The 57,671-nt window shown below is 52.6% G+C and carries 45 protein-coding genes and 1 riboswitch (2 of these 46 cut by a window edge); of the genes, 27 read left to right on the top strand and 18 right to left on the bottom strand.

Annotation, left to right across the window (positions count from 1 at the left end; all coding sequences use genetic code 11):
- Positions 1-56: the beginning of a sarcosine oxidase subunit beta family protein gene (locus tag HBA93_RS06705; protein ID WP_121993002.1), read on the bottom strand. 1,198 nt of this gene lie to the left of the window's left edge; 56 of the gene's 1,254 nt are visible here — the first part of the coding sequence; its start codon is at positions 54-56; its stop codon lies off the left edge, out of view.
- Between the two features lie 547 nt (positions 57-603).
- Between HBA93_RS06705 and rpsU the strand changes: the two genes are divergently transcribed.
- From rpsU to HBA93_RS06690, 3 genes are all read left to right on the top strand, one after another.
- Entirely contained in the window at positions 604-834 is a 231-nt protein-coding gene (rpsU, locus tag HBA93_RS06700) for a 30S ribosomal protein S21 (RefSeq protein ID WP_022712514.1), read from the top strand.
- Between the two features lie 416 nt (positions 835-1,250).
- Positions 1,251-2,108 (top strand): tetratricopeptide repeat protein, encoded by an 858-nt coding sequence (locus HBA93_RS06695; protein WP_121993003.1) that lies wholly within the window; start codon positions 1,251-1,253, stop codon positions 2,106-2,108.
- Between the two features lie 102 nt (positions 2,109-2,210).
- On the top strand, positions 2,211-2,621 hold the full coding sequence (locus HBA93_RS06690; RefSeq protein WP_122092487.1) for a VOC family protein: 411 nt from the start codon (positions 2,211-2,213) through the stop codon (positions 2,619-2,621).
- Positions 2,622-2,795: 174 nt separating this feature from the next.
- On the opposite strand, the gene HBA93_RS06685 is transcribed toward HBA93_RS06690, so the two are convergent.
- The 4 genes from HBA93_RS06685 to pbpC form a co-directional block, all read right to left on the bottom strand.
- The gene (locus HBA93_RS06685) at positions 2,796-3,461 is read right to left on the bottom strand and encodes a methionine ABC transporter permease (RefSeq protein ID WP_028234010.1); all 666 of its coding nucleotides are present in this window, start codon (positions 3,459-3,461) and stop codon (positions 2,796-2,798) included.
- The gene (locus tag HBA93_RS06680; RefSeq protein WP_286201787.1) at positions 3,442-4,539 is read right to left on the bottom strand and encodes a methionine ABC transporter ATP-binding protein; all 1,098 of its coding nucleotides are present in this window, start codon (positions 4,537-4,539) and stop codon (positions 3,442-3,444) included. The genes HBA93_RS06685 and HBA93_RS06680 overlap by 20 nt, the downstream gene beginning before the upstream one ends.
- Before the next feature lie 156 nt (positions 4,540-4,695).
- Positions 4,696-5,547, bottom strand: a complete 852-nt coding sequence (locus HBA93_RS06675; RefSeq protein WP_221722766.1) for a MetQ/NlpA family ABC transporter substrate-binding protein — start codon at positions 5,545-5,547, stop codon at positions 4,696-4,698.
- A 355-nt stretch (positions 5,548-5,902) separates the two neighbouring features.
- Entirely contained in the window at positions 5,903-7,975 is a 2,073-nt protein-coding gene (gene pbpC, locus HBA93_RS06670; RefSeq protein ID WP_221722866.1) for a penicillin-binding protein 1C, read from the bottom strand.
- Positions 7,976-8,123: 148 nt separating this feature from the next.
- Between pbpC and HBA93_RS06665 the strand changes: the two genes are divergently transcribed.
- From HBA93_RS06665 to HBA93_RS06590, 16 genes are all read left to right on the top strand, one after another.
- A complete protein-coding gene (locus tag HBA93_RS06665) occupies positions 8,124-9,023 on the top strand; it encodes a LysR family transcriptional regulator (RefSeq protein ID WP_122092489.1) in 900 nt (299 codons plus the stop codon).
- An 84-nt stretch (positions 9,024-9,107) separates the two neighbouring features.
- The gene (locus tag HBA93_RS06660; protein ID WP_286201786.1) at positions 9,108-9,656 is read left to right on the top strand and encodes a formate dehydrogenase subunit gamma; all 549 of its coding nucleotides are present in this window, start codon (positions 9,108-9,110) and stop codon (positions 9,654-9,656) included.
- On the top strand, positions 9,653-11,221 hold the full coding sequence (locus tag HBA93_RS06655) for a formate dehydrogenase beta subunit (RefSeq protein ID WP_221722765.1): 1,569 nt from the start codon (positions 9,653-9,655) through the stop codon (positions 11,219-11,221). Before HBA93_RS06660 ends, HBA93_RS06655 begins: the two co-directional genes overlap by 4 nt.
- Before the next feature lie 12 nt (positions 11,222-11,233).
- On the top strand, positions 11,234-14,119 hold the full coding sequence (fdhF, locus tag HBA93_RS06650) for a formate dehydrogenase subunit alpha (RefSeq protein ID WP_221722764.1): 2,886 nt from the start codon (positions 11,234-11,236) through the stop codon (positions 14,117-14,119).
- 3 nt (positions 14,120-14,122) lie between these two features.
- Positions 14,123-14,353, top strand: coding sequence for a formate dehydrogenase subunit delta (locus HBA93_RS06645; RefSeq protein WP_121993009.1), 231 nt, complete (start codon positions 14,123-14,125; stop codon positions 14,351-14,353).
- A gap of 131 nt (positions 14,354-14,484) precedes the next feature.
- The gene (locus tag HBA93_RS06640) at positions 14,485-16,137 is read left to right on the top strand and encodes an OFA family MFS transporter (RefSeq protein ID WP_221722763.1); all 1,653 of its coding nucleotides are present in this window, start codon (positions 14,485-14,487) and stop codon (positions 16,135-16,137) included.
- A gap of 315 nt (positions 16,138-16,452) precedes the next feature.
- A complete protein-coding gene (gene pip / locus HBA93_RS06635) occupies positions 16,453-17,406 on the top strand; it encodes a prolyl aminopeptidase (RefSeq protein WP_221722762.1) in 954 nt (317 codons plus the stop codon).
- A 27-nt stretch (positions 17,407-17,433) separates the two neighbouring features.
- The gene (locus tag HBA93_RS06630; RefSeq protein ID WP_221722761.1) at positions 17,434-19,254 is read left to right on the top strand and encodes a S9 family peptidase; all 1,821 of its coding nucleotides are present in this window, start codon (positions 17,434-17,436) and stop codon (positions 19,252-19,254) included.
- 79 nt (positions 19,255-19,333) lie between these two features.
- The gene (locus HBA93_RS06625; RefSeq protein ID WP_122010242.1) at positions 19,334-20,758 is read left to right on the top strand and encodes a M20 family metallopeptidase; all 1,425 of its coding nucleotides are present in this window, start codon (positions 19,334-19,336) and stop codon (positions 20,756-20,758) included.
- An 85-nt stretch (positions 20,759-20,843) separates the two neighbouring features.
- Positions 20,844-22,463 carry an ABC transporter substrate-binding protein gene (locus HBA93_RS06620; protein WP_221722760.1) on the top strand — a complete coding sequence of 540 codons (1,620 nt, stop codon included), beginning with the start codon at positions 20,844-20,846 and terminating at the stop codon, positions 22,461-22,463.
- Positions 22,464-22,636: 173 nt separating this feature from the next.
- Complete coding sequence (locus tag HBA93_RS06615) at positions 22,637-23,716, top strand: ABC transporter permease (protein WP_121993015.1); 1,080 nt, start codon at positions 22,637-22,639, stop codon at positions 23,714-23,716.
- Positions 23,717-23,724: 8 nt separating this feature from the next.
- Positions 23,725-24,651: a nickel transporter permease gene (gene nikC / locus HBA93_RS06610; protein ID WP_022712533.1), complete on the top strand. Its 927-nt coding sequence runs from the start codon at positions 23,725-23,727 to the stop codon at positions 24,649-24,651.
- 18 nt (positions 24,652-24,669) lie between these two features.
- A complete protein-coding gene (locus HBA93_RS06605; protein ID WP_122010244.1) occupies positions 24,670-25,533 on the top strand; it encodes an ABC transporter ATP-binding protein in 864 nt (287 codons plus the stop codon).
- 11 nt (positions 25,534-25,544) lie between these two features.
- Positions 25,545-26,318 carry an ABC transporter ATP-binding protein gene (locus HBA93_RS06600; protein ID WP_221722759.1) on the top strand — a complete coding sequence of 258 codons (774 nt, stop codon included), beginning with the start codon at positions 25,545-25,547 and terminating at the stop codon, positions 26,316-26,318.
- Positions 26,319-26,333: 15 nt separating this feature from the next.
- Positions 26,334-27,335 (top strand): serine hydrolase domain-containing protein, encoded by a 1,002-nt coding sequence (locus tag HBA93_RS06595; RefSeq protein WP_221722758.1) that lies wholly within the window; start codon positions 26,334-26,336, stop codon positions 27,333-27,335.
- A 5-nt stretch (positions 27,336-27,340) separates the two neighbouring features.
- Entirely contained in the window at positions 27,341-28,708 is a 1,368-nt protein-coding gene (locus tag HBA93_RS06590) for an MmgE/PrpD family protein (RefSeq protein ID WP_221722757.1), read from the top strand.
- Here HBA93_RS06590 and HBA93_RS06585 read toward each other — a convergent pair.
- Positions 28,689-29,615, bottom strand: coding sequence for a LysR family transcriptional regulator (locus HBA93_RS06585; protein ID WP_121993019.1), 927 nt, complete (start codon positions 29,613-29,615; stop codon positions 28,689-28,691). The genes HBA93_RS06590 and HBA93_RS06585 overlap by 20 nt on opposite strands.
- A 338-nt stretch (positions 29,616-29,953) precedes the next feature.
- Here HBA93_RS06585 and HBA93_RS06580 point away from each other — a divergent pair, with 338 nt between their 5' ends.
- Complete coding sequence (locus HBA93_RS06580; protein ID WP_221722756.1) at positions 29,954-35,455, top strand: alpha-2-macroglobulin family protein; 5,502 nt, start codon at positions 29,954-29,956, stop codon at positions 35,453-35,455.
- Between the two features lie 61 nt (positions 35,456-35,516).
- On the opposite strand, the gene HBA93_RS06575 is transcribed toward HBA93_RS06580, so the two are convergent.
- The 3 genes from HBA93_RS06575 to HBA93_RS06565 all read right to left on the bottom strand — a co-directional run bounded on the left by HBA93_RS06575 (position 35,517) and on the right by HBA93_RS06565 (position 38,537).
- Entirely contained in the window at positions 35,517-36,920 is a 1,404-nt protein-coding gene (locus HBA93_RS06575; RefSeq protein WP_221722755.1) for a coniferyl aldehyde dehydrogenase, read from the bottom strand.
- Entirely contained in the window at positions 36,913-37,629 is a 717-nt protein-coding gene (locus HBA93_RS06570; protein ID WP_221722754.1) for a lysoplasmalogenase, read from the bottom strand. Before HBA93_RS06570 ends, HBA93_RS06575 begins: the two co-directional genes overlap by 8 nt.
- A 245-nt stretch (positions 37,630-37,874) precedes the next feature.
- Positions 37,875-38,537: a TetR/AcrR family transcriptional regulator gene (locus HBA93_RS06565; protein WP_221722753.1), complete on the bottom strand. Its 663-nt coding sequence runs from the start codon at positions 38,535-38,537 to the stop codon at positions 37,875-37,877.
- Between the two features lie 391 nt (positions 38,538-38,928).
- On the opposite strand from HBA93_RS06565, the gene HBA93_RS06560 reads away from it, so the two are divergent.
- Entirely contained in the window at positions 38,929-40,074 is a 1,146-nt protein-coding gene (locus tag HBA93_RS06560; protein ID WP_221722752.1) for an HlyD family secretion protein, read from the top strand.
- 12 nt (positions 40,075-40,086) lie between these two features.
- Positions 40,087-41,664 (top strand): DHA2 family efflux MFS transporter permease subunit, encoded by a 1,578-nt coding sequence (locus HBA93_RS06555; RefSeq protein WP_221722751.1) that lies wholly within the window; start codon positions 40,087-40,089, stop codon positions 41,662-41,664.
- A gap of 49 nt (positions 41,665-41,713) precedes the next feature.
- On the opposite strand, the gene HBA93_RS06550 is transcribed toward HBA93_RS06555, so the two are convergent.
- Positions 41,714-42,640 (bottom strand): DMT family transporter, encoded by a 927-nt coding sequence (locus HBA93_RS06550; RefSeq protein WP_286201785.1) that lies wholly within the window; start codon positions 42,638-42,640, stop codon positions 41,714-41,716.
- A 106-nt stretch (positions 42,641-42,746) separates the two neighbouring features.
- A riboswitch (FMN riboswitch) is annotated at positions 42,747-42,942 on the bottom strand.
- A gap of 377 nt (positions 42,943-43,319) precedes the next feature.
- On the opposite strand from HBA93_RS06550, the gene HBA93_RS06545 reads away from it, so the two are divergent.
- The 4 genes from HBA93_RS06545 (at position 43,320) to HBA93_RS06530 (ending at position 47,103) form a co-directional block, all read left to right on the top strand.
- Positions 43,320-44,285 (top strand): amino acid ABC transporter permease, encoded by a 966-nt coding sequence (locus HBA93_RS06545; RefSeq protein WP_122092500.1) that lies wholly within the window; start codon positions 43,320-43,322, stop codon positions 44,283-44,285.
- Positions 44,286-44,394: 109 nt separating this feature from the next.
- Entirely contained in the window at positions 44,395-45,222 is an 828-nt protein-coding gene (locus tag HBA93_RS06540; protein WP_121993026.1) for a transporter substrate-binding domain-containing protein, read from the top strand.
- Between the two features lie 103 nt (positions 45,223-45,325).
- Entirely contained in the window at positions 45,326-46,642 is a 1,317-nt protein-coding gene (locus HBA93_RS06535; RefSeq protein WP_221722750.1) for an NAD(P)/FAD-dependent oxidoreductase, read from the top strand.
- Between the two features lie 17 nt (positions 46,643-46,659).
- Positions 46,660-47,103, top strand: a complete 444-nt coding sequence (locus HBA93_RS06530; RefSeq protein ID WP_022712550.1) for an Lrp/AsnC family transcriptional regulator — start codon at positions 46,660-46,662, stop codon at positions 47,101-47,103.
- 36 nt (positions 47,104-47,139) lie between these two features.
- On the opposite strand, the gene HBA93_RS06525 is transcribed toward HBA93_RS06530, so the two are convergent.
- From HBA93_RS06525 to HBA93_RS06490, 8 genes are all read right to left on the bottom strand, one after another.
- Positions 47,140-47,475: an FmdB family zinc ribbon protein gene (locus tag HBA93_RS06525; protein ID WP_221722749.1), complete on the bottom strand. Its 336-nt coding sequence runs from the start codon at positions 47,473-47,475 to the stop codon at positions 47,140-47,142.
- Positions 47,476-47,483: 8 nt separating this feature from the next.
- Positions 47,484-48,719: a formamidase gene (fmdA, locus tag HBA93_RS06520; protein ID WP_221722748.1), complete on the bottom strand. Its 1,236-nt coding sequence runs from the start codon at positions 48,717-48,719 to the stop codon at positions 47,484-47,486.
- 280 nt (positions 48,720-48,999) lie between these two features.
- Positions 49,000-50,757, bottom strand: coding sequence for a M14 family metallopeptidase (locus tag HBA93_RS06515; RefSeq protein WP_221722747.1), 1,758 nt, complete (start codon positions 50,755-50,757; stop codon positions 49,000-49,002).
- Positions 50,754-51,611 (bottom strand): ABC transporter permease, encoded by an 858-nt coding sequence (locus HBA93_RS06510; RefSeq protein ID WP_022712554.1) that lies wholly within the window; start codon positions 51,609-51,611, stop codon positions 50,754-50,756. Before HBA93_RS06510 ends, HBA93_RS06515 begins: the two co-directional genes overlap by 4 nt.
- 3 nt (positions 51,612-51,614) lie before the next feature.
- On the bottom strand, positions 51,615-52,538 hold the full coding sequence (locus HBA93_RS06505; RefSeq protein WP_022712555.1) for an ABC transporter permease: 924 nt from the start codon (positions 52,536-52,538) through the stop codon (positions 51,615-51,617).
- A 70-nt stretch (positions 52,539-52,608) separates the two neighbouring features.
- On the bottom strand, positions 52,609-54,141 hold the full coding sequence (locus HBA93_RS06500) for an ABC transporter substrate-binding protein (protein ID WP_221722746.1): 1,533 nt from the start codon (positions 54,139-54,141) through the stop codon (positions 52,609-52,611).
- A 44-nt stretch (positions 54,142-54,185) separates the two neighbouring features.
- Positions 54,186-56,036: an ABC transporter ATP-binding protein gene (locus HBA93_RS06495; protein WP_353619326.1), complete on the bottom strand. Its 1,851-nt coding sequence runs from the start codon at positions 56,034-56,036 to the stop codon at positions 54,186-54,188.
- 11 nt (positions 56,037-56,047) lie between these two features.
- Positions 56,048-56,644 carry a winged helix DNA-binding protein gene (locus HBA93_RS06490; protein ID WP_162994503.1) on the bottom strand — a complete coding sequence of 199 codons (597 nt, stop codon included), beginning with the start codon at positions 56,642-56,644 and terminating at the stop codon, positions 56,048-56,050.
- A gap of 124 nt (positions 56,645-56,768) precedes the next feature.
- Here HBA93_RS06490 and HBA93_RS06485 point away from each other — a divergent pair, with 124 nt between their 5' ends.
- A protein-coding gene (locus HBA93_RS06485; RefSeq protein ID WP_221722745.1) for a hydantoinase B/oxoprolinase family protein crosses the window boundary here: on the top strand, positions 56,769-57,671 show its start. It continues 2,727 nt past the right edge of the window; only the first 903 of its 3,630 coding nucleotides appear in the window; the start codon lies at positions 56,769-56,771; its stop codon lies beyond the right edge, outside the window.

The raw sequence follows: 57,671 nt of genomic DNA, 5'->3' as shown, positions 1-57,671 counted from the left end.
CCTTTGTTGCCGCGCAGTGCTTCTCGGGCAACTGCAAATACTGAAAACTTACGCATAATGTCCCCTTATCTGGGCGCAGAAGATTTTTTCCGCCTGTTGGTTTAAAGTTAAACCATATGCCGACACTGACTTTGCCATTTTGCGACGGGTTTTGGCGTATCATGCGGTTTTTGTTTGCTGAAACGCTTCCGTATTGTGGCGGGGTGCCGGAGTGAAGGACTCACTTCATTCCGCTTAAAAAACAGCGGAAAAGGGACAGAGAATCTCTGTGAAATACAGGATGAATTTTGCATTTACAGATCAAAACCAAAGCAATGTCCGCAAAGAAAAATGCAAATAAAACGTGATTTTTACGGCTAAAACTGTAATAATGAGGTTGATAAGGCCTGATCGGGCGCTGTGTTACGGATTCTGTGTGGACAATCACGCCGGATACTGTTAAACGGCACTCGAATTTGCATCGGAAGGCCGTTGCGAAGTCTTAAGATTTCTCAGCCATAAGACGGCTCCTTTACCGGAACTGCCAGACTGTTTTTTCTTCGGGGCTCACCGGTGCCTTCAGGCTAAACTGAAAAATCTAACCGAAACGGAACGGGATTACACGTGCAGGTACTCGTACGCGATAATAATGTTGATCAGGCTCTCCGCGCTCTTAAGAAAAAGATGCAGCGTGAAGGTATTTTCCGCGAAATGAAAATGCGCGGTCATTATGAAAAGCCATCTGAAAAGCGCGCCCGCGAAAAGGCTGAAGCCGTTCGCCGTGCACGCAAGCTGGCTCGTAAGCGCGCACAGCGTGAAGGTCTGGTAGGCGGCGGTCGCGTAGCGGCCCGCTAAGTAACAAGTTGCGTAGCGGCCAGCTAATTAGCCGGTCGCCAGGCGATAAGTTAATCAGACTGAACACGCGGTTATATGCTGCGTGATTTCTGATCAGATATACTGATTAAGCAGCGCATGGTCTCCGGATCATGCGTTTTGCTTTGCGTGAAGCAATTTTTCAGGCACTTATTATATCGGTTTTTTTGAGAGCTGATGTAATATGAAGCTTTATTGTAAAAGTTGACTATACAGATATGTTTGCATCGCTGGAAAACAGCTTTAAGGTGGGGTGAATGTTCACTTCCGCCTTTTTCTGTATGGGGCTGAGTGTTGGCATATCATAAAATATATGCAGTCTAACTATTTTCCGTCAGATACTGTGTAGTGCACAGGCCGGAATCTCAGGCTTAAGATTGCTTTTGAGGAGTGCGCGAATGGGATCTTTGGCAAGTGTGAAATTGACTTTGCGTGAACAGCGCCTTTCTTTGAAGAAGGGTCTGCTGGTTGCAGCATCCTGTACAGTTCTGGCTTTGGCGGGCTGTCAGAGCACTTCCAATTCCATACTTACGCCGGTTGATCTCGCGCAGGGTTCCAGTGAAAATATCGGTTCGCTGACAACTGTTATTCAAAGCAATCCGCGTAATCCTGAAAGCTACAATGTGCGTGGTTCTGCCTATGGTAAGGCTGGGCGCTATCGCGAGGCGATGAAGGATTTTGACACGGCGATCCAGCTTGATCCGAATTATTATCAGGCCTATGCCAACCGTGCGCTCATTCAGCGCTATCTGAAGAATGAAGCGGCGGCTGTACAGGATTATGGCCGCGCCATTCAGATTAATCCGCAATATGATGCAGCCTATATCGGGCGCGGTAATGTCTATCGTCAGGCAGGACGTCTGGATGAAGCGATGACAGATTTCAATCGCGCAATCCAGCTGGATACAACCGATGGCCGCGCCTATCACAATCGTGGTCTGATCTATCAGGCGCGCGGCCAGCATAAACAGGCGATTGAAGATTTTTCGGCCGCTGCTTCCCTGCAGTCGAATGCACCGGAGCCTTATAATGGCCGCGGTATTTCCTATGCCGCACTTGGCGATTACGATAACGCCTTTGATGATTTTAATACGGCTATCGGGCTGGATGATAAGGTTGCTGAGAGCTGGGCCAATCAGGCGCTGGTCTATGAGCATCGCGGCGATAAAAAGCGCGCAGCAGCTTCCTATGCCCGTGCAGTGCAGCTTGATCCGCAATACAAGCCTGCCAAAGATGGTCTGAGCCGTACGCGGTAATGGTTCAGTTCTCAATAAACTGAACATAGCAAGTTAAAGAGCCGCAGGATTCAGTATCCGGCGGCTCTTTTCTTATGGCAGAAGCTGTCTATATTATTGGCTATGTCTTTATTTGACCATATCGGCTTTGAGAGCCGGAATATTCCGGCATCCTATCAGTTTTACTCCGGCAGCATGGCTGCTCTGGAGCTTAGGGTGTTGCAAACGGCGGATAATTTATTCTTTGTCAGCGGTAATGCCCGCAGTCCTCTGCCGTTCTTGCGGATTATTGCGGCAAAAACTGCAAATGGTGCAGAGTCTGCATTACAGCCGGGTCAGCATTTACACCTTAAATTCAGCGCTAAAAGTCATGAGCAGGTTGAGGCTTTTCATCAGGCAGCGCTGAGATCGGGGGGGCGGGAAAGCAGTGCCCCGTCCTATCAGGGGCCGAAGGAAATGGGCTATTTCGCAGCTCTGGTTTTTGATCCCGACGGTAATACGGTTGAAGTTGGTGTTCATGAGAAACATGGCTGAATTTACAAAAAGATAAATAAAAAAGGCCGGTGAAAACCGGCCTTTTTTATTTAGAGCGGAACCGCTCTAAACTTTTATTTTATCGCATTATCCTATGCATCGAAGCAGAAAAGGAAATCAGTCCAGTGAATTGATTTCCCTGCGAAGACGCTGCGCACTTTTGCTGGAAATGCTTTAGCGTTTAACGACGCGTTTATCGACTTTTTGCACCAACCGGTCCCCGATCCACTGGATCAGGCAAACAAACACGATCAGAACAGCAACAACAGCGGCCATGATCGGATAGTTAAAACGCTGATAGCCATAGCGGATCGCCAGATCACCCAGACCGCCTGCACCAATTGCACCGGCCATTGCCGAAGCGCCGATCAGCGTGACGATGGTGACTGTGAAGCCCGCAATCAGACCCGGCATAGATTCCGGTATCAGCACTTCTTTAATGATCGTCCAGCGACTTGCACCCATGGAGCGGGCAGCTTCAATCAACCCATGATCGACTTCGCGCAGCGATACTTCAGCCATGCGGGCATAATAAGGAATAGCAGCAATCGATAGCGGCACGATGGAAGCCCATGTGCCCAGTGCTGTGCCCATAATCAGACGTGTAAACGGGATGAGGGCAACCAGAAGAATGATGAACGGCACCGAACGGAACGCATTGACGATCGCCCCGATAACGCGATTGACCGGAATGTTCTGAAGCAGGCCGTTACGGTCTGTCAGGATCAGCAACAGCCCAAGCGGCAGGCCGAAGAGTAAGGTGAAGAAGCTGGAGAAACCGGTCATAATCAGGGTTTCGCCTAACGAGCGCCAGAGCAGATCAAGCATTGCGGGTGTCAGGAACTGAAACATATCCGGCAACCTCCGTTTCATCACAAATTGTCTTCAGAAAACCGACAGCTTTTTGCAGGGCTGACTGGTTATAGGCAGGGAGGCCGAGGAATAATGTGCCGACCGGTTCCCCCTGAATCGTATCAATACCGCCATGGACGAGACGTGCATTGAGGCCGGAGGCGGCGGCAATATCATTGATAAGCGGTCTGCGTGCGGCTTCACCGGAGATACGCAGGCGGACAATCGCTTCCGAGGCTGATTGCGGGTTCTGCGTCAACTGTGCGGCGATGCTGTCCGGCAGAGCAGGGGTCAGCATTTTCAGCAGGCTTTTAGTTGTATCGGCTTTCGGACGTGCAAAGACTTCCCAGACAGGGCCTTCTTCAGCAATATGCCCGTGATCCAGCACAATCACACGGTCTGCAATTTTGCGGATCACATCCATTTCATGGGTAATCAGCAGAATTGTCAGGCCGAGTTTCTGGTTGATATCTTTTAGCAGTGCCAGAATGGATTGTGTGGTTTCCGGATCAAGCGCAGAGGTTGCCTCATCCGACAAAAGCAGACTTGGTTTGGCTGCCAGCGCACGGGCAATACCGACACGCTGCTTCTGACCGCCGGAAAGCTGCGCCGGATAATGCTGCGCACGTTCTGACAGGCCGACCAGTTCCAGCAGCTCTGCAACGATTTTCTGACGTTCCGGTTTGGCAATACCGGCAATTTTGAGCGGCAGGGCAATATTCTGCGCTACGGTTTTGGCTGACATCAGATTGAAATGCTGGAAAATCATGCCGATACGGCGGCGCACCGGCTGCAATTGGCTCTCGGTGAGGCCGGTGATTTCCTGACCTTCAATAATGACCGAACCGCTATCCGGTTGTTCCAGACCATTGAGGCAACGGATCAGTGTTGATTTACCTGCGCCGCTGCGGCCGATAATGCCGAGAATTTCACCGCGTTTGACCGAGAGAGAAATATCATCCACGGCAGGTGTAGTGCCGAACATACGTTTAATATTGGAGAGTTTAACTACTTCGTCACCGGTCACGGGAGGCTGACCGGATGCGGAAGGCAGCTTTTGCTGCATATTCTTTATTGGAGCTGAAGTATTCACTTTATCCTCGAGCTCTTTCTTTAAATTGAGGCAATAATAACGGAGCAAAAAGGCAATGCTCAGAGTGCAAAACGGTCCGGATAAATCCGGACCGTTACTATGCGCGGTTTAAGCTTGGTTGGGTAGCTCTTATTCCCAGGCAGGAATACCTGTGCCTTTATAAGCACGGTCAAGTTCTGCTTTGACAGGTTCGTTCTGGAAAGCTGCAATCAATGGTTTGACCCATGCTGCTTCTTTGTCTTCAGTGCGGATCGCAATAAAGTTACGGTAAGGATTGTTTTCCTTAGCTTCCCAGCCGATTGCATCTTTCACAGGGTCAAGACCGGATTTGGCTGCCCAGTTATTGTTAACGACAGCTGCATCAAGATCGTCGATGGAAAGGCCGACAACACCGGCATCCAGTTCTTTGATTTCAAGCTTTTTAGGGTTTTCAACAATATCAATCGGGGTTGCAAGAATGCCTGCATCCGGATTGAGTTTGATCAGACCTTTGCTTTCCAGAACGCGCAGCGCACGGCCTTCATTGGTCGGGTCATTTGGCACGCCGACAATAGCGCCTTCTTTCAGGTCTTCCAGCTTTTCAACCTTGCGGGAATAAATGCCGATTGGCCAGAGGGCAGTGTAGCCGGCAACGGAGATTTTGTAACCGTGCTGTTTGATCTGCTCATTCAGATATGGCTCATGCTGAAATGCATTCGCGTTGATTTCTTTACGCTCCAGCGCTTCATTCGGCTGGGTGTAATCATTGAAAATAACGGTTTCGATTTTGAGGCCTTCTTTTGCAGCCTGTTCAGCAACAACTTTCCAGACATCTTCGTCTTCACCACCCATGATGCCGACTTTGATGGTTGTGTCCTGTGCCTGAACCGACAGAGGTGCAGCAAATGCAACGCTCATGGCAACAGCGGAAAGCAGCATCATTTTCATGCCGGTGCGGCGCGAAATTAAGGTTTTGACGCGGGCGATATCTGACAACGACATTGCTGTTTTCCTTATAGTTTTGGTCATTAAGCGGTCTTTCGCTTAACTGTTTTGCCTCACAAATCTCATACCTGCTTTCTCTCAAACGGAGGCAGGCGGATTGTGTGAGTATATTCTTCACAGAATGCTGTTCGATAACAAGGAAGTTTCGTCTATGAATTTAAAATTATTAGAATATTTTTGCGTAATTTTGCCAAATTACGAATAAAACTATTGCAGATAAATATATGTTTATATTTATCATTGTGCGTTTGGTAATAAGTTGCAGTCATTCGGAATCGGTTTTCATCATACAAAAACGCCCGCAATGCGAAGTGCATTACGGGCGTGGTGATATGCGGATATGAGCTTAGTTTTAATCGATGAACACACGTACGCTGGCGGCACGGCCAATGGCATCAATCACAGTTAATGTGGAATAGCCGGCACCATCCGGCTGCCACAGACCAGAACGTTTACGTGAGGCTTTGTCCAGCGGTTTACCATTGGCAAGCCAGACGAACGGAGCGCGACCGCCCTGCATTTTCAAAGCCAGCGGTGCGGTGGTGCCGTCAGGCTGGTTGGTTAGTTCAACCCGCGCACCTTCAGGCGGAAACAGGATTTGCGGCGGAGATTCACGCACGGATGCACTGACAAGCGGTGCGAGATAAGGCGTGAAACGGCGCAAAGAGACGGGCAATTCGGATTGGCTCAAACGCATAGTGCCGACGGGTGCGGGGCTAAGCGGTGTGAAGCCGACACCGGATTTGGAAAACGCTTCAAACAGAATGGGTGCAGCGGAGCCATAACCACTTAAGCCCGGAACAGCACCATTATCGGCACGGCCGACCCAGACGCCCAGTACATAACGCCCGTCAAAACCGACCGACCATGCATCGCGATAGCCATAGCTGGTGCCGGTTTTATAAGCGAGGCCGCGCTGGAGTGATCCCAGTGGCGGTTTAACGCCTGCCAGCACATCGGCCACCTGCCATGCGGCTGCGGGCTGCAGCAGCGGTTCGCCGGCGATGATATTAGTTCCGCCCTTGGCGCGATCATCTACGCCATTGGAAATGACAGAGGTTTTGCCGCGATTGGAAAGGCCGGTGTAAAGCTGCACCAGATCTTTGAGACTGATGCCAAGCCCGCCAAGGCCAATGGCCAGCCCCGGAGTTTCACCCGGAGGTAGTGTGGTTTTAATGTCTGCGCGGCGCATCCGCACCATCAGACGCGTTGCCCCGACACTGTCGAGCAGGCGGACGGACGGCACATTGAGCGAGAGCTGCAACGCCTCACGCACCGTTACATCGCCCTGATAGCTCATATCAAAATTGCGCGGGCGATAGCCGGAAAAATTGGTTGGCCGGTCTTCAATAATGGTTTCCTGCATCACCAGACCGTCTTCAAAAGCCAGTCCGAAGATGAAAGGTTTGAGTGCAGAACCCGGTGAACGCTGCACATTGGTCATATCAATCCAGCCGGAGCGGCTGGAGTCGAAATAATCCGAAGAGCCGACTTCACCGATAATATCACCGGTGATCGCATCTGCCATGACCATCGCGACGGATATTTTAGGGCCGAGGCGTTTGGCAGAATCCATTGCCACGGTTTCCAGCGCCTGCTGCACGGAGCGCTTGAGCGTCACATGATGCACATTGGCTTGGCTATCTTTGCGCAGAGCGGCTTCGCTGACATGCGGGGCAAGTGCCGGCATGGCCAAGCGGCGCTTTGGAATGGCCAGATGTGCGGCACGGTCGGCCTCATCATTGCCGATCAGAGAGACGACGGCTAAGCGGTTCAGCACCCGATCACGGGCGGCGCGGGCATTATCAGGGTAACGGTCGGGACGGCGGCGCTCCGGCAATTGCGGCAGGGCAATCAGCAAGGCTGCTTCCGAGGTCGTGAGCCTGCGCGGTTCTTTGCCGAAATAGGCAAGGCTCGCAGCACGAATGCCTTCAAGATTGCCGCCAAAGGGCGCAAGCGTCAGATAGGCATCGAGAATTTCTTCTTTCGACAGACGACGCTCAATTTGTACGGCGCGCAGCATCTGCCGGAACTTGGCGAAAAAAGAGCGCTCCGTGCGCGGTTCAATCAGACGGGCGACCTGCATCGACAGAGTGGAGCCGCCGGAAATAATGCGTCCGTGACTGGCAAGTTGTACTGCCGCACGCCCCATAGCACGCGGATCAATGCCGCTATGGTCACGGAACCTCTGATCCTCATAGGCAATCAGCATGTCTATAAATTGCGGGTCGACATCTTTATGCGTGGTAGCGAGCCGCCAATGACCGGACGGAATAGCAAAGGCACGCAGCAGATTACCGTCGCGATCCATAACTTCTTTGGATGTCTGGCTGACAACCTCCAGCGGCGGCGGAAAGGCCTTGTCGAGAATTTCCAGACTGGCCCATGTTACAGCCAAAGCAATCGCGGTGCCGCTCAGGATCATGAGCTTTTTGTGCGCTCGCGTTTTTTTACGGGGCTGGGTATCGGCCAAAATCTGTCTCCGCCTGTCGCAACAGGCTTAATTCCAGACGGCAGATTGTACCGTCCTTATAATCTTGCATATAACAGAGCAGAAAATAACGGGGAACACTATGATCGACAAGCTGGAATATTTCATTGCGCTTGCGCGGGAAAAGCACTTCGGTAAAGCGGCAGAAGATTGCGGTATCACCCAGCCGACATTATCCGCCGGTATTCGTCAGCTTGAAGATATGCTGGGGGTTATGCTGGTACAGCGCGGTTCGCGCTTTCAGGGGCTGACACCGGAAGGGCAGCGCGTTCTGGAATGGGCAAGGCGCATTGTCGGTGATGCACGCACGATGAAAGAGGAAATGCGGGCAGCGCGTTTCGGCCTTGGCGGACATATCCGTATTGCGGCAATTCCCACCGCACTGGCCATGGTTTCACAATTGACGACGCCTTTTCGCGAAAAACATCCGGATGTGACTTTTACAGTCATTTCCCGCACCTCTGTTGAAGTGCTGGCGGCTCTGGATAATTTCGATATTGATGCCGGAATCAGCTATCTGGACAATGAGCCGCTTGGAAAAGTTACCGCTGTGCCGATCTATCGTGAGAGCTATCAGTTGATTACATCGGTTGGCAGTCAGCTTTCGGAGCGTGAAAGTGTCACATGGGCAGAAGTGGGTGGCCTGCCGCTTTGTTTGCTGACAAGCGATATGCAGAACCGTCGTATTATCAATCAACATCTGGCGCAGGCTGGTGTAACCGTGCAGCCGACACTGGAATCCAATTCGATGATTGTGTTGTTTTCCCATATCCGTACAGGCAAATGGGCAAGTATCATGCCGCTCAATTTGTCCCAAATTCTGGGCTTTAGCGAGCCGATCCGCTCCATTCCGATTGTTGAACCGCAGGCCAGCCATAGTGTCGGGTTGATTGCTGCACAGCGCGAACCGCATACGCCACTGATCGCTGCGCTTTTGCATGAAGCCCGCGCTTTATCGCGCGTAATGATGCCGCTCGCTTAATAGATTTTTTCTATCAATCAACGGTTTTACCCTATTGAATTTAAACCGCAGCTTTGATCTGTTCTAAGGTGGGGAACAGAAAACATGACAATTGCGGGAGACTTTGACGGTATGTCAGGCTCAAATTCAATTTATACAAGAAAGACTGACAATGCTCAGAAACGTGCAACTCATAATGATATTGCTGCGCGTACGATAGAGATTATCAATGGATATAAGGCTGTTGAAGGCCCGCTGCTGCCTGTTCTGCACGCCATACAGGAAGAGTTTGGTTATGTACCGGCGGAAACGCTGACACTGATTGCTGAGACGCTGAACCTTTCGCGTGCGGAAGTGCATGGCGTTATGACTTTTTATCACGATTTTCGTGCATCGCCTGCCGGCCGCCATGTGATCCGCCTGTGCCGCGCCGAGGCTTGCCAGTCTATGGACGGCGACCGCGTGGCAGAGGCGGTGCAAAGGCTGCTCGGTATCGGCTGGGGTGAAACAACCGGCGACGGTAAAATCACGCTTGAGCCGGTTTATTGTCTTGGTCTGTGTGCCTGTGCGCCTGCGGCGCAAATGGATGACCGGCTGATCGGTCGCCTGAATGAAGGCAAGGCAGAACGAATGATCGCGGAGGCACGGGCATGAGTGTAACAATTTATGTGCCTTGTGATGCCGCCGCTCTGGCACTCGGTGCCGATCAGGTTGCCAATGCGATTGCCGGTGAAGCCGTAAAACGCGGTTTGGATATCAAGCTGGTGCGCAATGGCTCCCGCGGTATGGTCTGGCTGGAGCCGTTGGTTGAAGTGGCAACGGATAACGGTCGTGTGGCCTATGGTCCTGTGGATGTGTCTGATGTGGCCTCGCTGTTTGACAGCGGCCTGCTTGAGGGCAAAGAACACCCGCTATCGCTGGGGCTGACAGAAGAAATTCCGTTTCTCAAAAAACAATCCCGCCTGACTTTTGCCCGTTGCGGTGTGACCGATCCTTTGTCGCTGGATGATTACCGCGCTCATGATGGGTTGAAAGGTCTGCAAAATGCAGTCGCGATGCAGCCTGCGGATATTGTGGCTCAGGTCACGGATTCCGGTCTGCGCGGTCGTGGTGGTGCCGGCTTCCCGACCGGTATCAAATGGAAAACTGTTCACGATACCCAGAGCCCGCGTAAATATATTGTCTGTAATGCGGATGAGGGCGACAGCGGTACTTTTGCCGACCGTATGATTATGGAAGGTGATCCTTTCGTTCTCATCGAAGGGATGGCGATTGCCGGTATCGCAGTAGGTGCCACCAAAGGCTATCTCTATACGCGCTCGGAATATCCGCATGCGATTGCGATGATGGAACAGGCTGTCGAGATTGCCCGCAAAGCTGGCGTTCTCGGTGCCTCGGTGCTTGGCTCACGTTTTGCCTTTGATATGGAAGTGCGCACCGGTGCCGGTGCCTATGTCTGCGGTGAAGAAACCGCTCTGCTGGAAAGCCTTGAAGGTAAGCGCGGACTGGTGCGTGCCAAACCGCCATTGCCTGCCCATAAAGGCCTGTTCGGCAAGCCGACCGTGATCAATAACGTAATCTCGCTGGCCTCCGTTCCGGTGATTATGGACAAGGGTTCTGCCTATTACCGTGATTTTGGTATGGGGCGCTCCCGTGGTACAATTCCGTTGCAGATTGCCGGTAATGTAAAATATGGCGGGCTGTTTGAAACCGCTTTCGGTCTGACACTCGGCGAGATTGTTGATGATATCGGTGGCGGTACCGCAACCGGTCGTCCGGTTAAGGCAGTTCAGGTCGGCGGGCCACTGGGTGCTTATTTCCCGCGCGCGCTGTTTGATACGCCGTTTGATTATGAGGCCTTTGCCGCGAAAGATGGTCTGATCGGCCATGCCGGTCTGGTGGTCTTTGATGATCGGGCAGACATGCTGAAACAGGCGCGGTTCGCGATGGAATTCTGTGCCATTGAATCCTGCGGGAAATGTACCCCATGCCGCATCGGCTCGACACGCGGTGTTGAAGTGATCGACAGAATTGCAGCCGGTGTTGAGACCGATACGCAGATCGAAGTTCTGACAGATCTTTGCCAGACGATGAAGTTCGGCTCCCTTTGTGCGCTTGGCGGCTTTGCCCCTTATCCGGTGATGAGTGCTCTGACGCATTTTGAAGAGGATTTTCGTCCGCGCCCTGAAAGCCAGATTTTCGTGCAGGCAGCGGAATAGGAGTGACAGAAGATGAGCTTAATTAAAGAAATCGATTACGGCACACCTGTTTCACGTTCTGAGAAAATGGTGACCCTGACCATCGACGGCAATCAGGTGACTGTGCCGGAAGGCACCTCAATTATGCGGGCTTCGATGGAAGCCGGCATTGCCATTCCGAAGCTTTGCGCTACCGATATGGTGGATGCGTTCGGTTCCTGCCGCCTGTGTCTGGTGGAAATCGAAGGCCGCAACGGTACACCGTCTTCCTGCACCACGCCGGTGATGGAAGGACAGGTGGTGCATACCCAGACCGGTCGCCTGAAGTCTTTGCGCAAAGGCGTGATGGAGCTTTATATCTCCGATCACCCGCTGGATTGTCTGACCTGCGCTGCCAATGGCGACTGCGAATTGCAGGATATGGCCGGTGCCGTGGGCTTACGTGACGTGCGCTATGGTCAGGATGGTGCGAACCACGTATTTAAGCAAGGCCGCAATGACGGTGCGCTGAATGCGAAATGGATGCCGAAAGACGAGAGCAATCCGTATTTCACCTATGATCCTTCCAAATGTATTGTCTGCTCACGCTGCGTACGTGCCTGTGAGGAAGTGCAGGGAACTTTCGCGCTGACTATTGAAGGGCGTGGTTTCAATTCCCGCGTCTCACCAGGTATGCATGAGAGTTTTCTGGGTTCGGAATGTGTGTCCTGCGGTGCCTGTGTGCAGGCTTGTCCGACGGCAACGCTGACAGAAAAATCAGTGATCGAAATCGGTCAGCCGGAACATTCCAAAGTCACGACCTGTGCTTATTGCGGTGTCGGTTGCTCCTTTAAAGCGGAAATGCGCGGCGAAGAACTGGTGCGTATGGTGCCGTATAAAGACGGTAAGGCCAATCGCGGTCATTCCTGCGTTAAAGGCCGCTTTGCTTATGGCTACGCCCATCATAAAGACCGTATTCTCAAGCCGATGATCCGTGAGAAGATTACCGATCCTTGGCGCGAAGTGTCATGGGAAGAAGCCTATGGCCGTGTGGCCAGCGAGTTTAAACGCTTGCAGACCCAGTACGGGCGCAATTCCATCGGGGGTATTACCTCATCACGCTGCACCAATGAAGAAACCTTCCTTGTGCAGAAACTGATCCGTGCCGGTTTCGGTAATAACAATGTTGATACCTGTGCGCGTGTTTGTCACTCGCCGACCGGCTATGGTCTGAACCAGACTTTCGGCACCTCTGCGGGTACGCAGGATTTTGACAGTGTTGAACATAGCGATGTGGTGATGGTGATCGGCGCCAACCCGACCGACGGCCATCCGGTATTCGGTTCGCGCCTGCGCAAGCGTTTACGTCAGGGTGCCAAGCTGATTGTGATTGATCCGCGTCGTATTGATCTGGTGCGCTCGCCGCATATTGAGGCAGCACATCATCTGGCACTGCGTCCGGGTACCAATGTGGCAATCATGACGGCGCTGGCGCACGTGATTGTAACTGAAGGCTTGCAGGATGATGCCTTCATCCGCGAGCGTTGCGAGAATGAAGAGTTCCGCGATTGGGTGGAATTCGTCTCCCAGCCGCAATACAGCCCTAAGGCTGTGGAACTGCTGACGGGTGTTCCGGCGGAGGAAGTCCGTGGTGCAGCCCGTCTGTTTGCAACAGGCGGCAATGGTGCAATCTATTATGGTCTTGGTGTAACCGAGCATAGTCAGGGTTCCACCACCGTGATGGCGATTGCCAATCTTGCAATGGTCACCGGTAATATCGGCCGCAAGGGCGTGGGCGTGAACCCGCTGCGTGGTCAGAACAACGTGCAGGGCTCCTGTGATATGGGCTCATTCCCGCATGAACTGCCGGGCTATCGTCATATTTCCGATCCTGCAACCCGCGAGATTTATGAAAACATCTGGGGCGTAATCCTGCAGGATGAGCCGGGTCTGCGTATTCCGAATATGCTGGATGCGGCGGTGGAAGGCACCTTCAAGGGCATCTATATTCAGGGTGAGGATATTCTGCAGTCAGATCCGGATACCCGCCATGTGGCTGCCGGTCTGGAAGCCATGGAATGTGTGGTGGTGCAGGACCTGTTCCTCAATGAGACCGCCAATTTCGCCCATGTTTTCCTGCCGGGTTCGACCTTCCTTGAAAAGGACGGCACATTCACCAATGCGGAACGCCGTATCAACCGCGTGCGCAAGGTGATGACACCAACCAACGGCTATGCTGACTGGGAAGTGACGCAGAACCTTGCCCGTGCGATGGGGCTGAACTGGAACTATACGCATCCATCGCAGATCATGGACGAAATTGCCATGACCACACCGACATTTGCGGGCGTGTCCTATGAATTGCTGGAACGTGAAGGTTCCGTGCAGTGGCCGTGTAATGCCAAAGCACCACTCGGTACACCGGTAATGCATATTGACCATTTCGTGCGCGGCAAAGGCAAATTCATGCGCACGGAATATGTGGCGACTGACGAGCGTTCGGGCCCGCGTTTCCCGCTGCTGCTCACCACAGGGCGTATTCTCTCGCAATATAATGTGGGCGCACAGACCCGCCGTACCGAGAATGTGGCATGGCATGCAGAAGACCGTCTGGAAATCCATCCGCATGATGCGGAAGTGCGTGGTTTGCGGGATGGTGACTGGGTGAAAATCGCCAGCCGTGCCGGCGAAACAACCTTGCGGGCGCTGGTTACAGACCGTGTGACACCGGGTGTGGTCTATACGACCTTCCACCACCCGACCACACAGGCCAATGTGGTGACTACTGATTTTTCGGACTGGGCGACCAACTGTCCGGAATATAAGGTGACTGCGGTGCAGATCAGCGCGTCTAACGGCCCGACACAATGGCAGCAGGAATATCGTGAACATTCTGATGCCAGCCGCCTTATTGAAACAGCTTTGGATACGGTGAGCTAAGCTATGAGTGAACATACTTATCGCAGCCGTATTCCGATGATGGCATCGCAGATTGCCACATTTTTCAGTTCGCAGACGCAGATTGATCAGGCGGCAGGTGTTGCCAAACATATCAATATGTTCTGGGAACCGCGTATGCGTACGCAATTGTTCAATTTGATTGATGCAGGCGGAGAGGGGTTACATCCTCTGGTTATTGAAGCGGCACCGCTGATTAAACGTCCAAATGCATAAGAAAATGCAGCCGGATACAGTCCTGTGTCCGGCTGTTTGTTTCAGGCATAAATAAACTTCATTACGACATTGAGGGATGCTCACAGGAGATGGGCAGGCTGCGGCGCGTCCGCAGAAGGGAGGACTATGTTATGAGTGTAACAGATCAGACACTGGGTGGTTTGAGCGGGCCGGGGATACTCGACCGCGAGCGGATTATCGCCAAACCCGGATTTAACCGCTGGCTGGTGCCACCGGCGGCGCTGGCGATCCATTTATGTATCGGTATGGCTTATGGTTTCAGCGTATTCTGGTTGCCGCTCAGCCGTGCGCTGACCGGTGATGCGGCGGGTGCCTGTACCGATATGAGCCTGCTGACTGCCCTGTTTACCACCAGTTGTAACTGGCGTGTGGCTGATCTTGGCTGGATTTATACGCTGTTCTTTGTGTTGCTTGGCTGTTCTGCCGCGATCTGGGGTGGTTGGCTGGAGCGCGTGGGGCCGCGTAAAGCCGGTTTTGTGTCAGCACTTTGCTGGTGCGGCGGTATGGTGATTGCCGCGATCGGCGTGATGACCCATCAATTATGGCTGATGTGGGTTGGTGCCGGTTTCATCGGCGGTATCGGTCTTGGTCTTGGCTATATTTCACCGGTTTCAACATTGATCAAATGGTTCCCCGATCGTCGCGGTATGGCGACAGGTATGGCGATTATGGGCTTTGGCGGCGGTGCTATGATCGGTGCGCCACTGGCTGATTTGTTGATGGAACATTTCAAAACACCGGAAACAGTCGGCGTCTGGCAAACTTTTCTGGTGATGGCTGCCGGTTATTTCGTATTCATGATGGGCGGTGCCTTTGGTTATCGTATTCCGCCTGCCGGCTGGAAACCGGAAGGCTGGGTAGCACCGCAGGCTAAAAAAGCGATGATTACCAGCCGTCATGTGCATTTGCGCGATGCGCATAAGACCCCGCAATTCTGGCTGATCTGGGCAGTGCTGTGCCTGAACGTCTCTGCCGGTATCGGTGTGATCGGTATGGCATCACCAATGTTGCAGGAGATTTTCGGCGGTCGTCTGATCGGTGAGGCAGGGCTGACCTTTACAGAACTGAGTACAGAGCAGAAGGCTGCGATTGCAGCAATTGCTGCCGGTTTTACCGGACTGATCTCACTGTTTAATATTGGTGGTCGTTTCTTCTGGGCTTCTTTGTCTGACCGTCTTGGCCGTAAGGCCACTTACTTCACCTTCTTTGCTCTTGGCATTGTACTCTACACCTTACTGCCAACTGCTGCGCATATGGGTTCGGTCACATTGTTTGTGGTGATGGTCTGTATCATCCTGTCAATGTATGGCGGTGGCTTTGCGACTGTGCCTGCCTATCTGGCGGATATTTTCGGCACGCAATTTGTGGGGGCAATCCACGGACGCTTGCTGACCGCATGGGCAACGGCGGGGATCGTCGGGCCGGTTGTGGTAAACTATATTCGTGAGTTCCAGATTGCTGCCGGCGTGCCGCGCGCGCAGGTCTATGATTATACAATGTATATTCTGGCCGGTATGCTGGCATTGGGGCTGATTGCGAATTTCTTCATCAAACCGCTGGGCGATAAGTGGTTTATGTCGGATGCAGAAGTTGCCAAACTTCAGGCCGCAGTCAAAGCTGAGGCGACGGGGCCGAGCGGTTCCTTCGGCATCGGCACAGGCGGACTGGATGCCACGGCTGCTCTTGCATGGGCTGCTGTGGGTATCCCGATTATCTGGGGTGTGTGGACAACCTTCGAAAAATCTCTGATCCTGTTTCGTTAAAGAAGAAGGTTCAGTCTGATTGTAAACTCCGGCAGCAATGCCGGAGTTTTTTATTTCCCCATAAATTTCAATAGCTTTCTTCGAATGAATAGCTGTCGAAAAGAGTAGTTTTGAGGATTTTTATGCAATGATGAACAAAACTATTCCATTTTGGTATAGGTAGTCGAAAATTGCATTAGCCTTGAAAGCTGTTCGCTGCCTATAAATTTCACGTCTGAAATTAAAAAATAAATGCCGCAAAGAGGCAAATCAATTCGGACGCAAGAGTGGTGAACGGAGTGCTGTTTGTAACAAACAGTAGCAGGAGGATGGGCCGTGGCAGAACTGCGTCAGGCACGAGACAGCTTTCGTCTGAAAGTCAGCGATATTCATGAAATTGCGGTTTATGATTACGGCAATCCGGATGGCATTCCGGCTGTGTTTTTGCATGGCGGACCAGGCGCCGGTGTATCGGCCAAGCAGGTTGCCAGTTTTGATCTTGATACCTATCGCGTCATTACTTTCGATCAGCGCGGTGCCGGACAATCTACCCCTGTTGCAGAATTGCGCGAAAATACCACGCAGCATTTGATTGCAGATATTGAACGCATCCGTGAGCATTTCGGCATTGAGTGTTGGCTGGTGACCGGCGGTTCGTGGGGCTCCTGCCTGTCACTGGCCTATGGTCAGGCACATCCGGAGCGCTGCCTCGGTTTCCGCATTCACGGGATTTTTCTTGGTGACCGCGAAGACAGTGACTGGTGGTTCCACGGCTCCAGAACGATTTTTCCTGATTATTGGCAGGAGTTTGCAGAATTTGTGCCGGAGGATGAGCGCGGCGATCTTTTAAAAGCCTATTACAAGCGCCTGACCTGCGGTGATCCGGCGGTGGAACATGCAGCGGCACAGAGCCTGCGTGGTTTCTCTGCCCGCACACAAACATTGGAGCCGAGTGCCGAGCATGTCTCAACCTTGTTGCAGAGTGATGCGGCTTTGGCAGTCTCGCGCATATTCACGCATTATTGCATGAATGGCGCCTTCATGCCTGCCAATGCACTGCTGGATAATCTCGACCGTATCCGCCATTTGCCTGCAGAAATTGTGCAGGGGCGTTATGATACAGTGACCCCGATGGTGACAGCATGGAAGCTGAAAACCGCATGGCCGGAAGCCAGTTTCACCATTGTTACTTTGTCTAATCATCAGTCGACAACCGGCCCTATGGCTGGCGCTCTTGCCGATGCTTCCGAGCGTTTGGCTAAGGCCGTCAAAGCACCGGTTCACGCATAGTTTTCTTTTAAAATAACGGGCAGCTTCATGTTTGATACACTGAAATCCGATCCTTCCGCCGTTGCGATGTCCTCCTATACGGATATCCGCAAAGCCGTAAAACCGGCCATCTCACCGGATGGCGAATTGCTGGCATTTTTGAGCGATGCAAGCGGCACCGCACAGGTCTGGATCAAGCCTTTGGCCGGTGGCGAAGCGAAGCAGCTGACCAATCTGCCGGAACCTGTCGGCACGCTGTCTTTCAACCCGAAAAGCCGCGATCTGCTGATCAGCACCGATTGGGGTGGCGATGAGCGTCATCAGTTCTGGCTGATTGAAAATGCGGAAGGTGAGCCGCGTAAGCTGACCACTGACGCAACCGTGGTGCATGGCTGGGGCTGCTGGTCACCGGACGGCACGCAGATTGCCTATTCCGCCAATTACCGTGACCGCACCCACATGGATCTCTATGTGATGACGGTCGCTACAGGTGAAGCCAAATGTGTTTATCAGGGTACTGGCTGGCGCACACCGGCAGCTTTCACACCGGATGGTGTGGCGCTGGTGGTCAATGACTGTACCCGCGCTATGACGGATCAGAATTTCTGCCGTCTCGATCTGGCAAGCGGCGCTTATGAAGATATGCTGCCGCATCAGGGACGTGCTTCCTATCAGGCTGCGAAATTCCTTAAGGACGATTCCGGTATTTTGCTGATTTCTGATCAGGGGCGTGATTATTCCAGCGTGATGTTCAAAGCCCATGACAGCAATGAACTTGTTGAAATTGCTGGTTTTGAAAAACAAGATGTGGAAGCACTGGCCATTGCGCCGGATCAGCAGAGCGTGGCGCTGGTGCTGAACCGTCAGGGCTGGAGCGAGATCGTTATCATTGATCGTCAGGGCAAAGTTCAGAAATCTCTGCCAACCCCGATGCCTTGTGTAATTGCATCTGTGGCATGGACGCAGGATGGTGCGGCACTGGTGATGCCTGCGGAAGGTGCGGCAACCTCCGGTGATATATGGCGCTGTGATGTGGCAACAGGCACTTATAGTCGTCTGACCGATGCACCAAAGGCAAAAACCGCTCTGCCGGACTTTATTGAACCGACTGTTACCAGTGTTGCGAGCTTTGACGGGCTGGATGTTCCTTACTTCGTCTATCAGCCGACAGTTGCTGCGCCTGCGAGCGGCTATCCGGTGATGATCATTGTCCATGGCGGCCCTGAAGCCCAGTGGAAGCCGGATTTCCGCGCTGATATTCAATATATGCTGGCACGCGGTATCATGGTGGTTGCACCGAATATTCGCGGCAGCACCGGTTATGGCCGTCCATATCAGCATCTTGATGACCGTGAATTGCGTATGGACAGCGTGGCTGATCTTAAAGCCGTGCGTCTGGCTGTGGGCAATTGTGCGGATGTTGATGACAGCCGTATCGGCGTGTTTGGCCGCTCCTATGGCGGTTTCATGGTGCTGGCTGCACTTACCGAATATCCGGATTTGTGGAAACTCGGTGTGGAATATTACGGCATTGCCAATTTCCTGACGCTGATGGAGACCACCGGCCCGTGGCGCAAAGTGCTGCGTGAGGTGGAATATGGTGATGTGGCGACTATGAAAGATGCGCTGGAGCGTTTCTCGCCAATTCACAAAATGGCCGAAGTACAGGCGCCATTGATGGTGGTGCACGGGCTGGAAGATCCGCGCGTAACGCCATGCGAGAGCGAGATGGTTTATTCCTGCCTGCGCGGCTTGGGCAAGCCGGTGGAAATTCTGCGTATTGCGCATGAAGGCCATGGTTTTGCACGCATTGAAAACCGCCACACAGTGTTTGATGCGCTGGGACGTTTCATCGACGAAAACCTGTAAAGACAACACGGTTTCAGGCGCGGGTGGAGGCTCGCTCCTGAAACTGTATTCAAATGACATGATAATCGGGAGGAACACCATGAAGAATGGTGAGGTGATCTGGGATCTGGTTGATGCGAAAAAGCGTGAGTTCGAGGAACTCAGCGACCGCGTCTGGGGCATGCCGGAAATTGCCTATACGGAATATAAATCCTGCGCCGAGCATACTCAGATGCTGCGCGATCAGGGCTTTAAGATTACAGAAAATGTGGCCGGTATTCCGACTGCCGTGATCGGTGAGGCCGGTGAAGGCGGGCCTGTTATCGCGATCCTCGGTGAATATGATGCATTGCCGGGTCTGTCTCAGGAAGCTGGTATTGCTGAACCGCGTCCGATTCCAGGCACAGGCCATGGTCATGGCTGCGGTCATAATATGCTGGGTTCCGCAGCGCTTCTCGCAGCAACAGCTGTGAAAGACTGGCTGGAACAGAACGGTAAAAAAGGCCGTGTGCGTTATTACGGTTGCCCTGCGGAAGAGGGCGGTGCTGCCAAGGCTTTCATGGTGCGCGCCGGTGCTTTTGACGATGTGGATATTGCCATTTCATGGCATCCGGCTTCGTTCACGCAAGTGGATGATGCCCAGTCGCTTGCCAATACGCGTATGGACTTCGAATTTACCGGCCGTGCATCGCACGCTGCTGCTGCACCGCATCTCGGCCGTTCTGCTCTCGATGCGGTTGAGCTGATGAGCGTTGGCTGCAATTATCTGCGCGAGCATATTCCGGCGGATTGCCGTCTGCATTATGCCTATCTCAATGCCGGTGGTATTGCGCCGAACGTGGTGCAGGCAAAAGCCAAAGTCCGTTATGCAATCCGCGCAACCGATCTGCCGGGCATGTTCTCGCTCAATGAGCGTGTGAAAAAAGTGGCGCAGGGCGCTGCAATGATGACTGAAACCACAGTCGATATTTCGATCATGAGTGCGGTGTCTAACCTGCTCGGTAATACGCCGCTGGAAATCGCGATGCATTCCAATATGGAGCGCCTCGGTGGCGTGCCGTTTGATGATGCTGATCGTGCTTTTGCCGCAGAAATTCAGACAACTCTGTCGGCGGAAGATATTGAAACCGATTACCTGCGCGTTGGTCAGCCTTTTGCTGAAAATGCACCGCTTTGCGATTACGTGCTGCCACGTGAACAGACCGGCGCGCCGATGATTGGTTCTACCGATCTGGGCGATGTCAGCTGGGCAGTGCCGACAGTGCAGGCACGTGTTGCCACCCATGCGATCGGCTCACCTGGTCACTCATGGCAGATCACAGCACAGGGCAAAATGCCTGCCGCGCATAAAGGCATGGTTTATGCGGCTAAAGTTATGGCCGGAACCGCGCTGGATGTGATGCAGGATGAAAGCATTCTCAATGCTGCCAAAGCTGATCATCAGGCACGTATGGCGAAAACGCCTTATACCTGCCCGATCCCGCCGGAGGTTAACCCGCCATTGCAGCCGCGACCTGCTGAGTGAAATGGCAGGTTAAATAAACCGGCATGGCGGTGCATTACCGCCATGCCCTTTATCAAGACTGAATAATTATAAACAGGGGATAAAGATGAAGACCAATAAATTTTTGAACCGCAGTTCCGCATTGGCAATGATTGCCGGCACTGCTGCTCTTGCTGGTGCAACATTTGCAACGGAAGCTGCCTCACCGCCAAATGCGCTGGTGATGGCATGGAATATTGATGCGATCAGCACTTTCGATCCGGCACAGATCGGCGAAGTGGTGAGCAACGAAATTATTCAAAATACCTGCGATCCGCTGGTTGATTTTGACCCGAAAGATGAAACCAAAATTCTGCCGCGTATGGCGAAAAGCTGGGACGTATCGGAAGACGGTTTGCAGATTACTTTCCATCTGCGCGATGACCTGAAATTTGACAATGGTGACAAGGCAACTGCCGGTGATCTGGCATGGTCGATGCAACGCGTTGTTAAACTCGGTTTTGGTAATGCAGCAACACTGACGGAATATGGTTTCGTCAAAGAGAATGTTGATACTGCGATTACAGCGCCGGATGATCAGACGCTCGTCTTCAAGCTTGATAAGCCATATCCGGTTAATCTTATTCTGTCGGCTATTGCAGCAAACCGTGTTTCAATTCTGCTCAATCAAAAAGTGCTGACGGCCAATCAGATCGAAGGCGATATGGGCAATAAATATCTGGCCACCCGTACCGAATGCGTAGGCCCTTACAAGCTGATGCGCTGGAACCCTGCAGAAGTTGTACTGCTGCAAGCGAGTGATAATTACTGGGGTGAAGCACCAAAGCTGAAACAGGTTCTGATCCGTCACGTGTCGGAAGCCGGTACCCAGCGTCTGCTGCTGGAAAAAGGCGATATTGATATTGCCCGTGATCTGACACCGGAAGATCTGAAAGATCTGGAAGCACAGGATAAAGTGGCGGTTTCGCGCGCTTTGAAGCCGACCTTGTTCTATTGGAACTTCAACAATGCCGACCCGATTTTCAACAATGAAAAAGTGCGTCTCGCTATGCGCTATCTCATTGATTATGACGGTCTGGCAAAGACTGTGATGCACAATGTCGGCGTGCCGCGTGCAAGTTTTGTGCAGCTTGGTGCTTTCGGTGCGCTGGATGAAAAAGAAGGCCAGCCATTCACATTGGATGTTGATAAAGCCAAAGCGCTTCTGGCTGAAGCCGGTCATCCGGATGGTTTTGAAACCACCATGTTTATCGGTACTGCGCCTTATGCTGCGCCGATTGCCCAGAGTATTCAGGATGCCGCGGCCAAAGCCGGTGTGAAAATCAAGATCGAACGTATGGCTAATGCCCAGCTGTTCAGCCGTATCCGTGGCCGTGAATTCCAGACCTCGCTGATGGGCTGGGCGACCGGCGTGCCGGATGCGCATGGCAATGCTTCACGCCAGATTTTCAATCCGGATAACCGCATGGAAGCCAAGCAGACCATGTATCCGAGCTGGCGCGCGAGCTATTTCGATGAGGCCGTGAACAAGGAAGTGGATGCTGCCTTATTTGAAAAAGATGAAGCCAAGCGTGCCGAGCTTTATCATGCCCTGCAGAAAGAGATGATGGAAAAAGGCCCGCAGGCCTATATGTTCCAGATCTATAATGTTGCCGGTATTAACAAGGGTATCACGAATTGGGAGTGGAACGGTTTCCGCACCTATTATGATACAGCCGCTAAATAACTGACCGCGAAAGACCTGCCGCTTGCATTGCGGCGGCAGGTAACTTCCGGAACTGATATTCCGGCATTCAGTCAGGTTTGCAGCACATTCTCTTTATTTTACCGGCACCTTTGCGGTGCTGAAAGCCGTGTGCTGCAAATTCTCCTTTTCCCGATATTGACGGAAACATTGCCATGACGACGCCCGAAACTTTGCAAGATACGGAGTTTGACAATGAGGTCTATCATGAACCTCATCCCGTTCTTCTCTTTCTCGCCGCCGCCGCACGCCTGATCATTTCCGTGGCGATTACGCTGCTTGGTCTGGTCACGCTGACTTTTTTCATCAGCCGTCTTTTGCCGCTTGATCCGGTGATCGCGATGCTGGGAGATAATATCTCTCAGGAAGCCTATGATACGATGTATCGTAAGCTTGGTCTCGATCAGCCGTTGATCGTGCAATATGGTCTTTATATTAAAAATGCCGTGATGTTTGATTTCGGCAATGCGCTGACCTCCGGCCGTCCTGTGCTGGAAGATATCGGCCGCGTATTCCCTGCCACCATCGAATTGGCAACCGTTGCGATTATCATCGGTACCGGCTTTGGTATTCCGCTTGGCGTGTTCTCGGCAATGTACCGCAATTCGCCGCTGGATCATCTGGTGCGTATGCTCAGCCTGCTCGGTTACTCCACGCCGAACTTCTGGCTCGGCTTAATGGCTCTGCTGGTATTCTATGCCGGTCTCGGCTGGATCGGTGGTCCGGGTCGTATTGATTTCATTTATGAATTCTCTGTTGAACCGACAACCGGCTTCCTGCTGCTCGATAGCGCGATGCAGGGGCAGTGGGATGCATTTGGCAATGCCTTCAGCCATATCATCATGCCTGCGCTCATTCTGGCGTTCGGTTCCATGGCCTATATCAGCCGTATGACGCGCGGTTTCATGATCGAGCAGCTCAATCAGGAATATATCATCACCGCCCGCGTGAAAGGCCTGTCATGGTCGCGCACTGTTTGGGGACATGCATTCCGCAATGTCGCCGTGCAGGTAGTGACGGTTGTTGCCCTGTCCTATGCGTTCCTGCTTGAAGGCGCCGTGCTGACAGAAACCGTGTTCGCATGGCCGGGTTTTGGCCGCTATCTCACCAATGCTCTGATGGCCGGTGATATGAATGCTGTGGTCGGCTGTACGCTGATCGTGGGTATTCTCTTCGTTGTCATCAATCTGATCAGTGATCTGCTTTACCGCGTCTTTGATCCGCGTACACGATAGGTGCTCTCATGACTGATACTTCCAATTCCGCACCTAACACTTCGTCATTCCGTGAATGGCTGCGTGCGCCGGTGCCTTCTTCCGCCCTTCAGGCCAATGTGCAGCAATTGCGCCGCTCCTGGCTGAAGCTTCTGACCAACACATCCGCAGTTTTCGGCCTGTTCGTTATTCTGTTGCTGGTGGCTGTGGCGATCTTCGCGCCTTATATCGCGCCTTATGATATCGGCGCCAATAATCTGGCCAATCGTCTGCAACCGCCGTCATGGGCGCATTATTTCGGTACCGATGAGCTGGGACGCGATATTTTCAGCCGTCTGGTCTATGGTTCACGGATTACGCTGTATATCGTGACGCTGACAGCCATTATCGCTGCGCCAATCGGCCTGATTGTTGGCACCACTGCCGGTTATATGGGCGGTTGGGTTGATACAGCGCTGATGCGTATTGTTGATATTTTCCTTGCATTTCCAAGTCTTGTTCTGGCGCTGTCTTTTGCTGCGGCGCTCGGACCCGGCATTGAGAACGCGGTGATTGCGATCTCGCTGGCTGCATGGCCGCCGATTGCCCGTTTGGCACGTGCGGAAACACTAACTATCCGCTCGTCCGACTATGTGGCAGCAATCCGCTTGCAGGGTGCTTCCACCATGCGTGTGATCTGGCATCACGTTGTGCCGATGTGTATCCCGTCGGTGGTGATCCGCATTACCCTCAATATGTCGTCGATTATTCTCACAGCCGCCGGCCTTGGCTTCCTCGGTCTCGGTGCGCAGCCGCCAAGCCCTGAATGGGGTGCGATGCTCTCCAGCGGCCGTGAATTCATGATGACCTCGTGGTGGCTTGCAGCCATGCCCGGTTGTGCCATTCTGCTCGCCAGCCTTGCCTTCAACCTGTTTGGTGACGGTCTGCGCGACGTGCTTGACCCGCGTAACGGATAAGAGGAACGGATAAATCAAATGACCAAACCTCTGTTAGAAGTTGAAGACCTGTGGGTGTCCTTTCCGGGTGTTGACCGCTCAATCGATGTGGTGCGTGGCATCAGCTTTTCCATCGGGCGCGAGAAAGTCGGTATCGTAGGGGAGAGCGGTTCGGGTAAATCCATGACCGGTCGCTCAATCCTCAAACTGACCCCGAAAGCGGCACAGATCAAAGCCAAAAAACTGCAATTCGGTGATGTGGATTTGCTGGGTGCCAGTGAGCGCCAGATGCGCTCGGTACGCGGCAATAAAATCTCGATGATTTTGCAGGATCCGAAATATTCGCTCAATCCGCTGATCCGTATCGGCGATCAGATCATGGAAGCCTACCGGCTGCATCATCGGGTGAATAAGCAGGAAGCCCGCCAGCGCACACTGACCATGCTGGAAGCCGTGCATATCCGTGATGCGGAACGGGTGATGAACCTGTTCCCGCATGAGATTTCCGGCGGTATGGGGCAGCGTGTGATGATCGCGATGATGCTGATCCCTGAACCGGATATGATTATCGCAGATGAGCCGACCTCGGCGCTGGACGTGACTGTGCGCCGCCAAGTGTTGACTGTGCTGGATGAACTGGTGAGCCGTTCCGGCACCGGCCTGATGTTTATCAGTCATGACCTCAATCTGGTGGCGGATTTTTGCGATCGCGTGCTGGTGATGTATGCCGGTCGCATCATGGAAGATCTGCCTGCCAAAGAACTGCACAAAGCGCAGCATCCTTATACGCAGGCTCTGCTTGCCAGCCTGCCGCGTCTCGACCATCCAGTGGATATGCTGAAAGTGCCGGAGCGTGATCCGAGCTGGCTTTCAGGTGCGACACTCAGCGGAGGTCAGAAATAATGGCGGATATCATGAGTGAAAAGACTAAGCCGCTGGTTGATGTGTCCGACCTGTCTGTCAGCTTCGGCAAGGGGCGCAAGCGCTCGACAGTGGTCAAGAAAGCCCGTTTTCATATTGCCCGTGGTGAGGCCTATGGTCTGATCGGGGAATCCGGTTGCGGAAAGTCCACAATCCTGCGCGCATTGGCTGGCCTGATCCCGCATTATACCGGCAATTTTAGCTTCGACGGTACATTGCTGTCCGGAGAGCGGGACAAGTCGTTCTTCCGCCGCGTGCAGATGGTGTTTCAGGATCCTTATGCTTCGCTGCATCCGCGCAAGATGGTGCATAAAGTGCTGGCGGAATCCCTGACCATTCACGGTATGGATCGCAAGGAAGAGCGTATCCGCGATGTGCTGACAGCTGTCGGTCTGGGACCAAGCTTCATGTATCGCTATCCGCATGAATTGTCGGGTGGTCAGCGTCAGCGTGTGGCGATTGCCCGTGCGCTTATTATCGAGCCGGAAGTGCTGTTGCTGGACGAGCCGACCTCGGCGCTGGACGTTTCTGTTCAGGCTGAAATTCTCAATCTGCTCAAAACCCTGCGCCGTGAACGCGGTCTGACCTATCTGATGGTCAGCCATGATCTGGCGGTGGTTGCGCATATTTGTGAGCGGGTCGGTGTGATGCACAAAGGCATTATTCTGGAAGAACTGACGGCAGATGATCTGCGTCAGTCCCGAGCCAGTGCGCCGTACACGCAGGAATTTTTGCAGGCCAGTGTTGAGGCCGTGGCGCATAATTAAACTGGGGGAAGAGATATGAGTTATCAGCATGCGGCCAATCCGGCGGCTGAATGGGAGTGGGTGCAAAACCCTTCTCAGTCCGGTTGGTCTGAAGCGGGTCTGCAGGCGGTTGAAGCCTGCGCTGAGAGCCAAGAGACCGATGCACTGATGATCGTGCAGAGCGGCAAGATCATCTACACCTATGGCGATATTACCCATAAATATCTCTGCCATTCGATCCGCAAAAGCATTCTCGCTGCCTTGATGGGGCAGGATGTGGCGGATGGTACGATTGATCTGAGCCTGACGCTTGAACAACTCGGCATCGACGACAATGACGGTTTGAGCGAAGTTGAAAAACAAGCAACTGTCTATGACCTGCTGACCGCACGTTCCGGTATTTATCATGCAGCGGGTTATGAAACACCGTGGATGCGCATGATCAAGGAGAAGCGCCACTCCCATGCACCGGGCACCTTCTGGTGCTACAATAACTGGGATTTCAATGCGCTGGGTACGATTTTTGAACAGCTGACCGGTAAGACCGTGCATCAGGCTTTTGAAGAGCGTATTGCCAAACCGCTGCAATTTGAAGATTTTTCGCTCAAGGGCAATAAGCCGGATGGCTGGCACGACCGTTTCACCGAGAGCCGCCATGCAGCTTATCCGTTCCGTCTGTCAACACGCGATCTGGCACGTTTCAGCCAGCTATACTTACGTCATGGCCGCTGGAACGGTGAAGATGTGCTGCCGAAAGGCTGGGCGCAGGAATGCGTGATGCCTTATTCTGATGCCGGAGCACGGGGCGGTTATGGCTATATGTGGTGGCTGGAGCGTGATGGTGTATTTTTCCCGGGCGTGGTAACACCGAAGGGCACTTATGCAGGCTTTGGTGCGGGCGGACATTTTTGCATTACTATTCCGGCACTGGATATGGTGATTGTGCATCGGGTGGATACGGATATTGCCGGTCGCCAGCTCAACCGGCACAAATTCGGCCGCCTGCTGAAACTGATCTTCGACGCATTTCAGGGATGAGGGAAATGCGGGAGGAGGAAGTGACGGTTGCCGGAGCGATTGCACAGATTTGCGCAAGGCCGGTAACCACTGCAAAAGCGCGTCTGCTGGCGCGCGATGCGATTATTGACACGCTGGCCTGTATGGTGGCAGGCCGAGATGATCTGAGCACTAAAACAGTGTTTGAGGCTTTTGCTCAGACCGGCAGCGCGGGAGAGGCGCTGCTGGTAACCGGCGAAAAATCAAGTCCGATTGTGGCGGGACTGGTGAACGGCACGGCCGCTCATGCGCTGGATTATGATGACAACTTTCTGCCCGGTATGAGTCATGCTTCAGCGGTGATTGTACCGGCTCTGCTGGCTGTCGCGGATTTTGAAAAAGTGTCCGGTACACAACTGATTGATGCCTATCTGGCAGGTCTTCAGGCGCAGGCGCTGATTGGCAATGGTGTCGGGCAGGCGCATTATACTGCCGGATGGCATGGCACTTCGACTATTGGCAGTATCGGTACTGCTGCAGCAGTGGCACATCTGCTTGGTCTGAATGAAGAGGCAACAGCGCGGACAATCACCATTGCTGTCAGCTATGCATCCGGCACCAAAGGCCAGTTTGGTACGCTGATCAAACCATTCCATGCGGGTATGGCTGCACGAAATGCTGTGGAGGCTGCATTGCTGGCCAAGGCGGGCATGCAGGCACGACCTGACATTCTGGAGGGCGCACAGGGCTTTCATAGTCTGTTTGCCGGAGATCAGCGCCGCGGCTGGAAAACTGATATTATGGCCGACACTACAGATCATATTATTGAGACTGCAGGGGTGATGCCGAAGAAACATCCGTGTTGCGGCTCAACCCATCTGATTGTCGACGGCTTGCTGGATTTGATGCGTGAACATCGCTTCACAGCAGAGGATGTGGAAAGTGTCGAGGCGCTGGTCGGTATCGCCAATTACCGCAATCTGACCTATCCGCTACCGGTTGATGAAATGCAGGCACGTTTTTCCATGCAATATTGCGTGGTGAGAGCTTTGCGGGCAGGGCATTTGAGCCTTGCTGATTTCACACCGCAAGCTGTGCAACATTATGCGGGAGATACGCTTCTGCCCTGTGTGACAATGCTGAGCTACAGCGCGGATGAAGAGCGGATTGCGCAGGATAAGCTTCCACATGTTGTGACAATAAAATTACATGACGGACGTGTGCTGAGGGCATCGCGTAATTATGCTGCAGGCGGTTTGCAGGAGCCGTTTACCGATGCCGACCGTTTCGGGAAGTTCATGGATTGCTGCGGTGCATTGGATAATGCTGCCGGTATTTATGAAAATCTTCTGGCACTGGACAGCGCAAAAGACCTGAAAACACTGAAATTATTGTTTAATTCTGCCACCAGTTAATATCTTTGGCGGCGAGTGCCGATGCGCGCCGCCAGAAACGCTCGGCATAATCCGTACGGAAGCGCTGGGAGCGGTAGACGCGGATTTCCACATCCAGATCATAGTCTTTAGCGCCTGCGCGTACCAGAATACCGCGTTTCCATTCATCCGGCATCAGGCTTTGCGGAATCCATGCTACGCCCTGACCGGACACCGCCATGGCTTTCAATCCGACGGCCATGCCGTTTTCATAAACCATATTGAGATTGAGGCCGCGACGCTCGACAAGCGGATCGAGAACCTGCGCAAAAAATGTAGTGTCCCGATAACGCAGATATTCTGTCGGGAGTGTGTGGCTTTCCAGCCGGTGCAAAGCTTCGCCCGAGGCATCTGCCGCTGAAACCGGTATCACCTGTTCATGCCCAAGTGACAGATAAGGGAAGTTTTTCAGATCATCCATCTGACTGACTAACGGATGGGAATAGGTCAGCAGAAAATCACAGTTGCCATTGAGTAATGTTGAAACATTGCCAAGAAAAGACGGGTGCGGATCAGAAAAACGGGTTCGGAAATTATCGCCGTTTTTTTCAATCTGCGCCATCAATGCCGGAAAGAAAGTCAGCGACAGAGTATTGAGTGTTGCGAAAGACAGCACTTCCATCATCGGCGTGTAGCGTGCGCTCAGTTCGTCACGGGCATGGGTGAGAAGGCCGACCGCATCATGCGCACGCAACAGAAAACTCTGTCCGGCAAGGGTCAGACGAATGGGATAAGTGGAACGGTCAATCAGCGGTACACCGACCCAGGCTTCAAGCTGTCTGATCCGGCGTGAAAGCGCGGATTGTGTAACATGCCGCTCATTCGCCGCGCGGGAAAAATTTAAGTGTTGTGACAGGCAGAGAAAATCTTCGAGCCACTTCAATTCCATAGATGCATTCCGCACTAAGTATGCCGCAGTTAAATGGTATCACTCAACGTCTGCGAACATGTGACAAACTAAAAAATCCAGAGCGAGCGCGGTGGGTGCAATCAAATACAACTCGCTCTGGCACTTCATGTGTCTTAACGACTTGTTTCCTCTTTAGAATAAAAACCGGGCATGGTCATCCAAAATTTATGATACTGAATTAGTGATGCAGCATGTATTGTCACATCTGATCTGTAAAATGCTTTCTCTATCTGTTGTTCTGACAGCTTGCCTGACTTGACAAGTGTGCTCTGACAAGTTTCATGCTGAGTTCAAATTTAATTGACCGGAGAATCCCGATGTCGATGCGTACTGTCTTTGCAGGCCTGATATTGTCTGCTGCGCTTTCACTGTCTGCCCAAAGCTCCATAGCACAGACTGCTCAAAACGGAACAAGGGCGATTGAAACAACGCAAAACGGTGATTACCCCGGTTTTGATTTGCGTACTGTTAAGGATGTCGGCCTTGATCAGTGTGAGGATATTTGTCTGAAAGATCAGGAATGCCGCGCTTTTACCTATAATGTGAAGGCGAAATGGTGCTTCCTGAAGTCTGATTATAATCAGCTCAACGCTTTTGAAGGTGCTGTGGCCGGTAAAGTGCTTGATGCTGCCGCTGCAGAAGCGGAACTCGCCGCACCTGCACCGATTACCTTTGTTCCGGCCAGTGTTCTGGATGAAGCACGTACCTATCGTAATCAGTTGAACAGCGGTGAGAAACTTTCCGGTGATGTCAGCAAATTATTGCGCGCTGCCCAAAGAAATTATGAATCCGGCAGTGTTTCTTCATCCGTAATCGATTTTGCCAGCATCGTGCCTGTTGCAAAAGAAAACAGTGCTGTCTGGATGGGCTTGAGCCGCGCGACACTTGGTTCGGCACAAAGCAACGATGCCAATTGGCAGATCAAGCGCGCAGCCACATCCTCAGCTATTATTGCCTATCAGCTCAGCCGTACGGTTTCCGATCGTGCTGAAGCTTTGAGCAATCTGGCGAAGGCGCTGGAATTGCGGGATAATTTCCGCCCTGCTATCGACAGTTATAAAGCCAGTCTTGCGCTGCAAAATTCTGCTGCGGTCAGTGCTGCCTATGAAGACCTGCGTACGCGTAAAGGCTTCCGCGTCGTCGATCATACGGTGGACAGCGACAGTGCCAATCCGCGTATTTGTATTCAGCTTTCAGAAACTCTGATGAAAAGCGGCATTGATTACGCTTCGTTCGTAACGGTTGATGATGCAAGCCCGAAAGGCCTGGAAGCGAAAGAGAAGCAAATCTGTATTGAGGGTTTGCAGCATGGTAAAAATTACCGCATCGGTGTCCGTTCGGGTCTGCCTGCCGCGATAGGCGAAATGATTGAAACGCCGGTTGCGCTGAATGTTTATATCCGTGACCGTGCGCCGACTGTGCGTTTCAACGGCGATGCATTTGTGCTGCCAAGCACCATGCGCCGGGGTATTCCTGTTGTCAGCATCAATGTGAAAACCATTGATCTGGAAGTTTATCGCGTCGGCGAACGGGCTCTTACCCAGTCGATGGATGGTATCAGTTTCTTCGGCCAGCTTGACGGTTATGCCACATCGCAGATCGTAAGCACGCTGGGTGAAAAAGTTTACACCGGCAAGCTGGATGTTGAGAGCGAGCTGAACAAGGAAATCGTCTCATCCTTCCCCGTGGATGAAGCACTGCCGAAGCGTAAGCCCGGCATCTATATTATGACAGCTAAAGCTGAAGGCGATCGTTCGGAATATTGGTCATCGCAGGCGACACAGTGGTTTCTGGTGTCAGATACCGGTCTTGCAACTTTTGCCGGTGAAGACGGGCTGAATGTTTTTGCCCGTTCTCTTGCAACAGCCAAACCGCTGAGCGGGGTGGAACTGCAATTGCTGGCGGCGAATAATGAAGTTCTGGGTACGGCAACAACGGACAGCGATGGTCGTGCAACCTTTACCGCCGGTCTGATGCGCGGCACCGCAGCGATGGCGCCTGCTATTCTGACTGCGCGCTCCAAGGGCAATGGCGATGAGGAAGATTATGTTTTCCTTGATATGAAACGTGCAGGTTTTGACCTCTCGGATCGTGGTGTAACCGGTCGTCCTGCTCCGGGTGCGCTGGATGTTTATGGCTGGACCGAGCGTGGTATTTACCGCCCGGGTGAAACCGTTCATGCTGCCGCGCTGGTACGTGACGGTGCTGCAAAAGCTGTTGAAAATCTGCCGCTGACTTTCTCCTTCCTGCGTCCGGATGGTGTGGAAGACCGTGCGATTGTCAGTACTTCGCAGGCTGCCGGTGGTCATGCCGTGGACTTGCCGCTGGCAGACAATGCCATGCGCGGTACATGGACATTGCGTATCCTGAGCGATCCGAAAGCCACGCCGCTGTCTGAAAAACAGTTTCTGGTTGAGGATTTTGTGCCAGACCGTACGGAATTTGACCTGACATCGGATGTGAAGGAAATCCGTGCCGGTGATGAGGCTGTGGTCAAAGTAGACGGCCGTTATCTTTACGGTGCGCCTGCTGCCGGTCTGACACTGGAGGGTGAAGTTAATATTCGCCCGACACGCACATGGGATCTGTTTCCGAAATATGTTTTTGGTCTGGCCGATGAGGATCAGCCTGAAGATACACGCATCACACTGGATGATCTGCCGGAACTGGATGAGCAGGGCAAAGCCGAGATTCCTGTGCTGCTGAATGATCTGCCGGCAACAACACAGCGTCTGAATGCGGATATTGTTGTGCGCATGCGTGAAGGCGGCGGTCGTGCGGTTGAGCGCAAGCTGACTTTGCCGGTTGCATCTGACAGCGCCATGATCGGTATCAAACCGGAATTCGACAGTGACAACCTGCCTGAAAACAGCAATGCACAGTTCTCGGTGATTGTCAGCGATGCTGATGGCAAGCGTGTGACTGAAGAAGGTATGGAATGGTCGCTGGTTAAGGTCGAGCGCCATTATCAGTGGTATCGCAGCGGCAGCTCATGGAACTATGAGCCGGTGAGCTATACGAAGAAAGTCGCCGACGGCACTGTTTCTGTTGATGAACAGACTGCAGGCAGCATTCAGGTGCCTGTGGAATGGGGACGCTATCGTCTTGAGATCGCGACCTCTGACCCTGATGGTCCGCAGAGCAGCATTGAATTTGATGCCGGCTGGTATGTTGAAGCACGTTCGACTGAAACACCTGATGGTCTGGAAGTTGCGCTTGATAAAGATATCTATAAAGACGGCGAAACCGCAAAACTGAAAGTCTCTCCGCGTTTTGCCGGTGAGTTGCTGGTCACTGTTGGTGCAGACAGCCTGCTGATGACCAAAACGGTTTCTGTTCCTGCTGAGGGTGCGGAAGTTGAAATTCCGGTCAGCGGCGAATGGGGTGCCGGTGCTTATATTACCGCAAGTCTCTATCGTCCCGGTGAAGCACAGGAAAGCCGTATGCCTGCCCGTGCCATCGGTATCCGCTGGCTGGCTGTTGATCCGGCAGAGCGCAAGCTTTCAGTGCGGATTGAAGCGCCGGAAAAAACCGAACCGCGTCAGGCTCTGACGATTCCGGTTTCAATCGGTGGTTTGAAATCCGGCGATCAGGCCTATGTCATGATCTCGGCTGTGGATGTGGGCATTCTTAACCTGACCAATCACAAACCGGCCGATCCGGCTGGCTGGTATTTTGGTCAGCGTCAGCTCGGCCTTGAAATCGGTGATCTTTACGGGCGTCTGATTGACGGTTCACTCGGCACGATGGGGCGTCTGCGTACCGGTGGTGACGGTGCACAAATGGCTGCGGAGGGCTCGCCGCCAACCGAAAAACTGGTGGCATTCTTTGCCGGTCCTGTTGAAGTCGGTGCTGATGGCAAAGCCAATGTCAGCTTTGATATTCCGCAATTCAACGGTACTGCGCGGATCAGCACTGTAGCCTGGACAAAAACTGCGGTCGGCAATGCACAGTCGGATGTTATCATCCGTGATCCGGTTGTTATTACAGCCGCATTGCCTAAATTCATGGCACCGGATGATCAGGCGCAGTTGCGTCTTGATATTGCCAATACGGATGGTCCTGCCGGAAATTACACTGTGAGCGTGGCAAGTTCCGGTCTGGTCTCTGTTCCTCAGGAGCAGGCACCGGCATCAGTGACATTGGCACAGGGCGAAAAGAAATATCTGACACTGCCGCTTAAAGCAGAGCGTGCAGGGACTGAAGCACTGACAGTACAGCTGACTCATGAAAGCGGCTTGAGCATTTCGCAGGATCTGATCCTGCCGGTGCGTGCATCGTCTTTGCCGGAAACGACGCGTAAAGAAGTAACACTTGCTGCTGTTAATGGTTCTCTTATTATCAATAAGGAGCTGCTTGCCGGTCAGCGGATGGATGGCGCTTCAGTCAGTATCAATATTTCCAATGCATCCGGCTTTGATATTCCGGGCTTGCTGACATCGCTTGACCGCTATCCTTATGGCTGTACTGAACAGACAACCAGCCGTGCCTTGCCATTGCTCTATATGAGCGAATTGGCCAAACAGGCCGGTATGGCAATGCAAGACAGTGAAGCAGAATTGCGCGAGCGTATTCAGGAAGCTATTTATAAGGTTCTGAATAATCAGTCCTCTTCCGGCAGCTTCGGTCTCTGGTCACCAGATAGCGGTGATCTGTGGCTCGATGCCTATGTGGCAGACTTCCTGACCCGTGCGCGCGAGCAGAAATTTGATGTTCCTCAGCAACCGATGATTTCGGCACTGGATAATCTGCAAAATGCGCTGTCTTACGATGTTTCGATCAAGGATAACGGCAATTCGATAGCCTATGCTTTCTATGTCTTGTCGCGTAACCGCCGTGCATCCATTGCAGATCTGCGTTACTATGCGGATACCCGTCTGGATGAGTTCGAAACGCCGCTGGCACGTGCTCAGCTCGGTGCAAGCCTTGCACTTTATGGTGATGGTGCACGCTCGGAGAAAGCTTTTGCTTCGGCCTTCCGTCTTGCCAATAAGGGAAGCATCTCCTGGGCGCGTTCGGACTACGGTTCGAATCTGCGTGACGGCGCGGCCATTCTGGCTCTTGCTGCAGAAAGCCGTCCGGTACCGAGCATTGTACCGGAACTGGTAAAAATGGTAGGCGGTCTGAGTAATGAGACACGCTATACCAGTACGCAGGAACAGGCATGGCTGTTGCTGGCTGCGCGCGGTCTGAAGGACGAAGATGCCAATCTGACCTTGCTGCTTAATGGTGAGGCCCGTCAGGGGGCTTTGTCAGAGCGTCTGACAGGTGAACAGCTCGAAGCCGCACCGGTGACGGTGGGCAATACCGGTGACAGGCCGGTGACGGCTGTGATTACAACTGTTGCTTCGCCGGAGGAAGCGCCGTCGGCAGGTGGTGACGGCTTCAGCATCGGGCGCAGCTATTACACTCTGGACGGTGAAGAGGTCAGTGTTTCTGAAGCAAAACAGAATGAACGCTATGTGGTTGTTCTGAAGGTGGCGGAATCGAATAACTGGGCTTCCCGTGTGCTGGTGACGGATTTGCTTCCGGCCGGATTTGAAATTGATAATCCGCGTGTTGTGAATAGTGCGGATCTGAGCAATTTCGGCTGGCTGGGTGATACGACCGTTGCCCATAGCGAATTCCGCAGTGACCGTTTTGTTGCGGCATTCAACAGTAACGGCGGCAACGCCCGTGAATATACAGTTGCATATATTGTGCGGGCAGTGACACCGGGAACCTATGCGCATCCGGCACCATTTGTGGAAGATATGTATCGTCCGCAATATTTTGCCCGTGGTGCAGCCTCTATGATGCAGGTACAGCCTGCTAATTAAGTAGCTTTGACAGAGCAATGAAAAAGCCCCGCCTGATTGTTTCAGGCGGGGCTTTTTATTTTTATCGTGTCAGAAAACGGATGATGAAATCGGCAAAGCGACTATAGGGCGGATGCAGATAATCAGTCGCCGCCGGATTGTATTTTCGCAGTACCGGCATGGCTTTGGAGAAAGTTCTGAAGCCTTCTTCGCCGTGATAATGCCCCATGCCGCTCATGCCTACGCCGCCGAATGGCAGATCTGCGCAGGCGAACTGATAGAGCGTGTCATTAATGCACACACTGCCTGCCACGACATGTGAGAGCGCATTTTCAATTGTGTCATTGCTGTTGCTGAAGCAGTAAAATGCCAGTGGCCGATCCCTGCTGGTGGTGAAACTGATGGCCTCATCATAGGTGCGGTAAGTTTTAACCGGCAGTAAGGGGCCGAAAATTTCCTCCTGCATGATGGCACAGTTATCATCAGGATTGATAATCAGCATCGGCGGCAGGATATGGTATTCTCCGGCTCTCTGTGTGTCGCTCAATGTCAGGAGCGGGATGGTCTTATGGCCACGGATACTGGCATCATCCAGCAAATGAGTGAGGCGTTTATACTGGCCTTCATTGATAATGGCGGTGTAATCCGGTTGCCGGTCAAGCCCTGTATAGCGACGGGCGGTCTGGCTTTTGCATTCTGCAATAAAAGCTTCCAGCATGTTTTCCGGTAGCAGCACATAATCCGGCGCGATGCAGGTTTGTCCGGCATTGAAGAGTTTGCCTGTCAGGATACGACTGACACTTTTAGCAAGATCAGCATCGGGCGCGATAAGTGCAGGGGATTTACCGCCGAGTTCCAGAGTAACAGGTGTGAGATTTCGGGCAGCTGCCGCCATAACTTTTTTGCCGACCGCGCCGGAGCCGGTGAAAAACAAATGGTCAAAAGGCAGGGCTGAAAATGCGGCTGCAATATCGGCACCGCCCTGTGCGATGCTCACACGATCGGGCGGGAAAATTTCCTGCAAAAGACGGCTGAGATAGGCATTGGTATGCGGCGTATGTTCTGAAGGTTTAAGATAGACATGATTGCCGGCCGCAAGTGCAGAAACCAGTGGTGTCAGGGAGAGATTCACCGGATAGTTCCACGGGGACATGATGCCCACTACACCTAACGGCACAAAGCGGATTTCTGCCTTCGCCGGCCAGAGCTGCCATCCCGCTTTGCGTCTTTGCGGTTTCATCCATTTTCTGAGATGGCGCAGACAGAAGTCAATTTCCTTCAGCACAATCACGGCTTCTGCCATCATGCTCTCATGGGTGGAGCGATGCCCGAAATCGCGCGATATCGCTTCGGCCATCTGCGGCAGGCTGGTTTTGAAGGCTGTACGCAACCGCAGCAAATCTTCACGGCGCTGCCGTTCATCAGGGCGATTCTGTAACCATGATTTACGAAGAACCGCGAAATCTGCGTTCAGTTGTTCAGTCATTTGTGACCCTTAAAACAGAACGGGCAAAACACCATTGTGCTGCGTAATAGGTGCCAAGTACCCAGAGTGGATTCAGCGGAATATCAAAACGAAAACGCCCGTAAGCCAGAATACTATCACTGATAACAAAGAAGATGCCGCCAAAAGCCGCAATCTTGGCTGCTTGTTTTGTACTCCGGTCGGCGATTGTCATGTTGATGGCGCGGTTGAGCGCCAGTGCGGCCATCAGCGCCAGTGCCACAGCATAAATAGCGACCGGAATATGCATGCCATCGGGCAGGCTGTTCCACAGGCCGGAAATAATCAGCAGTGCAACGGCTGCAAAGCCGATAAAGACAGCGGGTTTGAAAGCAGCATGATCGGACAGTAATGCATAAATATAGGCGCAATGGGTGAGCAGAAAGCAGATAAGCCCCGCCATGAAGTAATCCTGCGGCAGCATGAGGAAGAAATCACCGCCAATGGCAAAGGCCAGCCCGAGCGCAATTGCATTGCGATAATGGCGGGATGCAGGATGCTTAATCTGCAGGGTGAGAAACAGCAGGAAAGCCGTAGCCGTCGGCTTGGTCAGATAATGCAGCCAGCGCCATTCCGGACTGAGTGAACTGCCAAGCAATGCGCCCGCAATGGCTCCTGAGGCGAGCAAAATATAGATCACTGTCGCAGCATGATGATTATTGATTGTCTGTGATGTGTTCCCGACAGCCATGCGTTTGCTTCCCCCTCCAGTCAGCATATTTAGAGCATAATTCCTTAACCCTGAATCAGTTGAAGGTAGAATTATGCTCTAATTTTAAAGTGTCAGAGCGACCTTTGTGTGCCAGGTCTGACACACGGCGCTCTAATTGACCTGAACGTAAACTGCTTACCTGGCAGAGTAGCGCAAATCTGCGTTGCTGCAATCACAATTACAGTCGTGGCATAGTGATGTTTAGAGGAGGTGGAGCGGAGTTATCAGGCCTCGGGCGCGTCCGGTTGTGTACCATAGGCTGCGAAGAACATATTCACAGCGGATTCCACATTATAGCGGATTTGCTCTGCTGTCGGTGCCTCTTCCATATAAGCGAACAGCCGCTGGCGATATATGCCTGCAAGAAACAGTTCTGCCAGCTGATAGGCGGCATGCTGCACATCCGGTACGCGGATAATCTCTTGTTCAGCAAGCTTCTCAATATAGGTTTTGAGCACCATCAACCCGCGCCGCGGACCGCGTTCATAAAAACGCACACCCATTTCCGGTTTTCGCTCTGTAACGCCGAGAATAGTGCGCTGGGCGCTGATAACCATATCCGATGTGACAAGTGTAACGAGCGCCACACCATAGGCAATCAGACTCTCTTTGCTGGACAGAGTATCGCCGTTAATTGCACCGATCTGCGAAAATAAAACGCTGCGATGTTGCTCGCAAAGCGTTTCAAACAATTCGTCCTTACTCTCGAAATAAACATAGATCGTGCTTTTGGATACACCGGCTTCGCGGGTGATGTCATTCATACTCGCAGCATCAAACCCCATGCGCAGAAATACATTTTGCGCACCGTCCAGAATTTTCTGACGCTTTGCCGGATCTTGTCCGGCGCCGTGACGGCCATTCTGTCCCTGTTTGTTGTCTGTCATATCAGTGTGTTTCCGCTTATGTGCCGACAATAAAAAATATCAATTCGAACCGATCAGTGCGATTTCAATTGATATGCCGTCTCTCTTGCTTTATGTCAACATCGAACCGATCGGTTTGAGGAGTTGTGCAGCACCTGTCAGAAGGACAGAAACAGGCATATTTCTCAGTCCGGTTTCGGTTCTTTTTGAAATTCTCCTTACCGGAATAATCAATTCAGTAAAGTTTATTGGCAGTACGGCCTGTTTTGCTCAGAAAGTTGCCCCCGCTATGTCCGCTCTCAAGCCCGTTGCGAAACCAGTTCAGTCGAATCATTCCTCGTCCGACCAGGACAACACCCAGAGTGTTGCTCCGGTTGATTTCAAGCGAGCGGCGCAGAATGATGACAACAGAATGCCGGATGATCCGCTGCGCGCCGAGCATTCCCAGCCTTTCAGCGAACAGACGACAGCACCGGAAACGCCAAAGCCTGCATCGGGTAAGCCGTCACGCAAGCGTAAAATCCTGGGTGTTTTGCTGATGGCAGCTTTGGCCGGAGGTGCATGGTACGGCTACGACTGGTGGACGACAGGACGCTTTATGGTCTCGACCGATGATGCCTATATTCACGGGGATATCATGGCGATGTCGCCGAAAGTGACCGGCTATATTGATGATGTGCTGGTGAGTGCTAATAGCCATGTTAAAGCCGGTGATGCTATTTTCCAGCTCGATCAGGGTGATTACCAGATTGCTTTGAACGAGAAAATCGCGGCATTGACCAGCCAGCAGAAAACGCTGGCACGGATTGAGGCGCAGACCGTTGCGGCAGAAGCCAGCCTCACACAGGCACGCGCCTCTCAGCAATCTTCCGCTGCCGGCCTGACCAATGCACAGGCAACCATGGAACGGATCACCAAGCTGCATGATACGCGTTTTGTCTCGCAGTCGGAGCTTGATCGTGCAACCACGGCTCTGGCGCAGGCACAGGCGGCGGATGCCAATGCACAGGCGCAGATTGCAGCGGCTCAGGCCAATATCGGTGTTTTGAAAGCACAATATCAGGAAGCCGAAAGCCAGACCCGTAGTCTTGAGCTGGCGCGGGACAAGGCTCAGCGCGACTTGTCATTTACAACATTGCGCGCGCCTTTTGATGGTGTTGTTGGCAATCTGACCGGTAAAAAAGGTGATCTGGTCAGTGCAGGGCAGCGTATTGCCGCGCTGGTGCCGGTCAATGCGCTCTATATTGACGCGAATTTTAAAGAAACCCAGCTGAAAAATCTGCATGGCGGCGAGACGGTGCATTTCACCGTTGATGCACTGGGCGGAGAGACATTTGAAGGCAAAGTCGCATCGCTGGCACCGGCTTCCGGCTCTGTGTTCTCCCTGCTGCCGCCGGAAAATGCCACAGGCAATTTCACCAAGGTTGTGCAGCGTGTTCCGGTGCGTATTGCTATCCCTGAAGCGGCTCTGGCGACCGGTAAGTTACGCGCAGGCCTGAGTGTTGTTGTGGATGTGGATACCCGCACAGCACCGCAAAACACTCCGGCTGCACAATAAAAGTATTCAGCCATGGCTGTATCAACCACCATGCAGGCAGTGCCTGCCGCTGAAGAAAAGATTGATCCGAGAAAAGCTCTGGCCTTTCTGGCCATGGTCTTCGGTATGTTTATGGCCATTCTGGATATCCAGATTGTGTCGGCCTCGCTGGCTGAAATTCAGGCGGGACTGGGTGCCAGTTCCGACGAGATTTCATGGGTGCAGACCTCCTATCTGATTGCCGAAGTGGTGATGATCCCGCTTTCCGGCTTCCTTGGCCGTCTGCTGTCTACCCGCGTGCTGTTTACTATTTCGGCGGCGGGTTTTACCGCTGCCAGCGTGCTCTGTGCGACCGCGACCAATATTGAGCAGATGATCGTTTACCGCGCTATTCAGGGTTTTATCGGCGGCGGTATGATCCCGAGTGTGTTCGCGGCGGCTTTTACAATTTTCCCGCCATCCAAGCGTTCCATCGTCTCTCCGATTGTCGGGCTGGTGGCAACACTGGCGCCGACTGTGGGGCCGACAATCGGCGGTTATCTTTCGCACGCCTTTTCATGGCACTGGCTGTTTCTGGTCAATGTCGGCCCCGGCATTCTGGTGGCGATTGCCGCGTGGAATCTGATCGATTTTGATAAGGGCGATAAATCCCTGCTGGCCAAATTCGACTGGTGGGGTCTGGCCGGTATGGCGGCTTTTCTCGGCTCGCTGGAATATGTGCTGGAAGAAGGGCCGCGTAATGACTGGTTTCAGGACAGCCATATTGTGATTATGACTTTTGTGCTCGTGGCCGGTGCGCTGATGTTCTTTTACAGGGCATTTACTGCGGAAGAGCCTATTGTTGATCTCTCGGCCTTCAGGAATATGAATTTTGCTCTTGGTTCGAGTTTCTCATTCATTATGGGGGTAGGGCTTTACGGGCTGACCTATCTTTATCCGCTCTATCTCGGCAGTATCCGCGGTTATGATGCGCTGATGATCGGTGAGGCTCTGTTTGTCAGTGGTCTGGCGATGTTTATGACAGCGCCACTGGCAGGTTTTCTCTCAACGCGAATGGATCCGCGTCTGATGATGATGATCGGCTTTATCGGCTTTGCCGCCGGTACCTATCTGATGACAGGGCTGACAGCGGACTGGGATTTCTATGAACTGTTGCTACCGCAAATTCTGCGTGGCTGTTCAATGATGCTGTGTATGGTGCCGATCAACAATCTGGCGCTTGGTACATTGCATCCATCCCATATTAAAAACGCCTCCGGCCTGTTTAATCTGATGCGTAATCTGGGTGGTGCGATTGGTCTGGCGGTGATTAATACGATGCTGATGCGGCGCGGTGATCTGCATTATGCGCAATTGTCGGAACATCTGAACTGGGGCAACCGCGAAGCACAGGAAATGCTGGCCAATCTGACTGCTAAATTTAATGCGGCGGGTATGGATGGTGCCAATATTGCATTGATGAAACTCTCCGGCATGGTGCGTCAGCAGGCAACGCTGATGTCTTTCATCGACGTGTTTATGATCCTGACCGTGTTGTTTGTCTCACTGGCATTCTTTGCGACTATGATGAAAAAGCCCGGTGACGTGCCGAAAGACGCCGCAGGACATTAAGAGCGTATCAGTTCAAATAAAAACGGCGGGATTTCCCGCCGTTTTTTGATTATTCTGCCGCTTGTATTTTCGGGGATGAACGCCCGCTGTCCTGACGCATCAGATAGAGCGACGCGCTGACAATCAGCAGGGCACCCGGCCAGAAATTGATGCTTGGAGTAGCCGCAAAAACGATCCAGCCGAGAATAACATTCAGCGGCAGTTTCAGATCGTCAAAAGGCTGCAAATAAACAGCATCTGCCACGGAATAGGCGGCGATCTGGAAATATTGCGCCATGGCTGTCAGAACACCGATGGTGAGCAGGATTGACCAGATTTCCATAGATGGCGATGCGATCTCCGGAAAACCGACACCTGATGCAGCCCAGAGTGCCGCGTTAATCGGTGTGAGCAGGATCAGCATATACATGGAGATACTGGCTGTCGTTTCAAAGCGGGTCAGATATTTGGTCATCACCGAATAGCCTGCCCAAAGCGCCGCAGCAAGAATTGGCAGCAGGGAATAGACCGTATAGGTGTCCGACCATGGAGCAATGATAATCAATGCGCCGATGAAGCCTGCCAGAGTCGTGAGCAGGCGTGTCTGTGTTACAGCCTCGCGCAGGAACAATCTTGCACAGAGAATAACAAAAAACGGCGAGGTCATGGACAGCGCAATCACCTGCCAGATCGGCACATGTGTGAGGGCGAAAATCCACACCTGCACACCGGCGGCAGCCAGCGCCACGCGAATAATATGCAGCCCGAGATGATTGGTGCGCAGTGCCTGTGCGCCTTCGCGGATCAGCAGTGGCAAGGTCAGTACAAGGGCGATGACATATTGCCAGAAGGCAATAATAACAGAAGGGATACCGGTGCGTGTGCCTGCCCATTGGGTGGCGACATTGACGCCCGCATAAGCTGCTCCGGCTGCCAGCATGAGCGCTGCACCGCGGATGGTTGGTTTTAATGTTTGAACAGAGGCAATTGGGCTCAACGTTTTTCTTCCTGTCTCGTAAGCCGTTACCCCAGGGATTGGGAAATGGTACGGGAAGAAAATTACATAATGGCGGCAAAAGTGACCGCACATGATGCCATTTCAGCCCCGCTCTCTCTCATCCGGACTATGACCGTCGGCTTCGGAGTTGCACCGAATCTGCTGTCCTTAATCAGAAGAAAAGCAGGCATGTGAACATACGATGATCACACCCGGCCTTGTATCCCAATTAAGCGCTCGCGGGCTTCAGGCTTCCGCCTGTTACCGCCGGTGGGGAATTACACCCCGCCCTGAGAACGATTAAAATTATTATGAACAAAGCGCCGGACAGTTCCGGCTCCTTACTGCATAAGCCGAACTTATGGTGCGGGCAGGGATAAATCAAGCCGCATAACCGGCAACGCTGTGTCCTGAAAACGGTGTTTAATATTTTGCGATATATCCGGAGATAAATAATGTGAAAATGACGGTCTCTGACCCGTGTTTCAGTCTTTTATGACCTGCGAAATCACTTTTAAAAGACTTTATCATGCGCTTATGCAGTTAAATTTGCTGCTTTGAATCGCATTATGACTGTTATTTCAGTGATTTTGCCTGCCTTTTGTGCCATTTCCGGCAAATGATCGGGTGGAAGGCTGCGCTTTTTTGGCGGAGACATAGAGGCAGGGAGCAGAGCAGCATGTATTACGATAAAGTACAAAAAAATAAAATTACGCAGAAGCCGTGGTTTTTGGGCGTATTCGCCCTTGTTACCTTCATTTTTATGGTCTGGAAGAACTGGCATCTGACAGGCGCAGCAGATGCTGCCGTCACAGGTTTGGCCGGATTATTGCAGACAACAGGCGGCATATTTGCGGTTGCAGCCGTCACTTCGCTGGTTCTGACGCTGATTATCAACCTTGTCGGTAAGTTGCCGATGCAGATACAGACGATTGTTGTTTGGCTGGCATTGCTCTCTGCTGCTCTGTATTTCTTCTACAGCTTTGATCTGTCTTACACTTTCATTCTGTCGAAGCTGCCGTTCCTGATTACGCAGGGCGTATTCACGACCGTTTATATCTCGGCGATTTCCATTGCGATTGCTTTTGTACTGGCGATTATCGGTGCCGTTGCCAAGCTTTCGCAGAACGGTTTTGCCGTTGCTATCGCTTCATTTTACACTTCATTTTTCCGCGGCGTGCCGTTGCTGATCCAGATCTATCTGATTTATCTGGGTATTCCGCAGCTTGGTTATGTGATTGATGCGGTACCCGCCGGTGTGCTTGCTCTGTCGCTGTGCTATGGCGCCTATATGACCGAGATTTTCCGCGGCGGGATTATGTCCATTCCGCGTGGCCAGTGGGAAGCTGCCCGCGCCCTTGGTCTGCGTCCGTTCACCACTATGCGCAAAGTGATCATGCCGCAGGCAATGAAACTGATTATTCCTCCGACAGGAAACCAGTTCATTGCGATGCTGAAAGACTCATCACTTGTCTCGGTGATTGGTGTCTGGGAGCTGATGTTCCTTGCCCGTACGCAGGGTCGTGAAGAATTCCGCCATCTGGAAATGCTGATCACTGCTGCTCTGCTGTACTGGATTTTGTCGATTATTCTCGAACGCTGTCAGGCAGTGCTGGAAAACCGCATGAAGCGTCAGGAACGCTGATGAATACGGACGGTCAGCCGTTCTGACCACAACTGTTTTATTGTTGTTCGCATAGTGATTATTCCGGTGATGACACTTGAATAGCGCCATGCTCAGGGGAGGAAACCATATGAAGAATGTAATTTTATCCGCTGCCGTTGCCGCACTGGCACTGACTGTCAGCCTGCCAGCTTTTGCCGGTGAAACGCTGGATCGCGTGACCAGCAAAAAAGAACTGGTTGTGGCAACTGCCGCGAACTGGCCGCCGCAGTCTTTCATGAAAGACGACAAGCTGGTGGGTTTTGATATTGATGTTGCGACCGAAGTTGCCAAGCGTCTGGGTGCAACTGCCCGTTTTGTGACGCCGGAATGGGGCATTATCACTGCTGGTCACTGGAATGGGCGCTGGGATATTTCTGTAGGTTCCATGACCCCGACATCAGGCCGCGCCCGCGTGCTCGATTTCCCGATTGTTTATTATTACACGCCTTATGTTTTCACCGTGCATAAAGATTCCAAGGCTGAAAAGCGCGCGGATCTGAACGGCAAGACCATTGGTGTTGAAGGTGGCACAACCACTGAAGATTACATCAATGGTACGTTGAAAATCGATGCCGTTGGTGTGCCTGAATTCAAATATGATGTGAAGCCTGGCGATATTAAAACCTATGGTGACAGTGTAGGCCCGCTGGATGATCTGCGCCTTGGTGACGGTACCCGTCTTGATGCGACAGTCTCCGCTATGCCAACCGTGGAAAATGCGGTGAAGCGCGGTTATCCGATTCGTGCGCTGGCAGATGAGCCGGCATTCTACGAGCCGCTGGCTGTTGCCGTTGACAAGGGTGATCCGGAATTTTCAGCTAAGGTTAAAGAGATCTTTGAACAGCTGAAAACAGACGGCACAATGTCTGACTTGTCCGTAAAGTGGTACGGCGTGGATTATACCAAGCTTAAATAATCAGTCTGTTTATGCATGCCGGTTTCTGGACTTCCCCCGTAGTCAGAAACCGGTATTGTCTTTTACAAACTGAAACGCATTTTCTGTAAAAAGCAGTATCATTATGAGTTCATATCCGGCTACCTATTACAGCGCCACCCGCGTTGCTTCATCTTCTGCCTATGAAAGCTTGCAGCAAAATTTGCAGGCTGATGTTTGTATTGTCGGCGGCGGGCTTGCCGGTCTGACAACCGCATGGGAATTGCTGAAGCGCAATAAATCCGTGATCGTGATTGAAGCGAATAAAGTGAGCTGGGGAGCGTCGGGGCGCAATGGCGGCTTCTGTCTGAACGGCTGGGCTGAAGGCTTAGGTGCGATTGAAAAACGCAGCGGCTTTGAGGATGCAAAAAAGCTGTTTGCCATGTCGGTTGAAGGCGTGGAAATTGTCCGTGAAAATATTGAGCAGAATAATCTGCCCGATTGCAATATTGTCAAAGGCAAGCTCAGCGTTGTGCGCTATGAGGCTGCGGACCAGATGCAGCGCTATCGTGATCGTATGGCGCAGCATTTCAATTATGAATATGAATATCTCGACACTGCTGCCGTTCGTCAGAAACTGAATACGCCGATCTATAAACAGGCATTGCGTGACAGTAGCGGCTTCCATTTTCATCCGCTGAATTATGCACTGGGTCTGGCTGATCTGATCCGCGCCAAAGGCGGCCGTATTTTTGAAGACAGTGCGATGCAGTCTTTCACGCGTAACCCACAGGCCGGTGCCACAGGACGTTATACGGTGAAAACCGCACACGGTTCTGTGCAATGCGATGATGTGGTGTTGTGCTGTGGTGGTTATGGCGGTTCTCAGTTCGGCAAGTTGCGCCGTTCATTCCTGCCGATTGCCACTTATGTTGTGCTGACTGAAAAACTGGGCAATCGCTTGCAGGATTTCATCCGCACCACAGATGCGGTCGGTGATGACCGTCGCTCATCCGATTATTATCGTGTGGTCGAAGGTGACCGTATTCTCTGGGGCGGGCGCATTACCACTAAGAATGAGCAGGATGAGACACGTCTCGCTGCAATTTTGCGCAGGGATATGTGCGATGTGTTTGCCGGTCTGAAAGATGTGAAAATCGAAAAGGCATGGTCGGGTCTGATGGGCTATTCGCGCCATAAAATGCCTCACATTGCCAAAGTTGAAGATGGTGTGTGGGCATGCAGTTCTTTCGGCGGTCACGGTATGAATACGACTGCTATCGGCGGACGTGTTGTGGCTGAAGCTGTGAGTGGCGATAGCGACCGTATCCGTCTGTTCAAACCTTATGGACTGACATGGAATGGCGGTATTTTCGGCCCGTTGGCAGCTGAAAGCGTCTACTATTATCTGCGCCTGATGGATTACTTTCAGGAAGGTCGCTATAAGGGCGCGCATCGTTAAGACACGGAATGACGACTATGCAAATGACCGATAAGGATAAGCAGTTACTGGCGTTGATGCAGAAAAACGCCCGTGAATCTGTGGCGTCTCTGGCGCGCCAGCTTGGCGTATCCCGCACGGCTTTGCAGGAGCGTATCCAGCGGCTGGAAACCAACGGGATTATTGACGGTTATTCGGTGCGCCTCGGTTCGAATGTGAACCGCTCACCGATCCAGTGCTTTACCTTTGCGGCACTGAACAACAAGAATTTTCCTGATGTTATCAAACAACTGAAAACACTGACAGCGGTACAGGCTGTACATTCGATCTCCGGTGACTGGGATCTGATTATTCACATCTGCACGGATACGCTGGAAAAGCTCAATGCCGAGATCAACAAGATCAATGAAATGATGGGTATTGTCCGCACTACATCGAATATTGTGATGGAAACCAAATTCAATCGCGGTGTAAATTTATAAAAAAGGCGGGCCTTCCCGCCTTTTTTATTTGCAGATTTAATGACTGATCATCCACGGGCGGGCGGAAGGAAAGCTCTTCGCGCCGCTTGCCGAGACTTTTGCCTTGGATTTTTTGGATTTTGATCCGCAGCAGCCGCAATTCGGCCCGTGTCCTAATGATTTTGAACTGATCGGCTCATGGGAACTGCGTTCATTCACCGCCATGGCATTGCGCTTATTTGCATTCATCGATGCAAGATTGGGCGCTGTCAGCATGACGCGTTTGGCAGACGTCTCACAGTCCGGACAGGCGCAGGGCTGATCATATTCCGACATCGGACGCAGTGCTGTGAATGGCCCGCATTCTTCGCAGGCATATTCATAAACCGGCATGTTTCACCTCAAAGATCATAGGCAATCGGCATATCAACGGAGCCGTCGAGAAACTTCTTCGGTCCTGCTGCCGACGGGCTGATATCGAAATCGAAGATTTCGGTTGGCAGCCACAAGGTTGCACAGGAGTTCGGAATATCCACCACGCCGGAGAAATGTCCCTGCACCGGAGCAGAGCCGAGGATCGAATAGGCCTGCGCACCGGAATAGCCGAATTTTTTCATATATTCGATGGCATTGAGACAGGCCTGACGATAGGCAACATTAGCATCGAGATAATGCTGGTTGCCCTGTTCATCCACGGAAATACCTTGGAAGATCAGATAGTCTTTATAATTCGGCACCATCGGCGATGGTTTGAAGACCGGATTGCGAATGCCGTATTTTGCCATGCCGTCTTTGATCAGATCAACTTTGATATGCAGCCAGCCTCCGGCCATTTCAATGGCACCGCAGAAGGTGATTTCGCCGTCGCCCTGACTGAAATGGAGGTCACCCATGGAGAGACCGGCACCGTCAACATAGACAGGGAAATAGATTTTTGAACCGCGCGACAGGTCTTTAATATCGCAGTTGCCGCCATGTTCGCGTGGCGGGACAGTACGTGCGCCTTCCGCTGCAATCTTATCGAAGGCTTCACCCTTCTTGATTGAGCCGAGATGCGCAGTGCGGGCATGCGGTGGATTGGCCAGTGGTGGCACACGATTTGGTTCTGTTGCAATCAGGCCAAGCTCGCGCGTGTTCCACATTTCCAGCATTTTGCGGTCAGGTAGTGTACCGATCAGACCCGGATGGATCATACCGGCAAAACTCACGCCCGGAATATGGCGGGAGCGGGTGAACATGCCCTCATAATGCCAGATGGACTTCTGTGCGCTCGGGAAATGGTCGGTCAGGAAACCACCGCCATTGGTCTTGGAGAAGAAGCCGTTAAAGCCCCATTCATGACCTTTGAGCGTGCCTGCATCAAGAATATCGACCACGAGAAGATCGCCGGGTTTGGCGCCTTTGATACCGATCGGGCCGGAGAGAAAATGCACCGTTGTCAGATCGACATCGCGGATATCTTCCGCGGAATCATTGTTCTTGATCGCACCGCCGGTCCAGTCGACAGTCTCGACAAGGAAATCGTCGCCGGGATCAACCCAGACATTGATCGGAATATCCGGATGCCAGCGGTTATGCAGGTTCTCATTGTCATAAGCAGACTGTGAAAGATCAACGGAAATCAGAGTCTCAGGCATGGTCTCTCCTCTTTACACACACCATTTCCGGACTGCTTTGAGCCGGAACTACGATTGTCATGTGCATCTGATAAGGAACGCAAAAGGCCGGATTATTATTTATATGTCTCTGGTTTTATTCAGATATTGGTTTGATGGCCGATGCTGAAATATCAGAAGCAAGGAAAGCCTATTTTGTCAGCATGGCGAAGTAAAGCGGGGTGCCATGAGGCATTTTTACCTGTTGGTATAATAAATTAAAAAAATCCCGCCGCTTTTGTTGAAGCGGCGGGATTTTTATTCAGGCAATGTACCATTTGGCGGATAATTTTTGCAGTGCCTCATAGGCTGAGAGCACTGTTTCCATTTGCGCCGTATGGCCGCGAATGAAATCTTCGCCGTAAATGGTTTCGTCCGGATATTCGGTGATCAGCGTCAGCGGTACCGTATGACGGTCATCAACATCGATCAGGCAAGGGAAGCCGTTGATGATGCGGAAGCCGGTTTCGCCTGCATGTTTTTCAAACAAGACGATCTGCGCATTATTGTATTCCACCAGACCGTCAATGGCCGAGAGATGACGGGTGACATGATCAACCAGCTCTTCGGATTGTTGCGCCCAGTCGGAGTGATGGCGGAGGATGAGGAAAAAGCCTTTCGGCAGTGTCCACATGCCAAAACCGCGCGGAATATAGCCGGAGAGCGGGCGCGTCCATTCATGGGACGGATAACCATGCAGATTCACGTGAAGCTTGGCACCGGTTAGTGCTTCGGCCTGTGTGCGGATGGCTTTTTCCCAGAGCTTTTCGCCATTCTTGTCCTTGGTGCGATATTCCAGATCATCGCCCATTGCGGTGTAACGTGCCGCATGGTGCATATGTTTCGGATTATCAGCGCAGAGACGACGATGCAGCTCGTAGCCGTCAGGATTTTCCTGCGGAGAAATGGTGAAATGCGCCCCTTTACGGGACTTCAGCTCATGGGCCGCACGCAGCGCACCGACCACACCGGTGGTTTCATTAGCATGCTGACCGCCGCTGATAATCATCGGCTCATCAGTGCCTTTGATATAGCGGCCAAGAACGCTGCGGCCGGAACGGGATTTGGCCTCAAAAGCCTCACCACCGATGAGTTCCAGCTCCTGTGCGATCTGTGCTGCAAACAACGGTGTCTGTGCTGTGGCAAGCATCTGGCTTTCACCGGCGCTGTCTTTGATCGATAAAGCGCGGGCGGTGATGCGGATGGAAGGCGCCGCATCGGCATAGATGATTTCCGGCACGATTTGTCCCGGCTGTAAACCACGGTCACCGAGCGGGCGGCCGGATTTTTTCTGGAACACTTCCAACAATGCAAAGTAGAAATCTTCGTGCAGTGCTTCTGTCAGGCTGATTGCTTCTTCCGCATAGGCCAGCTTCTGGTCTTTGATAGGCAGGGAGACAGCAATATTCAGCTCTTCAAAATAAGGCTCTGTATCGCCCCATGTATGATTAGCTACTGCTGCAATACCGGCATGGAACAGCTGTTCAAAATCTGTCTCAAAGCGCTCGGATGTGGTCGTGTCCTGATGGGTGATTTTCAGCCAGCCGGTCGGTGACAATAGTGTTTCGCCAACCGCATCCTGATGAGTGCGGTTTGGTGCGAAAACCTCGTGTTGCGTGGCAGTGCCGTTTTTGTCTGTCAGGGTCACCTGATAGGTGAAATCCTGTTTGCCTGATGGCTTGAATTCGACTTCCGCATCACCGGTCAGTTTGCTCAGCGGATAGGTTTCCAGCAAAAAACGGTTTGGTGTGCAGGCTTCATGGGCAGGATAGGCGATGCTGATCTGCTTGAGGTTGCCGCAATCCACATCTTCAAGAAAGAAATGCACCAGCGGCTTATAGGCACTATGCAGTTTGGCGCTAACGCCAAGTGCTTGCAATTTTGCTTCCGCAGCTTTGCGGCTTTGCAGATCATCGAACAGCCACGCCTCAACCGTTGCGCCTTTCATCGACGCATCGGAGAAGCGGGCAACCAGTGCATCGAGGCTGCGCTCAAAGCTTTTTTCAAAGATCATGCTCATCGTGATGTTCTCCCTGTCGGATCAAGGCTGTCGCGTAGCCAGTCACCCAGAAGGTTGAGGCCAAGAACTGTCAGTAAGATTGCCAGACCCGGGAAGACACTGACCCACCACGCAGTTTGCAGGTAAGTACGGCCATCGGCCAGCATACCGCCCCAGCTCGGAATTGTCGGATCAACACCAAGCCCCAAGAACGTCAGGCTGGATTCCAGCAGAATATTATTGGCAACATTCAGTGTCATCAGCACGATCACCGGACCAAGCAGGTTCGGCAGCAGATGCTGAAAAATAATGCGCCAATCTTTCACACCGATTGCACGGGCAGAGAGGATGAACTCACGCTCACGCAGCGCCAGTACCGAACCGCGTACCAGACGGGCATATTGCACCCATTGGGATACGATCAGCAGGATGATGGTGTTCATCAGACCGCCGCCGACAATGGCGATAAAGGTAATGGCCAGCAGGATGAATGGCAGTGCGAGCTGCACATCGGCAAAACGCATCACCACCATGTCCCAGAAGCCGCGATAGTAACCGGCAATCAGACCCATGATAACGCCGACAACCACGGCACCGGCAACGGAGACAAAGCCGACCAGCAGCGAAATTTTACCGCCGGTGACTACGCGTGCCAGCACATCGCGGCCAAGCGGGTCGGTGCCGAATATATGGGACATATTGGTGAATGGCGGCGTAAGACGCGCCATCAGGTCGATCTTGTCCGCACCGCCGGGAAACAACAGGCCGGAGAACAGCACGGCAAGACAGATAATAGCTGTCAGGCCGACGCCGAGGATGAATTCAAGGCTGAACAGGCGGGAGAACAGCAGGGAAGAGGAAGTTTTCGCGGCCATTTTCTACTCCGTCCGGATACGCGGATCGACAAGACCATAGGCAATATCGACCAGAAGATTGACACCGATAATCATGAGCGACAGTACGGTGATACTTGCCTGCAGCACCGGATAGTCACGACCGGAAACCGCATCGAAAGCCAGTGTGCCCATGCCGGGCCAGTTGAATACGCGTTCAACGACCACGATACCACCGAGCAGACCGCCGAATTGCAGGCCGAAATAGGTAATCAGCGGAATGGCGCAATTGCGTAGTGCATGTTTGTACAGCACCTTGTTTTCGCTGAGGCCCTTGGCGCGTGCTACCATAATATACTGTGACTGCAGGGTCTCTAACATGGAGGTGCGCACCAGACGCACATTGGTGGCGGTGAGGATAATCCCCATAGTCACCGCAGGCATGATGAAACTGGAAAAACCGCTCATACCGCTCGGTGGCAGCCATTGCAGACCGACAGCAAACAGCAGCACCAGCATGGTTGCGAGCCAGAAGTTCGGGAAAGAGAGGCCGACGAGCGAGAGGATACGGATCAGCTGATCTGCCCATTTGCCGCGTGATACCGCTGCTTTAATGCCGAGCGGGATCGAGATAATGATCGATACGGCCATGGATGCAAAAGCCAGCAGCAAGGTTGCAGGCAGGGCATCCTTGATCAGCAGGGAAACCGGAGTGCCGCCAAGGAAGCTGCGTCCGAAATCCAGCGTGAACAGGCCTTTGATGAAATTCATATATTGCACGATGAAAGGCTGGTTCAGACCCAGACCTTCACGGATGCGCTCCAGATCGGCCTCGGTTACGCTGCCCGCACCTTGAGTGAGCATCAGCGCCGGATCACCGGTCATACGGATTGCGAAAGCGACGGTCAAAGTCACGACAATGACGACAAAGATCGCCTGTAAAATTCGTTTGATCAGAAACCCGGCCAAAATTCTTATCCTTTATAAGATCAAGGAAATACCGCGCCGGCTTAAATGACCGGCGCGGTTTATTGCTATATTAGTCAACACTGACTTCGGTGAGGCGCAGACGGCTGTCCGGTGCCGGTACGAAATCTTTCACGCGCTTGTTGATGCCGTAAATCGCTTTGAGATTGTAAAGCGGCATTTCCAATGCACGGTCGGCTGCGTATTTTGCGATTTCCTTGAGGATTTCTTCACGCTTGGCACGATCGGTAATGGCGCGCTGGGATTCCAGCAGCTCATTCAACTTCGGATCATTGTCATACGGGTTCCACTTTTCACCGGCGTGATACATGGAATAAGCGGTATTATCATAATCGAATGTCCAGCCGCCCCATGACTGCTGGAACATCGCGCCGGTTTTACCCTGCGGGATGATGTCGTTCAGAAGCACGTTGGTTTCATATGGCTTGATGGTCGCATTGATGCCGATGATCTGCAGATAGCTGGAAACAGCCTGCACAACTTCGTTGAAAGTTGCATCATTACCGCGAATGTCGATCTGCACGGCTGCACCCGGTTTTACACCGGCTTCTGCCAGAAGCTTCTTCGCGCCTTCCGGATCATATGGCAGCGGCTTCATATCGGCATCATAACCGAAGGAAAGTGCACCCTGAAGGCTGGCAATCGGTTCAGCCTGACCACCGAGAATGGACTTGATGATGGTGTCGCGATCAACACCGAGGATCAGGGCCTTACGCACGCGTTCATCAGCGGTAATACCATCGCGGGTATTATAGCGCAGTGAATAAACTGTCGGACCGGCAGTGGTGACAATCGCCAGATTAGGATCAGCTTCGATTGTCGGGATCATACCGATCGGAATTGTCGGCGGGATCACCAGATCAACGCGGCCTGCCTGCAATTCGGCAACGGCTGTTGATGGTTCGGTGATGAAGCGGTATTCAAGTTCAGAAAGCTTTGGTGCGCCGCCCCAATGGTCAGCAAAAGCTTCCATCTGAATGCCGACTTTTGGCTTGTAGCTGGTGACTTTGAACGGGCCGGTGCCGACAGGATTGGCGTTGAAGAAATCATCGCCTTTTTCCTGAATATATTTTGGCGGCACGATCATCGCGCCGTAACCGGTGAGCTTGGTCATCAGAACCGGATCGGTTGCTTTCAGGTGGAAATCGACAGTCTTGTCATCGATAACTTCGATTTTTTCAATTGCAACATAGTTGGAGCGCTGCGGGCCTTTGGCACCTTCATCACCGAGCAGACGCTCAAAGGTGAATTTAACAGCTTCTGCATTGAAAGGCTCGCCATTGTGGAATTTTACATTCTCACGCAGGTTGAAGCGGATACGCTTGCCTTCGTCCAGTTCTTCCCACGAGGTTGCGAGCGCTGGTACGATTTTCAGATCAGGGCCGCGATAGACCAGACCGTCATAAATATTGGTGGCAACAGATGCCCAGTTGACCAGAAATGTGTCAATCGGATCCCAGCTGCCCGGATCCTGCGGTGAGGATATAGTCATTTTACCGGCTGCGAATGCCGGTGCGGATGACAGGGCAACAGCAGACAATGCTGTGCCGACAGTCAGTGCTGTGAATAATGCTTTAAGCTTCATAATCTCGACTCCCCTTTTGTAAACAATGAAACAGATGTTAGATTTTATGCACTGCGGGCAATGAAATGCCCTTTGGCGATTTCTTCATGCTGCCAGATCTGCGGCTTGTCCTCGATCCGGCGTGTCGTGCTCGGAATTTCGCCTTCCAGCATTGCGCGGTTGGTGCGCGCCAGCGGATCGGCGACAGGAACGGCAGAGAGCAGGCGGCGGGTATAATCATGGGACGGTGTTTCAAACACCTGACGGCGTGAGCCGAGTTCCATGATCTGACCAAGATAAAGCACGGCCACGCGGTGGCTCATTTTCTCAACCACAGCCATGTCATGGCTGATGAAGAGATAAGCGAGACCATGTTCTTTCTGCAGATCCATAAACAGATTGATGATCTGCGCCTGAATGGAAACGTCGAGCGCAGAGAGGGCTTCATCAGCGATAATCAGCTTCGGATTGGAAGCAAGCGCACGGGCAATGCAGACACGCTGGCGCTGGCCACCGGAAAACTCATGCGGATAACGTCCGGCAACGGCTGAACTCAAGCCTACACGTTCCAGTAATTCGTCAACGCGTTTGGTGATTGCAGCTTCATCAAGGATAAGGCCGTGGGTGCGGATCGGCTCGGCAATCGAGAAGCGGATGGTCTTGCGCGGATCAAGCGATGCAAACGGATCCTGAAAAATATACTGTACTTCCTGTCGCATGCGGAAGCGCTCAGCCGAGCTCATTTCTGAGAAGGCTTTACCGTTAAAACGCATATCGCCGGAAAGCGGGTTCTGCAATTGCTGGATTGTGCGGCCGATGGTGGATTTGCCGGAGCCGGATTCGCCAACCAGTGCCAAAGTTTCACCCGGATGAATGTCAAAACTGACCTGCGATACCGCATTGCACACATGGGTGGTGCGGCCGAACAGATTCTTCTTGATATTAAAGCGGACAGACAGATCGCGCACCGACAATAGCGGCGCTTCATCGAGACGGGCAGTGTCCTGAATGCGGGTTTCACCGACCAGAACCGGTTTGTTATCTTCCAGAATTGTGACCGGCATGCGTTTCGGGAAATCTTCACCGGTCATGCTGCCGAGTTTCGGCACGGCTGAGAGCAGAACCTTGGTATAAGGATGCTGCGGATTGGCGAAAATATCGCTGACCGCGCCTTCCTCAACCTTTTTACCCTTCCACATCACCACCACATCATCGGCCATTTCCGCGACAACGCCCATATCATGGGTGATGAAGATCACAGCCATTTCCAGTTCTTTCTGGAGATCGCGGATAATATGCAGAATCTGCGCCTGAATGGTTACATCGAGGGCGGTGGTCGGCTCATCGGCAATCAGCAGTTTCGGGCGGCAGGCAAGTGCCATTGCAATCATCACGCGCTGGCGCATACCGCCGGAAAGCTGGTGCGGGAAACGGCTGAGCATGCCCTGCGCATCCGGCAGGCGTACCATTTCAAGCAGGCGCTGGCCTTCTTTCAAGGCTGCTTTTTTGCTCATTTTTTCATGAAGCATCAGCACTTCGGCAATCTGGTCACCAATGGTGAAAACCGGATTGAGCGAGGTCATCGGCTCCTGAAAGATCATGGCAATTTCTTTGCCGCGAATGCCGCGCATAGTCTTCTGTTCGGCTTCGAGCAGGTTCATCTGTCCCTGCGCGCCGGTAAACAGGATTTTGCCTTCAGGGAATTTTGCACCGAGCATATCTGCCAGACGCATCACTGACAGAGAGGTGATGGATTTGCCGGAACCGGACTCGCCGACAATCGCTGTTGTGCGGCCGGAACGAACGGAAAAGCTCAATCCGTCCACCACGCGGGCGGTGCCGAACTCTACCGAGAGATCTTTGACTTCCAGCAGTGGCTGGGTTTCAGCTGTTTGGCGAAGCTGTGCGTCGTTCACTCCGGTCATCCTTATAGTGTAATGGCAGAACGGGCTGCCTGATTAAATGCACCCGACATAAAGCGCAGCAGAGCCGCCACTTCCGACAGGGTTTCTTCCGAAGGGCGGGCATTGGCTGTGGAATCCACGAGCAGACGCTCGCGGATCTGCGCATAACGCGCACAGGCTTCAGCGCCTTTATCGGTAATACGGACGGTCTTTTCTTTTGCAGCCTTGCCGGTGGTCAGCAAACCGGCATTTTCCAGCTTGCGCAGGGCATAGGTCGCAATATGTGTGTCTTCAATATCCAGAACCAGACAGATATCTGCAAGCTTCTTTTCACGTCCGCGATGGCGGATTGAATGCAGGATCAGAATTTCGATCGGGGAGAGACCAGGCAGCCCTGCGGCGGCCATGCAGCGTACCATCCAGCGGGAGAATGCATGGGACGCGAGAATCAAACCATATTCAACTTCAGATAAAGCGGTGGAGCCGCCTTCTGCCAGATGTGCGGAAGAGACAATAGGACCGATGGAAGGGATAGGGCGCAAATGCTTGGGCAGGCTGACCTCGGCCACAAATGACTCGTCATTATGATCTGCCGGTGGCGGCGATTTTTTCCTGCTCATATTGCCAGTCTCCCAATCCTGTGTATTTTATGTCACCATCTTATCGACATTTTGTCAATAAAATGAAACTATGTTTTCCAATAAACATTCAGCGTAACGGCATAATTTTGTGAGGGAGCCGATAATGAGCGCAGCGACACAAGAGATTTCAGGGGCTTGGGACTTCTGGATTGATCGTGGCGGCACATTTACGGATGTTATCGGTCGTGACCCGCAGGGTGTGCTTCATGCCCGCAAAGTGCTGTCGGAGAATCCTTCTGCCTATAAGGATGCGGCTGTTCAGGGTATCCGCCTGCATCTGGGGCTTGAAACCGGTGAGCCGGTACCGACCGGTGCAATCGGTGAAGTGCGTATGGGTACAACCGTTGCCACCAATGCGCTGCTGGAGCGCAAGGGTGAAAAGCTGGCGCTGGTGACCACCAAGGGTTTTCGCGATGCGCTGCGTATCGGCTATCAAGAACGCAAGAATATTTTTGCGACTGAAATCATCAAGCCGGAAGCGCTTTATGACCGCGTTGTCGAGATTGATGAGCGCGTTTTGGCCGATGGCAGCACTGAATTGCCGCTTGATCTGGCTCAGGCAGAAGCTGCCCTGCGTGCGCTGAAAGCTGAGGGCTATAATGCTGTCGCTATCGTGTTCATGCATGCCTATAAATTTCCAACGCATGAAGCCGCGGTTGCTAAAATCGCCCGTGAAATCGGCATTGAGCAGGTCTCCGTCAGCCATGAAGTGTCGCCGCTGATCAAGCTGGTCGGCCGTGGCGATACAACCGTTGTTGATGCTTATTTGTCACCGGTTCTGCGCCGTTATGTGGCGCAGGTTTCCCGCGAGCTGGATGTTGAGCGCACCGGTGCGCGCGTTATGTTCATGATGTCCTCCGGCGGCCTGACGGCAGCGGATATGTTTCAGGGTAAAGACGCTATTCTCTCCGGCCCTGCCGGTGGTGTGGTCGGTTTGGCGCGTACCGGTGCAACTGCTGGTTTTGGTCAGGTTATCGGCTTTGATATGGGTGGCACATCGACAGAT

The organism is Ochrobactrum sp. SFR4, from assembly GCF_019730395.1.
Taxonomy (GTDB): Bacteria; Pseudomonadota; Alphaproteobacteria; order Rhizobiales; family Rhizobiaceae; genus Pseudochrobactrum.
The sequence above is the reverse complement of the archived record's forward strand: the minus strand, read 5'-3'. Positions and strand labels throughout refer to the sequence as shown.

Excerpts from the sequence above, each read along its gene's own strand:
- pbpC (WP_221722866.1), bottom strand. The coding sequence starts at position 7,975 with ATGATCCTGAGCGGCACCGCGATTGCTTTGGCTGTAACATGGGCCAGT.
- HBA93_RS06530 (WP_022712550.1), top strand. The coding sequence starts at position 46,660 with ATGCAAATGACCGATAAGGATAAGCAGTTACTGGCGTTGATGCAGAAA.
- HBA93_RS06575 (WP_221722755.1), bottom strand. The coding sequence starts at position 36,920 with ATGACTGAACAACTGAACGCAGATTTCGCGGTTCTTCGTAAATCATGG.
- HBA93_RS06580 (WP_221722756.1), top strand. The coding sequence starts at position 29,954 with ATGTCGATGCGTACTGTCTTTGCAGGCCTGATATTGTCTGCTGCGCTT.
- HBA93_RS06600 (WP_221722759.1), top strand. The coding sequence starts at position 25,545 with ATGAGTGAAAAGACTAAGCCGCTGGTTGATGTGTCCGACCTGTCTGTC.
- HBA93_RS06690 (WP_122092487.1), top strand. The coding sequence starts at position 2,211 with ATGTCTTTATTTGACCATATCGGCTTTGAGAGCCGGAATATTCCGGCA.
- HBA93_RS06675 (WP_221722766.1), bottom strand. The coding sequence starts at position 5,547 with ATGTCGTTGTCAGATATCGCCCGCGTCAAAACCTTAATTTCGCGCCGC.
- HBA93_RS06590 (WP_221722757.1), top strand. The coding sequence starts at position 27,341 with ATGCGGGAGGAGGAAGTGACGGTTGCCGGAGCGATTGCACAGATTTGC.
- HBA93_RS06565 (WP_221722753.1), bottom strand. The coding sequence starts at position 38,537 with ATGACAGACAACAAACAGGGACAGAATGGCCGTCACGGCGCCGGACAA.
- HBA93_RS06490 (WP_162994503.1), bottom strand. The coding sequence starts at position 56,644 with ATGAGCAGGAAAAAATCGCCGCCACCGGCAGATCATAATGACGAGTCA.
- HBA93_RS06510 (WP_022712554.1), bottom strand. The coding sequence starts at position 51,611 with ATGGCCGCGAAAACTTCCTCTTCCCTGCTGTTCTCCCGCCTGTTCAGC.
- HBA93_RS06585 (WP_121993019.1), bottom strand. The coding sequence starts at position 29,615 with ATGGAATTGAAGTGGCTCGAAGATTTTCTCTGCCTGTCACAACACTTA.
- HBA93_RS06535 (WP_221722750.1), top strand. The coding sequence starts at position 45,326 with ATGAGTTCATATCCGGCTACCTATTACAGCGCCACCCGCGTTGCTTCA.
- HBA93_RS06555 (WP_221722751.1), top strand. The coding sequence starts at position 40,087 with ATGGCTGTATCAACCACCATGCAGGCAGTGCCTGCCGCTGAAGAAAAG.
- HBA93_RS06665 (WP_122092489.1), top strand. The coding sequence starts at position 8,124 with ATGATCGACAAGCTGGAATATTTCATTGCGCTTGCGCGGGAAAAGCAC.
- HBA93_RS06620 (WP_221722760.1), top strand. The coding sequence starts at position 20,844 with ATGAAGACCAATAAATTTTTGAACCGCAGTTCCGCATTGGCAATGATT.
- fdhF (WP_221722764.1), top strand. The coding sequence starts at position 11,234 with ATGAGCTTAATTAAAGAAATCGATTACGGCACACCTGTTTCACGTTCT.
- HBA93_RS06640 (WP_221722763.1), top strand. The coding sequence starts at position 14,485 with ATGAGTGTAACAGATCAGACACTGGGTGGTTTGAGCGGGCCGGGGATA.
- HBA93_RS06625 (WP_122010242.1), top strand. The coding sequence starts at position 19,334 with ATGAAGAATGGTGAGGTGATCTGGGATCTGGTTGATGCGAAAAAGCGT.
- HBA93_RS06525 (WP_221722749.1), bottom strand. The coding sequence starts at position 47,475 with ATGCCGGTTTATGAATATGCCTGCGAAGAATGCGGGCCATTCACAGCA.
- HBA93_RS06630 (WP_221722761.1), top strand. The coding sequence starts at position 17,434 with ATGTTTGATACACTGAAATCCGATCCTTCCGCCGTTGCGATGTCCTCC.
- HBA93_RS06680 (WP_286201787.1), bottom strand. The coding sequence starts at position 4,539 with ATGCAGCAAAAGCTGCCTTCCGCATCCGGTCAGCCTCCCGTGACCGGT.
- HBA93_RS06500 (WP_221722746.1), bottom strand. The coding sequence starts at position 54,141 with ATGAAGCTTAAAGCATTATTCACAGCACTGACTGTCGGCACAGCATTG.
- HBA93_RS06660 (WP_286201786.1), top strand. The coding sequence starts at position 9,108 with ATGACAATTGCGGGAGACTTTGACGGTATGTCAGGCTCAAATTCAATT.
- HBA93_RS06645 (WP_121993009.1), top strand. The coding sequence starts at position 14,123 with ATGAGTGAACATACTTATCGCAGCCGTATTCCGATGATGGCATCGCAG.
- HBA93_RS06695 (WP_121993003.1), top strand. The coding sequence starts at position 1,251 with ATGGGATCTTTGGCAAGTGTGAAATTGACTTTGCGTGAACAGCGCCTT.
- HBA93_RS06655 (WP_221722765.1), top strand. The coding sequence starts at position 9,653 with ATGAGTGTAACAATTTATGTGCCTTGTGATGCCGCCGCTCTGGCACTC.
- HBA93_RS06515 (WP_221722747.1), bottom strand. The coding sequence starts at position 50,757 with ATGAGCATGATCTTTGAAAAAAGCTTTGAGCGCAGCCTCGATGCACTG.
- HBA93_RS06560 (WP_221722752.1), top strand. The coding sequence starts at position 38,929 with ATGCCGGATGATCCGCTGCGCGCCGAGCATTCCCAGCCTTTCAGCGAA.
- HBA93_RS06545 (WP_122092500.1), top strand. The coding sequence starts at position 43,320 with ATGTATTACGATAAAGTACAAAAAAATAAAATTACGCAGAAGCCGTGG.
- HBA93_RS06595 (WP_221722758.1), top strand. The coding sequence starts at position 26,334 with ATGAGTTATCAGCATGCGGCCAATCCGGCGGCTGAATGGGAGTGGGTG.
- HBA93_RS06570 (WP_221722754.1), bottom strand. The coding sequence starts at position 37,629 with ATGGCTGTCGGGAACACATCACAGACAATCAATAATCATCATGCTGCG.
- HBA93_RS06540 (WP_121993026.1), top strand. The coding sequence starts at position 44,395 with ATGAAGAATGTAATTTTATCCGCTGCCGTTGCCGCACTGGCACTGACT.
- nikC (WP_022712533.1), top strand. The coding sequence starts at position 23,725 with ATGACTGATACTTCCAATTCCGCACCTAACACTTCGTCATTCCGTGAA.
- HBA93_RS06615 (WP_121993015.1), top strand. The coding sequence starts at position 22,637 with ATGACGACGCCCGAAACTTTGCAAGATACGGAGTTTGACAATGAGGTC.
- HBA93_RS06605 (WP_122010244.1), top strand. The coding sequence starts at position 24,670 with ATGACCAAACCTCTGTTAGAAGTTGAAGACCTGTGGGTGTCCTTTCCG.
- fmdA (WP_221722748.1), bottom strand. The coding sequence starts at position 48,719 with ATGCCTGAGACTCTGATTTCCGTTGATCTTTCACAGTCTGCTTATGAC.